Raw genomic sequence first — 41,872 nt, 5'->3', positions numbered from 1 at the left:
TAAGCGTGCTGATATGGCTCAGTTGGTAGAGCGCACCCTTGGTAAGGGTGAGGTCCCCAGTTCGACTCTGGGTATCAGCACCACTTTATTTAAAGTGGGTTTAGAAGTTCGGCAGAAAAAAGAATTTGCTTGGCGGCAATAGCGCGGTGGTCCCACCTGACCCCATGCCGAACTCAGAAGTGAAACGCCGTAGCGCCGATGGTAGTGTGGGGTCTCCCCATGCGAGAGTAGGACACTGCCAAGCATCAAATAAGCCAAGAGGCCATCCGAAAGGATGGCCTTTTTGCTTTTAGGGCTTCTCATCTCCCGCGCCGATATCCTGGCGATCCTCGTGCAATGAAACATTTTCACCTTTCCGCTGAATGCTCGACAGCGACGGAAAAAAACGCTATCTTCGGGCATCTAGAAGTCTAAACGTATAAATGGATATGTGAGGGTTAAGCAATGCCGATTCGTGTTCCTGATGAGTTACCTGCGGTCAATTTCTTGCGCGGTGAGAATGTCTTCGTGATGACATCCTCGCGGGCAAAAACACAGGAAATCAGGCCACTGAAAGTGCTGATCCTCAACCTGATGCCAAAGAAGATCGAAACGGAAAACCAGTTTCTGCGTCTGTTGTCCAACTCGCCGCTGCAGATTGATATCCAGCTGCTGCGCATCGACAGCCGCGAATCGAAGAACACGCCGGCCGAGCATCTGAACAACTTCTACTGCGACTTCGAGGATATCCAGAATGAGAACTTCGATGGCCTGATTGTCACCGGCGCGCCGCTGGGGCTGGTTGATTTCTGCGATGTTGCCTACTGGCCGCAGATCGAACGGGTCATTGACTGGGCCAAAAACCATGTCACCTCTACGCTGTTCGTGTGCTGGGCGGTACAAGCGGCGTTGAATATCCTGTACGGCATTCCCAAGATGACGCGCGAAGTGAAGCTCTCCGGCGTTTATCCGCACCAAACGCTGCAGCAGCATGCGTTGCTGACGCGCGGCTTCGACGAAAGCTTCCTGGCGCCGCATTCACGCTATGCCGATTTCCCGACCGAGGTGATTCGCCAATATACCGACCTGGATATTCTGGCCGAATCCGAGCAGGCTGGCGCCTACCTGTTCGCCAGCAGGGATAAGCGCCTGGCATTTGTCACCGGCCATCCTGAGTATGATGCCCTGACCCTGGCCGGGGAGTATTGTCGCGACAACGAAGCTGGCCTCGATCCTGCCGTACCGCTCAACTACTTCCCCGCTGACAACCCCGCACTGACACCGAAAGCCACCTGGCGCAGCCATGGCCACCTGCTGTTCTCCAATTGGCTCAACTATTACGTCTACCAGATCACGCCTTACGATCTGCGCCATATGAATCCGACTCTCGACTGATCTTTTCTGCCTGCCGGCGGCTGAATCGAGGCCGCCGCGCTGTTGATCCTCTGTACGATCCTCTTTTTACCCGCCACTTTTCCTAAAAAACCATTGGCCAACAGCGCGTTAGCCTGTCTTTGCGATTCTATTGGAACCGATTTCCTTACCCGTTGGTTATGTTATTTGTTCTAACCAATTGATAATAAAGTGTTAATAAAATATTTAATAATAAAATGGAAATGGTTTTTGATTTTTATTTTTTGTTGAGTATTCTTAGAGCTATCGGGATGAGATCTGACCAGTTTGGGATCGTTTCATCCGCCCTGATCCACAGTGATTTCTGATGAAAATGCGCCGGTCGCTCGGGCGCAATGATGGGAAGGAGCAAGGTCATGACGCAACAGATAGCAGGCACGGAGTTAAGGTTTACCCAGGGTTTCGCCGCTGCGGAGCGCCAAGTATTAACGGATGAAGCGGTTGAATTCCTGGCGGAACTGGTGGGGAAATTCACGCCGCGGCGCAATGAGCTGCTGGCGGCGCGTGCCCGCTGGCAGCAAAATATCGATCGCGGCGAGCTGCCCGGATTTATTTCGGAAACCAATTCCATTCGTGAAGGCGACTGGCAGATCCGCGGCATTCCGCAAGACCTGCGCGATCGCCGGGTCGAGATCACCGGGCCGGTAGAACGCAAGATGGTGATCAATGCGCTTAACGCCAACGTAAAAGTGTTTATGGCGGACTTCGAAGACTCCCTGGCGCCAAGCTGGGATAAAGTCATCGACGGTCAAATCAACCTGCACGATGCGGTTAACGGCACCATCTCCTACACCAATGAAGCCGGCAAAATCTACCAGCTGAAACCGAATCCGGCGGTGTTGATCGCTCGCGTGCGCGGCCTGCATTTGCCGGAAAAACACGTGCTGTGGCGTGATGAAGCCATTCCCGGCGGCCTGTTCGATTTCGCGCTGTATTTTTATCACAACTATCGCCAGCTGTTGGCTAAGGGCAGCGGCCCGTATTTCTACCTGCCGAAAACCCAGTCCTGGGAAGAAGCGGCCTGGTGGAGCGATGTCTTCAGCTTTACCGAGGATCGATTCGATCTGCCGCGCGGCACCATCAAGGCGACGGTGTTGATCGAAACCCTGCCGGCGGTGTTCCAGATGGACGAGATCCTCTATCACCTACGCGATCACATCGTTGGCCTGAACTGCGGCCGCTGGGATTACATCTTCAGCTACATCAAAACGCTGAAGAATCACGGCGATCGCGTGCTGCCGGATCGTCAGTCGGTGACCATGGAGAAACCTTTCCTCAGCGCCTATTCACGCCTGTTGATCAGAACCTGTCATAAGCGCGGCGCCTTCGCCATGGGCGGCATGGCGGCGTTTATCCCGAGCAAAGACGCTGAGAAAAACGCCTGGGTGCTGAACAAGGTGCGGGCGGACAAAGAGTTGGAGGCCAACAATGGCCACGACGGCACCTGGGTGGCGCACCCGGGGCTGGCGGACACGGTGATGGAGGTGTTCGGCAACGCATTGGGCGATCGCCAGAACCAGCTGGACGTGATGCGTGAGCAGGATGCGCCAATCAGCGCCGCGCAGCTGCTGGAGCCATGCGACGGCGAACGCACCGAAGCGGGGATGCGCGCCAATATCCGCGTGGCGGTGCAGTACATCGAGGCCTGGATCTCCGGCAACGGCTGCGTGCCTATCTATGGGTTGATGGAAGATGCCGCGACGGCGGAGATCTCCCGTACCTCTATCTGGCAGTGGATCCACCACGAGAAGAGCCTGAACGACGGGCGCCCGGTCACCAAGGCGCTGTTCCGCCAGATGTTGCAAGAAGAGATGTTGGTGGTGCGTGAAGAAGTAGGGGAAGCGCGCTTTAACGCCGGCCGGTTCGAAGAGGCGGCGCGCCTGATGGAGCGCATCACCACGCAAGATGAATTAATCGATTTCCTGACGTTGCCCGGCTATGCGCTGCTGGCCTGAACTTTCCCAATCAACCCTACATGACTGAAAGGATAAAAATTATGTCTACCTCTCGCTCTCAACAGATCCAGCAGCTGGAACAGGAATGGAAATCGGCCCGTTGGGAAGGCATTACCCGCCCTTACAGCGCTGAAGACGTGATCAACCTGCGCGGTTCGGTCAACCCGGAATGCACCCTGGCACAAAACGGCGCCGCCAAACTGTGGGCGTTGCTGAACGGCAAGGCGCGCAAAGGCTACGTGAACTGCCTGGGCGCGCTCACCGGCGGCCAGGCGCTGCAGCAGGCCAAAGCCGGCGTCGAGGCCATCTACTTGTCCGGTTGGCAGGTGGCGGCCGACGCCAACAGCGCGGCGGCCATGTACCCTGACCAATCGCTGTATCCGGTGGACTCGGTGCCGAAGGTGGTCGAGCGCATCAACAACACCTTCCGCCGCGCCGATCAGATCCAATGGGCGAACCAGATTGAGCCGGGCAGCAAAGGGTACACCGATTATTTCCTGCCGATCGTCGCCGATGCGGAAGCCGGCTTCGGCGGCGTGTTGAACGCCTTTGAGCTGATGAAAGCGATGATTACCGCCGGGGCCGCCGGGGTGCACTTCGAAGATCAGCTGGCGGCGGTGAAGAAATGCGGCCATATGGGCGGCAAAGTGCTGGTGCCGACGCAAGAAGCGATCCAGAAACTGGTCGCCGCGCGCCTGGCGGCCGACGTTCTCGGCGTGCCGACGCTGGTGATCGCCCGTACCGACGCCGATGCGGCCGACCTGCTGACCTCTGACTGCGATCCGTATGACAGCGCCTTCGTCACCGGCGAGCGTACGGCGGAAGGCTTCTTCCGTACCCATGCCGGCGTCGAACAGGCGATCAGCCGCGGTCTGGCTTATGCCCCTTACGCCGATATGGTGTGGTGCGAAACCTCAACGCCGGATCTGGATGCCGCCCAGCGCTTCGCAGACGCCATCCACGCCAAATACCCGGGCAAGCTGCTGGCCTACAACTGCTCGCCGTCGTTCAACTGGAAGAAAAACCTCGACGACCAGACCATCGCCCGCTTCCAGCAGGCGCTGTCGGACATGGGCTACAAGTATCAGTTCATCACGCTGGCGGGGATCCACAGCATGTGGTTCAACATGTTCGACCTGGCGCACGCCTATGCGCAGGGTGAAGGGATGAAACACTACGTCGAGAAGGTGCAGCAGGCGGAGTTCGCCGCGGTAGAGCGCGGTTACACCTTCGCGTCGCACCAGCAAGAGGTGGGCACCGGCTACTTCGACAAGGTCACCACCATCATTCAGGGCGGCGCCTCTTCGGTCACCGCGCTGACCGGTTCGACGGAAGAACAGCAGTTCTGATGCGGCAAGCTTGAAGACGTTTCACCCGGAGCCTGCATGCGCAGGCTTCTTTTTCTGGCGGGGGGTAAGGATGGCGGCAAAACTGGAGTTGTTGATCGCTCAGACGATCCTGCAGGGCTTCGATGCGCAGTACGGCCGCTTTCTGGAAGTGACCGCCGGCGCGCAGCAGCGCTTTGAGCAGGCGGATTGGCCGGCGGTGCAGCAGGCGATGAAAAAGCGCATCCATCTTTACGACCATCACGTCGGCCTGGTGGTGGAGCAGCTCAAATGCATCACCGGGCAGAAATATTTCGACGCCGACTTCCCCAGCCGGGTCAAAGCGGTCTATATCGACCTGTTGCCGGACTACCCGCGTTTTGAGATCGCCGAAAGCTTCTTCAACTCGGTCTATTGCCGGTTGTTCAAGCATCGCGATCTGACGCCGGACAAGCTGTTCGTCTTCAGTTCGCAGCCGGAACGGCGCTTTCGCGACATTCCGCGTCCGCTGGCGCGCGATTTTACCGCCAATGGCGATCTGCCGGCGATGCTGCGCAGCGTGCTGAGCGATCTGCCGCTGCGGCTGCCGTGGGAGGATCTGACGCGCGATATTCGCTACATCACTCAGGCGCTGCAGCGCGCCTTCAGCCCACAGCAACTGACGGGGGCGACCTTCCAGATCGCCAACGAGCTGTTCTATCGCAACAAGGCCGCCTGGCTGGTCGGCAAGTTGCGCCTGGCCGACGGCGTTTACCCGTTCCTGTTGCCGATCCACCACAGCGAATCGGGCGCGCTGTTTATCGACGCCTGCCTGACCGGCAAGGCCGAGGCTAGCATCGTCTTCGGTTTCGCCCGCTCTTATTTCATGGTCTACGCGCCGCTGCCGGCGGCGATGGTGGAGTGGCTGCGCGAGATCCTGCCGGGCAAGACCACCGCCGAGCTGTACATGGCGATCGGCTGCCAGAAGCACGGCAAAACTGAATGCTACCGCGAATACCTGACTTTTATGGCGCACTCGCAGGAGCAGTTCATCATCGCGCCGGGGGTGAAGGGCATGGTGATGCTGGTGTTTACCCTGCCGTCCTTCGATCGGGTGTTTAAAGTGATCAAAGACGAATTCGCCCCGCAAAAAGAGGTGACGCAGGCGCAGGTGATGGCTTGCTATCAGCTGGTGAAAGAGCACGATCGCGTCGGGCGCATGGCGGATACCCAGGAGTACGAGAATTTCGTCGTCGACAAGGCGCGCCTCAGCCCGGAACTGCTGGCGGAGCTGCGGCGCGAAGTGCCGGACAAACTGGAAGATCTTGGCGATCGCATCGTGATTAAGCACCTGTATATGGAACGGCGCATGACCCCGCTGAATCTGTATCTGGAGCAGGCCAACGACCAGCAGATGCGCGATGCGATTGAAGAGTACGGCAATGCCATCAAACAGCTGGCCGCCGCCAATATCTTCCCCGGCGACATGCTGTTCAAGAACTTTGGCGTGACGCGCCACGGGCGGGTAGTGTTCTACGACTACGACGAGATTTGCTACATGACCGAGGTCAACTTCCGCGATATCCCGCCGCCGCGTTATCCGGAAGATGAACTGGCCAGCGAGCCGTGGTACAGCATCGCGCCCAACGACGTGTTCCCGGAAGAGTTCCGCCACTTTCTGTGCGGCGATCGGCGCATTCGGCAGATGTTTGAAGAGCTGCACAGCGATCTGTTTACCGCGGAGTATTGGCGCGGGTTGCAGCAGCGCATCCGCGAAGGGCATGTGGAAGACGTATTCGCTTATCGCAAGAAGCAGCGGTTCAGCCAGCGCAGCGGGGCGGCGCTGCCGGCCGCCACCGCTGCGATGTAAATCAGGCTTGAGCGCCCGCGACGGCGGCGCGCGCCAGTTCGGTAATGCGCGCGTAGTCGCCGCTTTCGAGCGCGTCCGCCGGCACCAGCCAGGAGCCGCCGATGCACAGCACGCTTTTCAGCGCCAGATAGCTGCGGTAGTTGTCCGGTGAGATGCCGCCGGTCGGGCAGAAGCGCACCTGCGGGAACGGGCCGCCGATCGCCTGCAGCGCTTTTATGCCGCCGTTGGCTTCCGCCGGGAAGAATTTAAACTCGCGCAGGCCGTAATCCATGCCCTGCATCAGTTCGGAAACGGTGCTGATGCCCGGGATCAAGGGAATGGAACCGGCGGTGGCGGCCTTAAGCAGCTCGTCGGTCAGGCCTGGGCTGATGGCGAACTGCGCGCCGGCTTCGGTCACTTCCCGCAACTGCTGCGGATTGATCACCGTACCGGCGCCGATGATCGCTTCCGGCACCTCTTGGGCGATGGCGCGAATGGCGTCCATGGCGCAGGCGGTGCGCAGCGTCACCTCCAGCACCCGCACGCCGCCGGCGACCAGCGCTTTCGCCAGCGGCACCGCATATTCCAGCTTGTTGATCACGATGACCGGCACCACCGGCCCCGCCGTCAGGATCTGCTCGGCGCTTGTTGTCCACTTGTTCATGCTGACGTTCTCCTCTGTGGCCGCCGCCAGGCGGCGATGCGGCCAGGCTATCGATTAAAATTTGATGCAGCAGGCGCCCTGTTCGGCGCCGGACAGCTGGCTGCGCAGCGCGCCGAACAGCTCGCGGCCGCAGCCGATGTGTTCCGCGCTCAGATCGGGTTGGCATGGCGTGCGCCGGGCCAGTTCGTCGGCGTCGACCAGCACCTGCAGCTCGCCGCTGCGGCCGTTGACGCGGATCGGATCGCCGTCGCGCACTTTCGCCAGCAGGCCGCCGGTATAGGCTTCCGGGGTGACGTGGATGGCGGAAGGCACCTTGCCGGAGGCGCCGGACAGGCGGCCGTCGGTCACCAGCGCCACTTTGAAGCCGCGATCCATCAGCACGCCCAGCGGCGGCATCAGCTTGTGCAGCTCGGGCATGCCGTTGGCCTGCGGCCCCTGGAAACGCACCACCACCACACAATCGCGATCCAGCTTGCCGGCTTCGAACGCCGGCACGATGTCGTGCTGGCTGTCGAACACTACCGCCGGCGCTTCGATGATCTGGTTGTCGGCGGGCACCGCCGAGGTTTTCATCACCGCGCGGCCCAGGTTGCCGGCCATCACTTTAGTGCCGCCGTGATGTTCAAACGGCTGAGTGACGCTGGCGATCACGCTGGCGTCGAGCGAGCCGGCCACGCCTTCGCGCCACACCAGTTGGCCGTTATCCAGCCACGGTTCCTGGGTGTAGCGGCGCAGGCCGAAACCGGCCACGGTATGCACGTCTTCGTGCAGCAGCCCGTGTTGCAGCAGCTCTCGCACCACCAGCGGCACGCCGCCGGCGGCCTGGAACTGGTTGATGTCGGCCGGGCCGTTCGGATAGATGCGGCACAGCAGCGGCACCGCCTCCGACAGCTCCGAGAAATCGTCCCAGGTGATGATGATGCCCGCCGCGCGCGCCATCGCCACCAGATGCATGGTCAGGTTGGTGGAGCCGCCGGTGGCCAGCAGCGAGACGATGCCGTTCACCACCACTTTCTCGTCCACCAGGCGGCCGATCGGCAGGTAGTTGCCGGCGGTATCGGTCAGTCGGGTCACCTGGCGCGCGGCGGCGTCGTTCAGCGCGTCGCGCAGCGGCGTGTCAGGATGGACGAAGGAGGCGCCCGGCAGATGCAGGCCCATCACTTCCATCACCATCTGGTTGGTGTTGGCGGTGCCGTAGAAGGTGCAGGTGCCGATGCCGTGATAAGAGGCGGCCTCGGCCTCCAGCAGCGCCAGGCGATCAGCCTTGCCTTCGGCGTACAGCTGGCGTACGCGCACCTTTTCCTTGTTCGGCAGGCCGCTGCTCATCGGGCCGGCCGGCACGAACAGCGCGGGCAGGTGGCCGAAGGAGAGGGCGGCCATCACCAGCCCCGGTACGATCTTGTCGCAGATGCCGAGGAACAGCGCGCCGTCGAACATATTGTGCGACAGGCCGACGGCGGCCGACATGGCGATCACGTCGCGGCTCATCAACGACAGCTCCATGCCGTCCTGCCCCTGCGTCACGCCGTCGCACATCGCCGGCACGCCGCCGGCCACCTGGCCCACGGCGCCGACCGCCTTCAGCGCCTGCTTCAGCCGCTGCGGGTAGTGTTCGTACGGCTGGTGGGCCGACAGCATGTCGTTGTAGGCGGTGATGATGGCGATATCGCTGCGCACCATGTTTTTCAGCGACGCCTTGTCATCGGGCTGACAGGCGGCGAAGCCGTGGGCCAGGTTGCCGCAGGCCAGCTGCGCGCGGTGGACGGTTTGGGCGCAGGCCGCCTCGATACGCGCCAGATAGGCGGCGCGGCTGGCCTGGGAACGGTCGATGATGCGCTGTGTGACACGGGACAAGGTTGGATTAATCATGCCTTCCTCACATTGCTGTTGTTATAGTCGCCGCCTGTGGCGGTGCCCCCGGGGGTGATTTGCAGCCCTGGTGTGCAAGGCCGGGGGCGATTTGGGATTTAAAACATCGTGAATGCAATCATGCCGATGGCGCCGCCGACGCTGCCCAGAATGGTTTCCATCACCGTCCAGGTTTTCAGCGTTTGCAGTTCGTTGGCGCCGGTGAATTTGCCGAACAGCCAGAAGCCGGCGTCGTTGACGTGGCTCAGCACGATGGAGCCGCCGGCGATGCAGATGGCCAGCGCGGCCAGTTGCCCGCCGCTGAGCCCGAGCTGGCTGGTGACCGGCAGCACCAGGCCGACGGTGGTCAGGCAGGCGACGGTGGCCGAGCCCTGAATCACCCGCACCATGGCGGACAGCGCGAACGCGGCTACGGCGATCGGCAGGCCGGCGCCGATCATGGCGTCACCCAGCGCCGGCCCGACGCCGGAATCTACCAGGATCTGCTTGAACACCCCGCCGGCGCCGGTCATCAGCAGGATGATCCCGGCCGGCTGCACCGCGGCGGAGCAGATGGCCAGGGTCTGTTCGTTGCTCATGCCGCGCGGTTTCGCCAGACCGTAAATCACGATCAGGCAGGCCAGCAGGATGGCGGTGAACGGGTGGCCGATAAACTCCAGCCACTGCTGCAGCTGCGAGCCGGGGGTGACCAGCCGCGCGCCGATAGTCTTCATGCCGACCAGCACCAGCGGGCACAGCACCAGCGCCAGGCTAAAGCCGAACGACGGCAGATTGCCCTTGGTCAGCGTCGGCTCATTCTCTTCCGGCGGCATTGGCCAGTTGACGAAGCGGCTGATAAAGCTGCCGTACAGCGGGCCGGCGATCAGCATGCCGATCACCGCCGCCACCAGGCCGATGGCGATCATCCAGCCGAAGTCGGCCTTCATCTGCGATGCCAGCAGCATCGGCACCGGCCCCGGCAGCAGGAAGGACGCGGCGGCGGCCACGCCGGCGAACAGCGGGATGGCCAGCTTGACGATATTGCCGTCGGTGCGGCGCGCCACGGCGAACACGATGCCGATCAGCAGCACCACCGCCACGTCAAAGAACAGCGGCAGCGCGCAGATCAGGCCGGCGATGCCGAGCGCGTAGTGCGCCTTGCTTTGTCCGAATCGTTTCAGCAATTGCGCCGCAATTTGATCGAGCGCGCCGACCTCATGCAGGATCTTGCCGAACATCGCCCCGAGCGCCACCACGATCGCCAGGAAGCCCAGCGTGTCGCCCATGCCTTTCTGCATGGTGTCGGCGATGTGTTCCAGCGGCATGCCGGAGAAAATGCCGGCGGCGATGGACACCAGCATCAGCGCGACGAAGGCGTGCATGCGCGCCTTCATCACCAGGAATAACAGCAGTAAAACCGAGCCGACTGCGGTACCGACCAGCGTTACAGTACTCACGCGCACACGTCCTGCGGCAGGAAGCTCTGGATATGGCGCACGGTATCGGCGATCACCGCGTCCAGCGGCTGATTGATGTCGATCGCCATCACGTCGTTCTCGTCGGCGCCCGGTTGCTCCAGCGCGGCGAACTGGGTGACCAGCATCTGCGGCTTGAAGAAGTGGCCGTTGCGCGCCGCCAGGCGGGATTCGATCACCGGGAACTCGCCGTGCAGATAGATGAATGACAGGTTGCCGTTGCCGGCGCGCAGGCGGTCGCGATACTGCTTTTTCAACGCCGAACAGACGATGATCGACACGTTGTTGGTGCGTTGCATGGCGAAGGCTGCGTCGTTGAGCGCGGCCAGCCACGGTGCGCGATCGTCGTCGTTCAACGCCTCGCCGGCGGCCATCTTCAGGATGTTGCTGCGCGGGTGCAGGAAGTCGCCGTCGAGGAAGCCGGCGGAGAGTTGGCGGGCCGCGGCGGCGGCGACGGCGGACTTGCCGCTGCCGGAAACGCCCATAACGACGTAAATGCGATTTTGATTGTTGGTCATGGTTTGGCTCCAAAACACCGGGTGACGTTACCTTCGTTCAGTCTGATTGTTACCGGTAACATGTTATCGGTAACATTGTCGAAGGAAGTTTGAGCGGTTGCAATGGGCTTTCGCCGTGAGGATCGTTAACTGTGATCGGCTTCAAGCTTTTTGCCTGTGTGCTAAACAGGATGCCGACAGCCTGTTACATGCTGACAACAGAGCATGGCAGGGGAGCAGGGGCGCGCTGGGGCGCCCCTCGGATGGGCTGGATCAGCGCACGCCGCCGTAGGCCAGGCTGATCTCTTTGGCTGCATGGATCACCAGCGCGCCCAGCTCGATCACGCGATCGTCGGTGATGCGCGACACCGGGCCGGAGATGGAAATGGCGGCGAAGGCTTCGCGGTGCTCGTCGAAGATGCAGGCCGCCACGCAGCGCAGGCCGAGCGCGTGCTCTTCGTCGTCAAAGGAGAAGCCCTGTTTGCGGATCTGCGCCAGCCCCTCTTTCAGGTTGTGTGGCGTCAGGGTGTGCGGCGTGTAGGTGTGCATGCCTTTCTTGTGCAACAGTTTGGTCACCTGATCGTCCGGCAGGGTGGCGAGGAACGCTTTGCCGGCGCCGGAGGCGTGCATCGGCAGTTTGCCGCCGATCGGCGCCGACATGCGCATCAGCGCCGTACACTGCACCTGATCGATGATGATCGCTTGGTACTCGCTGGTATCCAGCACCGCCAGGTTGACGGTTTCGCCGGACTCTTCCATCAGGCGGCGCAGCGTCGGATGCACCATCGCCAGCAGGTTGCGGCTTTGCAGGAAGCTGCTGCCGACCACAAAAGCGTGCGAGCCGATAGTCCACAGGCCGAGATCGCCGACCTGGCGCACGAATCCCTGCTGCTGCATGGTGGTGAGCAGGCGGTGAGTGGTGGAGTTCGGCAGGCCGGCCTGCTGGGCCAGATCGGTCAGCGCCACGTTGCCCTGGGCTTCCGAAATGTATTCCAACAGTTTCAGGCCACGGGTCAATGATTGTACCTGACCGGTCGCCGCACTGGCGGCGGGGGCTGCTGCGCGGGGCTTCTTGCCGCGCTTGGCGGGAGCAGGGGTGGCCATGGGTGAGATTCCTTTTTCCGTATGATGGAATTCATTTTCGTTTTTTGTCGATGAATTGCAAGCCGCCGTCAGCTCATCGGAGGTGTTGGCGCACAACCTGAAAAACTCTCAATTGTCGCCTGGCCCTTTGTCCTTACAAGCTGTGCTAGGATGACTCGTTGGTGTTTGCGGCAGTTGAGCAATGGGCTGGATGGCAATGGAAGGGGTTACAGTGACGAATCGAGTAGAACAACTGCGCCGCCAGTTAGCGCAGCGCATTTTGGTGTTGGACGGCGGCATGGGCACCATGATCCAGAGCTACCGTCTGGACGAGCGCGATTTTCGCGGTGAGCGTTTCGCCGACTGGCGCAGCGATCTGAAAGGCAATAACGATCTGCTGGTGCTGACCAAGCCGGAAGTGATCACCGCCATTCATTACGCCTATCTTGAGGCGGGCGCCGATATCCTTGAGACCAATACCTTCAACTCCACCTCCATCGCCATGGCCGACTACCACATGGAGTCGCTGTCCGCCGAGATTAACTATCAGGCCGCCTGCCTGGCGCGCGCCTGCGCCGACGAATGGACGGCGCGCACGCCGGAAAAACCGCGCTACGTCGCCGGGGTGTTGGGGCCGACCAACCGCACCGCGTCCATCTCGCCGAACGTCAACGATCCGGCGTTCCGCAACATCTCGTTCGATGAACTGGTGGCGGCGTACCGTGAATCGACCCGCGCGCTGGTGGAGGGCGGCGTCGATCTGATCATGATCGAAACCATCTTCGACACCCTCAACGCCAAGGCCGCCGCTTTTGCGGTGGAAACCGAATTCGAAGCGCTGGGGGTGGAACTGCCGATCATGATTTCCGGCACCATCACCGACGCCTCCGGCCGCACCCTGTCCGGCCAGACCACCGAAGCGTTTTACAATTCGCTGCGCCACGTCAAACCGCTGACCTTCGGCCTGAACTGCGCCCTGGGCCCGGACGAGCTGCGCCAGTACGTCGCCGAGCTGGCGCGCATCTCGGAGACCTATGTCACCGCGCACCCGAACGCCGGTTTGCCGAACGCCTTCGGCGAGTACGATCTGGATGCGGCCGAGATGGCGCGTCAGGTCGGGGAGTGGGCGCAGGCCGGCTTCCTCAATATCATCGGCGGCTGCTGCGGCACCACGCCGGAACATATCGCCGCGATGGCCAAGGCGGTCGAAGGCGTGCCGCCGCGCCGGCTGCCGGAGCTCCCGGTCGCCTGCCGCCTGGCCGGTCTGGAGCCGCTGACCATCGACGCCAACACCCTGTTCGTCAACGTCGGCGAGCGCACCAACGTCACCGGTTCGGCGCGTTTCAAACGCTTGATCAAAGAAGAGAAATACAACGAGGCGCTCGACGTGGCGCGCCAGCAGGTCGAGAGCGGCGCGCAGATCATCGACATCAACATGGACGAGGGGATGCTCGACGCCGAAGCGGCGATGGTGCGCTTCCTCAACCTGATCGCCGGCGAGCCGGATATCGCCCGGGTGCCGATCATGATCGACTCCTCCAAGTGGTCCGTTATCGAGAAAGGCCTGAAGTGCATTCAGGGCAAGGGCATCGTCAACTCGATCTCGATGAAGGAGGGCGAAGAGGCCTTTATCCATCACGCCAGGCTGGTGCGCCGCTACGGCGCCGCGGTGGTGGTGATGGCGTTCGACGAAGTGGGCCAGGCGGACACCCGCGAGCGCAAGTTCGAGATCTGTCGCCGCGCCTATAAAATTTTGACCGAACGCGTCGGCTTCCCGCCTGAAGACATCATTTTCGACCCGAACATCTTCGCCGTCGCCACCGGCATCGAAGAGCACAACAACTACGCCGTCGACTTTATCGAAGCCTGCGCCGACATCAAAACCCACCTGCCGCACGCGATGATCTCCGGCGGGGTGTCCAACGTGTCGTTCTCGTTCCGCGGCAACGATCCGGTGCGTGAGGCGATCCACGCGGTATTCCTGTATCACGCCATTCGCAACGGCATGGACATGGGCATCGTCAACGCCGGGCAGCTGGCGATTTACGACGATCTGCCTGGCGAGCTGCGCGAGGCGGTAGAAGACGTGATCCTCAACCGTCGCGAGGACGGCACCGAACGCCTGCTGGAACTGGCGGAAAAGTACCGCGGCAGCAAAGACGGCGAAGCGGCGGTGCAGCAGGCGGAATGGCGCGGCTGGCCGGTGGAGAAGCGGCTGGAATATTCGCTGGTGAAGGGCATCACCGAGTTTATCGAACTGGACACCGAAGAAGCGCGGCAGCAGGCCGAACGCCCGATCGAAGTGATCGAAGGGCCGCTGATGGCCGGGATGAACGTGGTCGGCGATCTGTTCGGCGAGGGCAAGATGTTCCTGCCGCAGGTGGTGAAATCCGCCCGCGTGATGAAGCAGGCGGTGGCCTACCTGGAACCGTACATCGAGGCCAGCAAGCAGCAGGGCACCTCCGCGGGGAAAATCCTGTTGGCGACGGTGAAGGGCGACGTGCACGACATCGGCAAGAACATCGTCGGCGTGGTGCTGCAGTGCAACAACTATGAAATCGTCGATCTTGGCGTGATGGTGCCGACGGAGAAAATCCTGCGCACCGCGCGCGAGGAGAACGTCGACATCATCGGCCTGTCGGGGCTGATCACGCCGTCGCTGGACGAGATGGTCAACGTGGCCAAAGAGATGGAGCGCCAGGGCTTTACGCTGCCGCTGCTGATCGGCGGCGCCACCACCTCCAAGGCGCACACCGCGGTGAAAATCGAGCAGAACTACAGCGGCCCGACCACCTACGTGCAAAACGCCTCGCGCACCGTGGGTGTGGTGTCGGCGCTGCTGTCCGCCACCCAGCGCGACGAGTTTGTGGCGCGCACCCGCAAAGAGTATGAAACGGTGCGCATTCAACACGCGCGCAAAAAGCCGCGCACGCCGCCGGTCGATTTGCAGAAGGCGCGCGCCAACGCCATGGAGCTGGACTGGGCCGACTATCAGCCGCCGGCGCCGCGGCAGCTTGGCGTGTTTCCGGTGTCGGCCGGCATCGAGACGCTGCGCCACTATATCGACTGGACGCCGTTCTTCATGACCTGGTCGCTGGCGGGCAAATACCCGCGCATCCTCGAGGATGAGGTGGTGGGGGAAGAGGCCAAGCGCCTGTTCCACGACGCCAATCAGATGTTGGATCGGCTGGCGGCCGAGCGTAGCCTCAACCCGCGCGGCGTTTACGGTTTGTTCCCGGCCAACCGCGTCGGCGACGACGTGGAAGTGTACTGCGACGAACAGCGCGGCGAGGTGCTGGCGGTGAGTCGCCACCTGCGCCAGCAGACGGAAAAAACCGACTTCCCGAACTATTGTCTGGCGGACTTCGTGGCGCCGAAAAGCAGCGGCAAGGCCGACTACTTCGGTGCCTTCGCGGTGACCGGCGGGCTGGAGGAGGACGCGCTGGCGGCGGCGTACGATGCACAGCACGACGATTACAACAAAATCATGGTCAAGGCGCTGGCGGATCGTTTGGCGGAGGCTTTCGCCGAATACCTGCACGAACAGGTGCGCAAGTTGCACTGGGGTTATGCCGCCGACGAGAACCTGAGCAACGAGGAACTGATCCGCGAAAACTATCAGGGCATCCGGCCGGCGCCGGGCTACCCGGCCTGCCCGGAGCACACCGAAAAAGCGACCATCTGGCAGCTGCTGGACGTCAACCGCCACACCGGCATGGAATTGACGGAGTCCTTCGCCATGTGGCCGGGGGCGGCGGTGTCCGGCTGGTACTTCAGCCATCCTGAGAGCAAGTACTTCGCGGTGGCGCAGATCCAGCGCGATCAGGTGGAAGACTATGCGGCGCGTAAAGGGATGAGCGTGAGCGAGGTCGAACGCTGGCTGGCGCCAAACCTCGGCTACGACGCCGACTGACTTTCCTCTTTAAGGGCGCAGCGATGCGCCCTTGTCATTTACAGCGCTTCCACATCGATGTGCAGCGCGTCGTACCGCCAATACTCCAGGTCGCAATCGATCACCCGGTCATGTTGATCGCGATTCACCCGCGTAATGAACAGCGCCGGGCTGCCGTAGGTCACCTTCAGCATGGCGGCGGCCTGCTGCGGCAGCAGGGTGGGCAGCATGTCGAAACGCACCCGGCCGTAGTGAATGCCGTAGCGCGCGGCGTACAGCGCGGTCAGCGACTGGGTCAGATCTTCGTCCAGAATACCGGGGAAATAGGCCGGATTGAGGTAGTGCTCGCAGTACAGCACCGCACGTCCGTCGATGTAGCGCAGCCGACGAATGCGATAGGCCTCGGCGCCGGAGGGCAGCGCCAGGCGGCCGGCCAGCGGCGCGTCGAGCGTGACGACCGCGCTGTCGATCGCTTCGGTATGCGCGGCGCGCCCCTGCTGCTGCGCCATGGCGTGAAAATGGCTGCGCTGCAGCGGGTTGTAGATCAAACGTGGCGGCGAGATGAACCAGCCGCGCCGCACCTGGCGGTAGATGACGCCCTGCGCTTCCAACTGGCCGAGCGCCTCCTGCAGGGTAATGCGGGTGGTGGCGAATTGCTCGCTCAGGGCGCGTTCGGAGGGCAGCTTGCCGCCCACGGCGAACTCGCCGGCGGTGATGCGGGCGTGCAGCGTTTGGCAGATGGTGGCGACGGTCGTCGGTGCTTCACTCATACAGCGGGTGTCCCGTTTCAGTGCGTTTGGCCTTTAAGGTAGACCAGCGTCGCGTTTTCGCCGTTGCAATGGGTGATAAAACTGTCGCTTTTTTAAGCTGACATATAATTATCACATTCGTCCGTTAGATTGGTTTGGTCCTTGCTGGACTAGTCCAGCCCTCCCCACACTACCACCTGGAGCATCAGTTATGAAACGTTTGTGCGCTTCTGTGTTAACCAGTGCCATCGTGTTATCCAGCCAGATGAGCTGGGCCGCGGATACCGATCTTGCGGCGCTGGAGCAGGCCGCGAAGAAAGAAGGCGAAGTCAACAGCGTCGGCATGCCGGACAGCTGGGCCAACTGGAAAGGCACCTGGCAAGATCTGTTGAGCAAGTACGGCCTGAAGCATGTCGATACCGACATGAGCTCCGCGCAGGAGATCGCCAAATTCGATGCGGAAAAGAACAACGCCACGGCGGACATTGGTGACGTCGGCGCGGCCTTCGGCCCGGTGGCGGTACAGAAGGGCGTGACGCAGCCGTACAAACCTTCTACCTGGGATCAGGTGCCGGATTGGGCGAAAGACAAAGACGGCCACTGGGCGCTGGCTTATACCGGCACCATCGCCTTTATCATCAACAAACAGCAGGTGAAAGACATCCCGCACAGCTGGGCCGATCTGCTGAAGGGCAGCTATCAGGTCACCATCGGCGACGTCGGCACCGCGTCGCAGGCGGCCAGCGGCGTGCTGGCGGCCACCTACGCCATGGGCGGCAACGAGAAAAACCTCAAGCCGGGCCTGGAATTCTTCGGCAAGCTGGCCAAGGCCGGCCGACTGAGCCTGAGTAACCCGGTGATCGCATCGCTGGAGAAAGGGGAAGTGCAGGTTGGCGTGGTGTGGGACTTCAACGGCCTGAACTACCGCGACCAGATCGACAAAACCCGTTTTGAAGTGCTGATCCCGTCGGACGGCTCGATCACCTCCGGCTACACCACCATCATCAACAAATACGCCAAGCACCCGAACGCCGCCAAACTGGCGCGCGAATACATCTTCTCCGACGCCGGCCAGATCAACCTGGCGCGCGGCTATGCGCGTCCGATCCGCGCCGAGCATCTGACGCTGCCGGACGACGTCAAGGCCAAGCTGCTGCCGGCCGAGCAGTACAAGAATGCGCACCCGATCGCCGATCCGGCGGCCTGGGAACAGAGCGCCAAAGCGCTGCCGCGTCTGTGGCAGGAAAACGTCATTATGTTTATGCAGCAGTGAGTTAACGCACCATGAAAACGATCCTCGTGCTGCTGGACGGCCTCAACTACCGGGTGGCGCACGACGCCATGGGGTATCTGCAGGCCGAATGCGCGGCGGGACGCGGGCGGTTGTACCTGCTGGAGAGCGAGTTGCCCTCGCTCTCCCGGCCGCTGTATGAATGCATCCTCACCGGCGTCACGCCGGTGGAGAGCGGCGTGGTGCATAACCACGTCTCGCGCCTTTCTCATCAACAAAGCGTGTTTCATTACGCGCGCGCCGCCGGGCTGACCACCGCCGCCGCCGCGTATCATTGGTTCAGCGAATTGTATAACCGCACGCCGTTCGACGCCGCGCGCGACCGCCATACCGACGCCCCCGAGCTGCCTATCCAGCACGGGCATTTTTATTACGACGACGGCTATCCCGACAGCCATCTGTTCGACGACGCCGAAAGCCTGCGCCAGCGTCATCAGCCGGACTTCCTGCTGATCCACCCGATGAACATCGACGATGCCGGCCACCGCTTTGGCCTCTCTTCGCCGCAGTACCGCAACGCGGCGCGCCGCGCCGACGGTTCGCTGTCGCGTTACCTGCCCGAGTGGCTGGCGGCCGGTTATCAGGTGCTGGTTACCGCCGACCACGGCATGAACGACGATCGCAGCCACGGCGGGGTGTTGCCGGAAGAGCGCCAGGTGCCGCTGTTCGTATTCGGCGCGGGCTTCAGCCAGGATGACGCCGATCCGCAGCAAACCGAGCTGTGCGGCACGATCTGCGATCTGCTGCAGGCGCCGCACGACAAGCCGCGCTGCCGGGCGCTGCTGGCGCAGGATGCGCGATGAACAGCAAAACCAAATGGATCGCCGCACTGTGCCTGCTGCCGTTTATCGTGCTGTTCGGCGCGTTTCAGATCGCCCCGCTGGTGTGGATCGCCGTTCACAGCTTTTTCAGCGAGAGCAGCGGCTGGGGATGGGGCAACTATGTCGATATCCTCACGTCGCCGTTCTACCTGCAGGCTTTTCAGTTCTCGCTGGAGATCTCGCTGTGGTCGAGCGTCTACGGCTTGCTGATTGCATTAGTGGGCAGTTACTCACTGCGCCAGCTCGGCCAGGCCCGGTTTCATGACTTTGTGATGTCGTTCACCAACATGACCAGCAATTTCGCCGGGGTGCCGCTGGCGTTCGCCTTCGTCATTCTGCTGGGGCTGAACGGCTGCCTGACGCTGCTGCTGCGAAAATACGGTTTGATGGAGAGCTTCAACCTCTATTCGAAGAGCGGCCTGATCGTGCTGTACACCTACTTCCAGATCCCGCTCGGGGTGCTGCTGCTGTATCCGGCATTCGACGCGCTGCGCGCCGACTGGCGCGAATCGGCGGCGCTGCTCGGCGCCGGCCCCTGGCGCTACTGGCGGCATATCGGCCTGCCGGTACTGGCGCCGGCGCTGATGGGCACCTTCGTCATCCTGCTGGCCAACGCGCTGGGCGCCTACGCCACGGTGTACGCGCTGACCACCGGCAACTTCAACGTGATCCCGATCCGCATCTCGGCGCTGGTGGCGGGGGACATCTCCCTCGATCCGAACCTGGCCAGCGCGTTGGCGATGCTGCTGGTGGTAATGATGGCGTTTATCACGGTGATCCACCAATGGATGCTGCGCAGGAGTTACCTCAATGCGCGCTCATAATCGGATGGAGAATGCTCATGTCGCGTGCTGAACGCCTCTATCACCGCACGGTGACCGGCCTGCTGCTGCTGATCCTGCTGCTGCCGCTGGCGGCGACGCTGATTTACGCGCTGGCCACCCAGTGGGGCGCCACCATTTTACCGGACGGCTTTACCCTGAAGTGGCTGACGGCGCTGTGGAGCGACCCGCGCTTTTTGCAGGCGCTGTGGCACTCGCTGCTGATCTGCTTCGGCACGCTGCTGCTGTCGGTGGTGGTGATCCTGCCGGCGATGTTTGTAATCGCTTACTACTTCCCTAGGCTTGACGCGGTAATGAATGTGCTGATTCTGCTGCCGTTCGCCGTGCCGCCGGTGGTGTCGGCGGTGGGGCTGATGCAGCTGTTCGCCGCCGATCCGCTGCCGCTGCTCGGCACTCCCTGGATTTTGGTGGGCTGTTATTTCACCATCGCGCTGCCGTTTATCTACCGGGCCATCAGCAACAACATGCAGGCGATTAACCTGCGCGATCTGATGGACGCCGCGCACCTGCTGGGCGCCAGCACCTGGCAGGCGGCGCTGTGGGTGGTGCTGCCGAACCTGCGCAAGGGCGGAACGATCGCCGTGCTGCTGTCGTTTTCGTTCCTGATCGGCGAGTTCGTGTTCGCCAACCTGCTGGTGGGCAGCCAGTATGAAACGCTGCAGGTCTATCTGTTCAATATGCGCAACGGCAGCGGGCACTTTACCAGCGCGCTGGTCATCTCTTATTTCGCCGTGGTGCTGCTCGTCACCTGGCTGGCGAACCTGCTGAATAAAAACAAGGGCTAACCCGATGGCTTATCTCAACGTCACCCGTTTGAACAAACACTATGGCCAGACTCAGGTGTTTCAGGATATCGATTTCACCGCCGAAGAGGGGGAGTTCGTCACCCTGCTGGGGCCGAGCGGCTGCGGCAAATCGACGCTGCTGCGCTGTCTGGCCGGCCTGACCCCGGTCGACAGCGGGCATATTTTGCTGCAGGGCCAGGATCTGGTGCCGCTGGCGCCGCAAAAGCGCGGCATCGGCATGGTGTTCCAAAGTTATGCGCTGTTTCCCAATATGACGGTGGAAGGCAACGTGGCCTTCGGCCTGAAAATGCAGAAGCTGGCGGCCGGGCAGATCGGCCAGCGGGTGCAGGAGGTGCTGGCGCTGGTGGAGCTGAGCGATCTGGCGAAGCGCTATCCGCATCAGCTGTCGGGCGGCCAGTGTCAGCGCGTGGCGTTGGCGCGATCGCTGGTCACTCGCCCGCGTCTGCTGCTGCTCGACGAACCGCTGTCGGCGCTGGACGCGCGCATCCGCAAACACCTGCGTGAGCAAATTCGGCGCATTCAGCGCGAGCTGAACCTGACGGCGATCTTCGTCACTCACGATCAGGAAGAGGCGCTGACCCTGTCGGATCGCATCGTCCTGATGAACAAGGGGCAGATCGTGCAGAGCGGCGATGCGGAAACCCTGTATACCCAGCCGGCGGACGCTTTCGCCGCCGGTTTTATCGGCAACTATAACCTGCTGAGCGCCGAACAGGCCGGCCGGCTGACCGGGCGCAGTTATGCCGGCAAGGTGGCGATCCGTCCCGAATCGATCGGCCTGTTGCCGGCCGGACAGGGGATCGGCGGGGTGATCCTGGGCCACAGTTTGCTCGGGAATGTGGTACGCTATCGGATTCAGGTTCGTGAGGTAGAGTTGCTGGTTGACGTGCTCAACCGTTCGGTGGCCGATCTGCGGCCCGACGGCGCGGAAATTGGTCTACACTTGGAACCTGTTGTATTGCGGGAAGTTGCATGACTTCGCAGCGCGGCGCAGGGGCTCTCCCACCGCCGTCTTAACCCTTCTTTTCTGCGGTCTGCCCCCGCCCGCTGTCCTGCCAGACCCACGCCCGGCAGGCGGGACCGCGCGCTGTACCCGTCAGTCTTTTTTGCCCGCCGGCTGCGGCTGGGGCGAACAGAACCGTTCCGTCCGTCCGCGCCGCCTGACAAGCATCGGGTATCAGCCTCCTTTGGCCGGGCGTTAATGGAGCGTATCTTCCGTGCTGACTCTTCTTCACCTGCTTTCGTCCGTGGCGCTGTTGGTGTGGGGAACCCACATCGTGCGCACCGGGATCATGCGGGTTTACGGCGCCAATCTGCGGCGCGTTTTGAGCGACAGCGTTGAGAAAAAACCGTTGGCGTTTGTTTCCGGCATCGGTGTGACCGCGCTGGTGCAAAGCAGCAACGCCACGGCGCTGCTGGTGACCTCTTTCGTCGCACAGGGGCTGGTGGGGCTGGCGCCTGCGCTGGTGATCATGCTCGGCGCCGACGTCGGCACCGCGCTGATGGCGCGCGTGCTGACCTTCGATCTTTCCTGGCTGTCGCCGCTGCTGATCCTGGTCGGCGTCTTCCTGTTCCTCAGCCGCAAGCAGATGCGGATCGGCCAGATCGGACGCGTCCTGATCGGCCTTGGGCTGATCGTGCTGGCGCTGGAGCTGATCGTGGCCGCCGCCACGCCGATCACCCAGGCGGCCGGGGTGAAAGTGCTGTTCTCGTCGCTGACCGGCGACGTGATGCTGGACGCCCTGACCGGCGCGCTGTTCGCCATCGTCAGCTATTCCAGCCTGGCGGCGGTGCTGCTGACCGCCACCCTGACCGCCACCGGCGTGATTTCGCTGAAGGTGGCGCTCTGTCTGGTGATCGGCGCCAACCTCGGCAGCGGCCTGTTGGCGATGATCAACGCCAGCGGTCAGAACGCCGCCGGGCGGCGCGTGGCGCTCGGCAGCCTGCTGTTCAAGCTGGTGGGCTGCATACTGGTGCTGCCGTTCGTCTCCTATCTGGCGGATTTGATGGCTCAACTGCCGGGCGGCAGCGAAGAGCTGGTGATCTATTTCCACGTGTTCTACAACCTGATCCGCTGCCTGGTGATGATCCCGCTGGCCGGGCCGATGGCGACGCTGTGCGAACGGCTGATCGTCGACGAAGCGGCCGACGATCCGCGCATGCGGCCGCGCCATCTGGACGCCAGCGCGCTGGACACGCCGACGCTGGCGTTGGCCAACGCGGCGCGCGAAACGCTGCGCATGGGCGACGTGGTGGAACACATGATGATCCTGCAACGTGAAGTGTTGCACGGTAAGCAGGGGGTCGATAAAGAGGTGCGGCGCCTCGACGATGACGTCGACGTGCTGTACACCGCCATCAAGCTGTATCTGGCGCAGATCCAGAAGGAAGATCTGGGCGAGGAAGACTCGCGCCGCTGGGCGGAAATCATCGAAATGGCGCTCAACCTGGAACAGGCGGGCGACATCATCGAGCGCATGGCCGGCGACGTGGGCGCCAAGTCGCACGCCGCGCGCCGCGCCTTCTCGGCGGAAGGGTTGGCGGAGCTGGACGGGCTGCACGAACGGCTGATCGGCAACCTGCGCCTGGGGCTGTCGGTGTTCCTGTCCGGCGACGTCACCAGCGCCAAACGCCTGCGCCGTTCCAAGCACCGCTTCCGCATTTTGGATCGCCGCTACGCGCACGCGCACGTCGATCGTTTGCACCAGCAAAACGTGCAGAGCATCGAGACCAGTTCGTTGCATTTGGGATTGTTGGGGGACATGAAGCGCCTGAACTCGCTGTTTTGCGCCGTGGCTTACAACGTGTTGGATCAGGATGCCAAGGATGACGATCGCGACTGGGAAGACACCCCGAGCACGCTGTAAAAAAAACGCCCCCGGAAAACCGGGGGCGTTGTGCAGGAAAGGCGCGTTATTTGCCGCTGAACACGCCGGCTTTGGCATCCGCCTGCTGAGTTGAGGCATGGCCGCTGACGAACGGCACGTTGCCGTCAACGCCCTGTTTCGCCGCACCGGCGGCCAGGCCGCCAACCGTGGCCGCCGCATCGACGCGGCCGCCGCCCTGATAGCGTTGGCCGTTGACGTCCTGCTGGCTGACCTGGCTGCCGCCCAGTTCCACCTTGCCTTGCTGGCTGCGGATTTCGCCGCCGGTCAGTTGGGTTTGGCCGCCGACCTGCAGCGCCACACCGTTCTTACCGGCAATCGCTGATTGCTCGCCGACCGCGTTGTTGTTCACCACGTCGGCATTGACCTTGAGGTGCCCCTGGCGACCGGCCGGACCGGTGATGCTGTCTTTCACCGCGCCGCCGACGGTGCGTGCGCCGCGATCCCACAGCGGGCCTTGCGGTTTTTCGCCGGCTGGCGTTGCCGGCAGCGTGACTTTGCCTTCGGCCTTGCTGAAGCTGACCGCGCCGGTGGTGTCCTGCTGCGGATCGAGGCGACGCGCCACGCTGTTGTACTTGTCGGTGGTGGCGTCGGCCACTTTGTTCACTCCGGCCTCCAGTTTCTCTTTCACCTTACCGGCGTAACGCGGTGTGCCGACCTTCGACAGCTTGGAGGTGATGCTGCTGCCCGGATCGTTGCTGTGGCTCAGGCCGGCATCCACATCCACCTTCACACCGTTCTCAACGTCTTTGCGGCTTTCAACGTGCAGATCGCCGCCCACCTTGCCTTGTACGCTGTCGGCATCGACGCGCGCGCCGGCGAGACGGGTGTCTTTGCCGCTGTTGAGCGTCACGTCGCCCGCGGTGATGCCGGTGTTGGCGTGGGTGGTTTTATCCTGCTGTTCCACGCCGACCTTCAGACCGGCGCCCAGCGTGTGGGTATCTTTGCCAGTGTTCGGATCGACCTTGCCGCCGGCGTCCTTGTTGAAGGTTTGGCCGCCTTTGGCGTTGGCTTTGATGCCCAGGCTCCAGTTGTCCTTATGCTGCTCGTTTTTGGCGGACTCCAGCAGGATGCCGCCGTTTTTCGCTTCGAGCGCGGCGCTGCCGCCGCTGACTTTGGCGCCCTGCAGATGCAGCGCGTCATCGCCTTTGCCGTTGGCGGACAGGGTGACCTTGCCGTCTGAGGCGATAGTGGCGCCCTGGCGCTCGGTCGCGGACTCATTGACTTTGGCGATGTCGAAGGCGCCGCCGGCGGAGAGGTTGCCGCCGGTTTTTTCCTTGCTGTCGCTGCTGCCGGCGCCCAGATCGATATTGCCGGACAGCTTGCTTTCCTTACGCGTTTGGGTCGATTCCGCCGCCTGCAGTGCGACCTTGTTGCCGGCGCTCAGGCTGACGTCGCCCTGGCTCTTGACGTCGGTGCCCTGCAGCGTCAGATCGCGGCCCGCCTTCAGCTCAACGCCCTGTTGGCCGCTGACGTTGCCGACCTGCGCGGTGCTGCTGCTGCTTTCGCCGTTGTGGGTGCCGCCCCCGAACCCGGCGCCGAAGTTTTTACTGTCGGCGGTGAAACCGCCCTTGGCGGAGGCTTTGACGTTAAAGCCGCTGCGGCTTTCGCTCTGTTTGTCGCTGGCCTGATCAAGGCGGATATCGCCGCCGGCGTTGACGGCGGTTTTTCCGCGGCCGCCGTTCAGCGCGGTGCCCTGATAGATCGCGTCTTTTTTCACGTTGACGTTGATGCCGTTGGCCGCGTCGATCGAGCCGGTCACCGCCTGGCTGGCGCTGCTGTTGCTGCGCTGGGTGCCGCCTTCGCCCTTGGCGTCCACGGTCAGATCGCTGCCGGTGGTGGTGTAGACGCGCACGCCGGCGCTGCCGCGGGTGTCGCGGCTCTGCTCGTCCTGACGGTTTGCCGCGGCTTCGCTGCGGTGGCTGTCCGCCGTCAGGTTAACCGCGCCTTTGCTCGCCTGGTACTGCGTGCCCTGATCGCGCACTTCGCCTTTGGCGTTGATGTCGATGCTGCCGGCTTGCACCGAGCTGACCACCGCCTGCGAGCTGCTGCTGCGTTTTTCGCTGCTGCCGCCCTGTGCGCCGATATCCAGGCCGACGTTAGGCGCGCCGATGCCGCCGATGTCGTTGATGACGCCGGTGGCGTCCAGCTTGGCCGCCTTGCCGACCGCGCGCTCGACCGGACGGGTCACGGCGCTGTAATCGACGTTGGCGCCGATGTTCACGCCGACGTCGGTTTTGGTGGTGGTGGTGGTGGCGGTGTCGGCGGCGGCAAGGTGATCGACGCCGGCGGCGTTTTCTTGATAGGCGCCGCCGACGCTGTGCTGCGCGCCTTGCTGGGTCAGCTTGTCGCGGGCGTTGATCGTCAGATTGCCTTTGACGTCGCTGCCGGACGTGATCGCCTTGCTGCTTTGCGCCTGAGTTTTGTTGTTCTCGTAGCCGGCTTCCACGCCGCTGCCGAGTTTGTCGATGCCGCCGGTGTAATAGAAACCGCCGCCGATCTTGGTTTGTTCGGTGTTTGAGGCCGTTTTGTCGTCGGCCGCCAGGAACGAAACCTTATTGCCGCTGACGCTGGCGTCGCCTTTGTCGGCGACCAATTTGGAGCCGCTGAAGGTCACGTCCTTCTCCGCCTTGAGCTTCACGCTGCCGCCGCTGAGGCTTGAGGCGCTATTCTCGGTGCGGGTGGTTTTCTCGCTGTCGCGGGTGTGCTCGATGCGCAAACCGGCGCGGTACTGCTTGTCACCGGCTTCTTTGGCGTAGCCGTTAACGGTGAGCGCGGTCTTCTGCTCGTCGATGTTCTGCTGCCGCTCGGCGGCCTTGACGTTGATGTTGCCGGTCTTTGACTCAACGCTCAGCTCACCGCCGCTGGCGACCTGGCTGCCGATCACGTCGGCATCCTTGTGGCTGACCAGCGTCAGGTTGGTGTCGGACTTCAGCTCGCTGGCGGTGCTGCTCTGGTAGCTGTTGTCGGCCTTGTGCGAACTGCTGGTGATGTTGAAGGCGGTGCCGGTGCGCGCGTCGATTTTGTCCACGGTGGTGCTCAGCGCGTTGTCGATGCGCAGGCCGCCGTGGGTGGCGGTGACTTCGCCGCCTTTCTGACCGCGCGCCTTGCTGCCGGTAATGGTGACGCCTTGCTGACCGTTCAGGCGCAGGGTGCCGCCGCTGGTCAATTCGGAAGCGTGGCTGATCTCGCGGCGATTGCTGTTGTTCTTGTTGTCGCCGCCGCCGATGCCGCCCCAGGAGGTTTTGTCATCGCGCACCGCTTTGGCGTTGGCGGTTTTCTGCACCCCGACCTGGATCTGGTTGTCTGCATCGATCGTCAGATCGCGCTGGGCGTGAACCTTGGCGCCCTGAGTCGAGACATTGCGACCGGCTTTCAACGTCAGTTCGCCCTCGCTGCGCAGTTCGCTGGCCTTCAGGCTTTCGCTTTCGTCGCTGTTGCTCCATCTGCCGGTGCGCAGGCTGGAGGTGTGGTTGCGTTGGTAGCCGCGCTCGCTGGATTTGTCCTTCTCCACCAGCCCGGCAAGGTGTACGTCGCGCGCCGCTTTGACGCTCAGCGCGCGGTCGGCGCTGACGTTGGCGCCCAGCAGCTTCACGTCTTCCTGGGTGCTGATGAGTTTGGCGCTGCCGCTGGCGGCGACGGTGCTGCCCGCCTGCTGCAGTTGCTCGCGTTCGCGGGTAACGTCGTATTGCCAGGAGTAGAACCAGCGATCGTCGGTATGGCCTTGCGTCTGCTTCAACTGCTGGCCGTCGAGTGTCAGCTTGCCGCCCTGCAGCGTAATGTCTTCGCCGCGGATATCGGTGGCGGTGAGGTGCGCGTGATTATCCGCCACCAGGCTGATGTTCTTGCCTTTCAGTTCGGTGCGGGTCAGCTTCTGGCTGCTGCTGCGATCGTTGACGTAGATGCCGCCACGGTAATTTTGATAGTTATCGCCGCCGTTTTTGTTGCTGCTGGCGTCGTCGACGCGGCTTTCGCTGCGGATATCATAGGCTTTCACCTTGAGCTCATCGCCGGCGTTCAACGAGCCGGCCAGCTTCACGCCGCTGCCCTGCGCGGTGTTGATGATGTTGATGCGCCCGGCCTGCATGCTGCCGAGGTAGTAGCTGTCCAGCGCGGTCGGCATCTGTTGGCTAGCCTGCACCGTGCCGTCGCGCGCCACACGGTTAAGGCCGCTGATGGCGTTGATCGCCGCCGAGGTCACTTTACCATTCGACTGTTTGAAATCTTGCACGATCACTTCGCCGCGGCTGTCGATCTTCGGCGCGATCAGGTCCAGTACGCCGCCGGCGTTCAGGGTGCCATTGAGGCTCAGAGTGTTGCGGTTGCCGAAGGTGCTGTAACCCTGCAGCACGCCGTTTTCCACCAGCGGGTTGCCGACCACCAGTGAGGAATGGCTGGTATTGATGAACCCGCAGCTCTGACAGCTGATGCCGTTCGGGTTGGCCAGCACGTAGTCGGCCGCCATGCCGAAGATCTCTTGCTGGCCATGCAGCAGAGACGGATTGCGGCCGATCACTTCGTTGAGGATCACGCTGGCTTCGCGTCCGCCCAGATTGGGGTTGGCGCCCAGTTGGCCGGCCAGCTGCGACAGTCCCGCCTCGCGGGAGTTGTTCAGCACCGCGCCGGGCTGGTTGACGTTGAAGTCCTGATATTGGTTGTGCGACAGCCCGTTGCCGTTCGGCGCGACGATATCGACCACCTGCGCGCCGGTGGCGGCGGTGGAGACGCCGGGGCCGTTGGCGCCGTTGGCCGCAACGATCTCTGCGGCGTAGGCGCCGGCGGAAGCGGCGAGAATAATCGCCAGCGCAGCGGCCAGTTTGCCTGCCGCCGAAAGTCTGAAGTTATTATTTTTCATCCATGTCTCTCCGTATATTGCCGTGGGGTCCTGCAAAACTGTTGATTAAAAGGTGTAAGAAAAGCGGGCCAACACCTGAACGGGATCTTCCGGCGTAGCGTGGTTGGACAAAATCCAGCCGCGGCTGACCTCCAGATCGACCAGCGCTCGCTGATAACGCAATGTGGCGCCGGTGCTTATACCGGCGCTGCTGCGCCAGCCAGAGTTGTCCTGACGCGGCAGAATGCGGCCGACGTCGGCGCCGAGGCGCGGCGTCAGCGTGGTGGCGCCCAGATTGAAACTGCGCGACAGCGTATTCTGCAGATACCAGCCGTTGTCCCCGGACTGGGTGCTGCGGCTGAAGCCGCGTACGGCGCTGCGATCGGTGAGGCTCAGCCACTCCACGCCGGGCAGCGGATCGCGGCTGTACTGGCCGTAGAACAGGTTGTTGAGCTGATAGGTGGCATCACCCAGCCTGAGGCGCTGGCTGAGGTTGGCGAACAGCTTGCCCTTGGTGAACTGGCTGTCGAGGTGCACCGAACTCGGGTGGCGGCCGGCCCCCAGCCACGGCATCCCCTGCTCGACGCTGAGGTTGGCGCTGAACACGCCATTGGGCAGAATTTGCAGGTGGCTGGCGCTCAGTTCGGCCAGGGTCAGCGTTGGGCTGCTGACCTCAAGGCGCACGCTTTCGAAGTAGTTATCGATGCGCTTGTAGGTCAGCTGGCCGCTCAGGCTGTCTATCTGATCGTGATCGCGATAAAACACGTAGTCGCTGCGCAGCCCGTACTGTTGGGTCTGGCCGTGCAGTTTGACCACGTTGTGCGGCAACTGCTGGTGGTTTTCATAGGACGAGAAGCTGGCGAACCCGCTGAAGGTGAACGCGCCGTACGGCAGCGAATAGAGCAGGGTATAGGCGCGATTATAGCGGTGAGCCGGATTTTCCAGCGTGCTGTTGGCGTTCAGGCTGACAAAGTCCGACAGGCCGAACGGACTGTCCAACGTGGCGGTGGCGCGCGCCAGCCACCGGCCGGTGCTTTTTTGGCCGTAATTATCCGTGCCGGCGGTAATCAGCCAGGGCTTGGCATGCTGATTGCGCAAACGAATAACCGAACCGCCAACCTGGCGGCCGGGCAATATATCCAGCTTGGTGGTATTCGATTGCAAACGGTTGGCCTGATCCAATCCCTGATCAAGCTCGGTTAATTTCAACGGCTTGCCTTCCAGCCCCGGAAATAATAAACGGCTGTTGACCCAGCGATCGCCGCCTTCTATTTTCTCGATAAATCCTTCGGTCACGCTTAACCCCAATTCTCCTTGTGAATTAGGGCGAACAATTTGCACGCGCGCGGTGATATAGCCTTTTTGCACATAAAGGCGCGTTAATTCACGGGTCAGGCGATTGATATCGTTGCTGCTGATGCACTGTTCCGGCAGCGCGCTCAGGGCCGATAAATCGGCCGGCGAGAGCAGGGTGACACCCTGCAGATAAACGCTGGCGATCGGCAGGCACTGCGCGGACTGCGGCAGGGCGGGCGCGGCCGGTTCCGGTTCCGCCAGCAGGCGCTGTTGCTTCAGCTGCTGGTAGCGGCGTTGCTCAATCAACTGGTTGACTTCACGCGTGCTGTCTTGCAGCGCGCGGCGCGACTCCCCCATCGACATATCCTGCATCATGTGGGAGTCCGGCAGGGTTTCAGCGGAAAGGGCCGTGCTGACCAACAGCGTCAAGGCGGTGATTTTTTTTATCATTGTAATCCATTATGAGAGGCCGCCGGGGCAGCCAGCCCAATCCATGAGGTTAACCACGGGCGGCCGACGGCCGGCCCGAAATAATGAGCGACATGCACATTGCGAGATATCTTGATTTGCCGCAGCAAATAAGACGGTGGGTATATATCTAAATAATAATTAGGCTGCTTCTTTTATGGCGGGCAACCCTGGTGACTTAATTAATTAAAAAAAGTGGAGCGTATCTTCCTCTTGCCAACATTATCGGCATGGATAGGAAGAATCTGAGTTTTTATTTTTCACGGATGATAGGGTATGGGGGAAATTATGACAATCCGACCAGTGGGAAATACGAAATTTCGCAGAGAAGAAAAGGGACGCAATTGTTTGCGTCCCTGCAGGCGGTTTATTTTTTCTTGATAGGGCGGCCGGACCAATAACCCGCCAGCAGCGAACCGGAGAGGTTGTGCCAGACCGAGAACAGCGCGCCCGGCAGCGCGGCCAGCGGCGAGAAGTAGATTTTACCCAGCGTGGCCGCCAACCCGGAGTTCTGCATGCCGACTTCGATCGCCAGCGTGCGGCAGGTGGACTCGTCGAAGCCGAACAACTTGCCGCCCCAATAGCCGCTCAGCAGACCGATGCCGTTGTGCAGGATCACCGCGACGATCACCACCAGACCGACCGAGGCGATATGGCTTTGGCTGCCCGCCACCACCGCGCTGATGATCGCCAGAATGCACGCCATCGACAGCGCCGGCAGCAGTGGCTCGATGCGTTTCACAGCCTTGGTCAGGGTATGGTGGACGATCAGGCCCAACCCGATCGGGATCACCACGATCTGCAGAATGCTCAACAACATGCCCATGATATCGACGCTGATCTTGGCGTCGACGTACAGACGGGTCAGCAGCGGCGTGGCGAACACCCCCACCAGCGTTGAGACCGCTGAGATGGTCACCGACAGCGCCACGTCACCCTTGGCCAGATAGATCATCACGTTGGACGCGGTGCCGCTGGCCACGCTGCCCACCAGCACCATGCCGGCGGACAGATCCGGCGGCATGCGGAACAGCATCGCCAGGAGCCAGGCCGCCAGCGGCATGATCAGATAATGCAGGAAGATGCCTGCCGCCACCGGGCCGGGGCGCGCCAGCACGCGTTTGAAGTCGTCGAGCCGCAGCGTGACGCCCATGGCGAACATGATCAGCATCAGCAGCGGGCTGACGTAGGGGCCGATACCGGTAAAGGTGGTCGGCGTGTAATAAGCGGCGACGGACAGCAGTATCGCCCAGAGGGGGAATAAGCGCGTGAGCAGTGCCAGCATGCAGGTTTTCCTTAGCCAGATTGAGAACGGCGGGTGTGGTTGTGTTTTTATTGCGGGCTCAACATGCTGAACCCCTGCAGGTTTTGAACGGATTTTTTAGACGCAGGGGCGCAGCATGCTGCGCCCGCAATCAGGGATAATGACTTATTCGAACAGGTTGTGATGCAGGGTTCGCACCACCTGCTCGGCTTCTTCGCCCGGCACCAGGAAGCACAGGTTATAGCTGCTGGCGCCGTAGCAGATCAGGCGGATATTGAACGGATCGAGCACGCCGAACACCTCTTTGCCCACGCCGCAGGCGCGCGACAGCTGGTTGCCGATGATCGCCACCAGCGCCAGGTTTTCTTCCACTTCCACCCGGCACAGCGACGACAGCTCGGTCAGCAGTGAGGTGGTCAGCAGGCTGCCGCCGACGGAGGTGGCGCCGGTGGTGTCCATGGTCAGCGCGATGCTGACTTCCGAAGTGGTGATCAGATCGACGGAGACATTATGGCGCGCCAGGATGTTGAACACCTCGGCCAGGAAACCGCGCGCGTGCAGCATGTTCAGGCTGTGCAGCGTCAGCAGCGTTTGCTTGCGGCGCAGCGCCAGCGCGCGGAACAGCGGCGGGTTCTCGGTGGTGTTGCACACCAGCGTGCCGCCGGCCGCCGGATCCTTGCTGGAGCCGACGAACACCGGAATATCGCTGCGCACCGCCGGCAACAGGGTGGCCGGATGCAGCACTTTAGCGCCGAAGGTGGCCATTTCCGCCGCCTCTTCGAAACCGATTTTGTCGATGCGCTTGGCCGCCGGCACCACGCGCGGATCGGTGGTGTAGATGCCCGGCACGTCGGTCCAGATATCCACCCGGCCGACGCCGAGCGCCTCGCCGAGCAGCGCGGCGGTATAGTCGCTGCCGCCGCGGCCGAGCGTGGTAGTGCGGCCTTTCGGCTCGCTGCCGATAAAGCCCTGGGTGACCACCAGCGCTTCCTGCAGGCGCGGCTGCAACTGCGACCGGGCCAGTTCGCTGAGCGCGGCGCTGTCCGGCACGGCGCGGCCGAAGTGATCGTCGGTGCGCATCACTTTGCGCACGTCGAACCATTCGGCCTGCACGTTGCGGGCGCGCAGGATTTCAACGAACAGCAGGGTGGACATCAGCTCCCCATGGCTGACCAGTTCGTCGGTCAACGCCGTCGAGGTGGCCAGCGACGCGGCCTCTGACAGCATGGCAATGTTTTCCAGCAGGCGGTCTATCTCGTCGCGGATCACCGCAGGCGCCGCGAGGCGATCGAGGATGGCGTACTGGATGCGACGAATTTCATCAAGCTGGTAGTTGCGTTTGTCGGCCTCGCAACCTTCGGCCAGGGCGACCAACAGGTTGGTGACGCCCGCCGAGGCGGACAACACCACCAGGCGGACCTGCGGATTGGCCAGCACGACGTCGGCGCTGCGGTTCATGGCTTCAAAGTCGGCGACGCTGGTGCCGCCGAACTTGGCTACCACGGTGGAATTCTGGGGTGCTGCTTGGTTCATCTAGAAACCTCGTGTCAGGGATGCCCGTTTGGGGCACTGTAATTCCATAGCCTTGGCACAAGGGGAGAGCGGTAAACAGGGGGCAGGCGTAGAGGTCAGGCTACGATACACCCAGAAGCGCCCCACCTTGTCGATCGCCCTGTGGCGATCCCCTGGTGACAACCCAGGGGATTCAGCCCCTGTAGTCGATACGATAATGGCCGGCCATTATCGTACCTCGGCGTCGCTCCCCCTCGGGTGCCGTCAACGGAGAAACGGCTCCTCTGACACTCTACCTGGGCGACGCGCCTCTTCTGGCTTGCGCACCGGGTGCGCAAGTAGGCTGTTAGGAATAGCCGGTTATCGCCATTCTGTCAACGTACAGACGGTGAGGGATTTTCATCTTGCACCAGCGCGATAAGCGTACAGGGCATCGCGGGCGTGGAACCGGCGCCAATCGGTTGCAGAGAACCGTCTTCCTTTTGGCTGAATAGCGGAATAACGCCCTGATGTTTCTCCAAATACTCCAGCCAACCGAAATTTTCGTTCAATTTGGTCGCTTTGATGGTGGCCCCTCTGGCGAGCAGGCTGCTCAGGCGGCCGTAGGTGGCTTCCTGATTAAATAAAATTTCATGCCGGCGGAAACGCGAACTTTCCGCGCTGGCGCCGCGCCCTTTCAGCGGCGCCCCCGAACGGATGGCGAACACGTGATCTTCGCCGAAGAGATGGCCGAAGTGGTAGACCGCCAGCGCGTTTTGGTGGCGATTGGGCGACAGCGCCAGTACCTGGGCGATATTGCTCAGATCGAGGTAGTTCTCGGCGTGTTCGGAGTAGGCGTGGCCATAGTAGGCCGGAATGCCGTCCATGCGCGCCTGACGGTAGTATTCCCAACTGCTGTCGGTGACGATCACCGGCACGTTCAGCTTGATCAGCGCCTGCGCCAGCATGCGCGCCACGCTGTTGGCGCCGACGATCAGCACGCCGCGCGGTTTCTGCTGCTGCACCCGCAGCCAGCGCGCCATCATGCCGCTGGTCAGGCTTTGCAACACCACGGTGCCGATGATGATGGCGAACACCACGGTCACCAGCCGGTCGGCGCCCTGATAGCCGCTGCGCTGCAGCGTCAGCGCGAACAGCGAGCTGACCGCCGCGGCGACGATGCCGCGCGGGGCGATCCAGCACAGCAGCAGCCGATCGCGCCAGTGCAGGGAAGAGCGCCAGGTCGACACCGCGATGCACAGCGGCCGGGCGATGAACTGCACCGCCAGCAGCAGCAGGAGCAGCGGCCAGCCCATGTGCCACAGCGCCTGGATATCGAGCCGCGCCGCCAGAATGATGAACAGCGCCGAGATCAGGATCGCCGACAGCTCCTCTTTGAACGCCAGAATATCGCTGGTGTCCACGTCGCGCATGTTGGCCAGCCAGATGCCCATCACCGTGACGGTCAGCAGGCCGGATTCGTCGGCGATGGCGTTGGAAACGCCGAAGGCGGTCAGCATGATCGCCAGCACCGCCAGGTTCTGCAGATAGCGCGGCAGCCAGACGCGGCGCAGCGCCAGGCCGAGCAGGTAGCCGAACAGCGCGCCGGCGATCAGGCCGACGGCGGCGGTCACGCCCAGCGTCCAAAACAGGTGGGTATAGGACTCCGCATTCTGCTTCAGCACGATAAACTCGAACACCAGCAGGGTGAAGATGGCGCCGACCGGATCGATGACGATCCCTTCCCAACGCAACACCTGGTTAATGTTGGCGTTCGGCCGCACCACGCGCATCAGCGGGGCGATCACCGTCGGCCCGGTCACTACCGTCACCGCGCCGATCAGCGCCGCCAGCTCCGGCGGGAAATCCAGCAGCCACCAGCTGGCGAGGCTGATGACCAGAAAGGTGACCAGCATGCCGACGGTGACCAGGTTGCGCACCACGCCGCCGAGGCCGCGTATCTCCTCGAAGCGCAGCGTCAGCGCCCCCTCGAACAGGATGATCGCCACCGACAGCGACACCAGCGGAAACAGCAGATCGCCGAACAGCAGATCCGGCTGCACCAGATGCACCGTCGGGCCGAGCACGATGCCGAACAGCAGCAGCGGCAAAATGGCCGGCAGGCGCAGCAACCAGGCCAGCCACTGCGCCAGCAGCGACGCCAGACCGATAAGCACCAACATGAGCGGGGCGGATAATTCCATAAGCGAGATCCCTTTCAAATGACGAAATAAGCGACGATGACACAGCCTGATGACAATTCGGCAACCCCGATAACAGGCCGTTAGCCAAAAGTATAGAGTGAAAGCTGAAACGAGGCGGCAATGCGTTGACAGTTAGCGCCTATCGCAAGAAAAGAGATCATAATCACAGTCGAACAGGCTACAATCGGACAAACGCGTCATTTTTATTCTCAAGCCTAAGAGTGTTGCTATGAAAAATATCAATCCTAGTCAAACCGCTGCTTGGCAAGCCCTGCAGCAACATTATGCACAGATGAAAGACGTACGGATCGCCGACCTGTTCGCCCAGGACAGCGATCGTTTCTCCAGGTTCTCCGCGACCTTCAACGACCAAATGTTGGTGGACTATTCCAAGAACCGCATCACGCAGGAAACCCTGGAGAAGCTGCAGGCGCTGGCGAAAGAAACCGATCTGCAAGGCGCCATCAAATCGATGTTCGCCGGTGAGAAAATCAACCGCACCGAAGATCGCGCGGTGCTGCATATTGCCCTGCGCAACCGCAGCAACAGCCCGATCCTGGTCGACGGCAAAGACGTGATGCCGGAAGTGAACGCGGTATTGGCCAAGATCAAACAGTTCTGCGCGCGCGTCATCGGCGGCGAGTGGAAAGGCTACACCGGCAAGCCGATCACCGACGTGGTGAACATCGGCATCGGCGGTTCGGATCTCGGCCCTTACATGGTGACCGAAGCGCTGCGCCCTTATAAAAACCACCTGAACATGCACTTCGTCTCCAACGTCGACGGCACCCACATCGCCGAAACGCTGCAGCCGCTGAATCCGGAAACCACGCTGTTCCTGGTGGCCTCCAAAACCTTCACCACTCAGGAAACCATGACCAACGCCCACAGCGCGCGCGACTGGTTCCTGAGCAGCGCCGCCGATCAACAGCACGTGGCCAAGCACTTCGCCGCGCTGTCCACCAACGGCAAAGCGGTGGCCGAGTTCGGCATCGATACCGACAACATGTTCGAATTCTGGGACTGGGTCGGCGGCCGCTACTCCCTGTGGTCGGCGATCGGTTTGTCGATTGCGCTGTCCATCGGTTATGACAACTTCGAGCAGCTGCTGAGCGGCGCGCACGCCATGGACAAGCACTTCGCCGAAACGCCGGCGGAGAAAAACCTGCCGGTGTTGCTGGCGCTGATCGGTATTTGGTACAACAACTTCTTTGGCGCCGAAACCGAAGCCATTCTGCCGTACGATCAGTACATGCACCGTTTTGCCGCTTACTTCCAGCAGGGCAACATGGAATCCAACGGCAAGTACGTCGATCGCAACGGCAACCCGGTGGATTACCAGACCGGTCCCATCATTTGGGGCGAGCCGGGCACCAACGGCCAGCATGCGTTCTATCAGTTGATCCACCAGGGCACCAAGCTGGTGCCGTGCGATTTCATCGCGCCGGCCATCAGCCATAACCCGCTGGGCGATCATCACGCCAAACTGCTGTCCAACTTCTTCGCTCAGACCGAAGCGCTGGCGTTCGGCAAGTCGCTGGAAGTGGTGGAAGCCGAGTTCGCGGCGCAGGGCAAAACTCCTGAGCAGGTCAAGCACGTGGCGCCGTTCAAGGTGTTTGAAGGCAACCGGCCGACCAACTCGATCCTGCTGCGCGAAATCACCCCGTTCAGTCTGGGCAGCCTGATCGCGCTGTATGAGCACAAGATCTTCACCCAGGGCGCGATCCTGAACATCTTCACCTTCGATCAGTGGGGCGTGGAGCTGGGCAAACAGCTGGCTAACCGCATCCTGCCGGAGCTGGCGGGCAGCGAGAAAATCAGCAGCCACGACAGCTCGACCAATGCGCTGATCAACCGCTTCAAGGAATGGCGCTAAGCGCCTGAGCTGAAGCCAATAAAAAAACCCGCCGCGGCGGGTTTTTTTACGTCTGCGAAAGTTACAGATTGATTGGCACTTCGAAGCTGATGCCTGCACCCACGTCATCGGCGGTGCTGTGATCGCTGTCGGTGTACCACAGGCTGGTATCGAACTTAACCTGAGAATCGAAGCTGTAACCCCAGCCGAGCTGAATGCCTTTCAGCGTATCGGAACGCGGGAACGCCCGGTTGATGGTTTGGTTGTTCGGGTTCACCTTGGCGTACACCAGACGGGTGCTCCAACGTTGGCCATCGTCCAGCACCATTTCCACGCGCCCGGACAGCATCTGGCCGTCGCCGCCCATCGCGTGGCCCAGCGGATAACCTTGCTGGTAGTAACCGCCCCGATAGATGTAGTGGTTGTACATCACGTTGTTGGCGTTGCCGTTAGAGCGGGTATCAGAACCTTCGATATGCCAGTTGATCGTGGTCGGGCCCCATTCCGGATGGCCTTCAAGCCCCAGCATGTAAGCGTTATGCGAAGGCAACATGCCTGCTTCATCTTCACCGGTGATCTGGCCATAAAAGCTGACCGGCATGCCGATGAGCGGCTGCAGCTTGAGTTTGAAGTCAAAACCGCCCAACTGGTTGCCCGGATCGTTTTTCGGATCGCCGGTGTTATCGTTGCCGGTTACGCCATCCCAGAAGGAACTCCAGGAGTGCGGACGGCCATCACCACCCCACATCATGACGCGTGAAGCGCCCAGCTCCAGAAAGTCGGTCGGCATCATGGTCAGGCGGCCGCCGATCAGCTTGGTGTCCGGTACGGCTGCGTATTGCGACAGCTGGCCGGCGGACAGCTGGTATTGCCAGCGGCCGATCCACGACAGCCACGGGGTTTCAAACGGCGATTGGTCGGCGCGCTGCAGCATAAAGCCGGCCACCGGGCGCGCGGCGTCGGAGCGGATCAGGCTGCCGTCGTAACCCGGGCCCCACCACTGGGAAACCTCGCCGAAGGAGAGCCATTGGTTCCAGATTTTCACTGCGCCGTAGGAGCCGTTCATGTTGAATTTGGAACCGTCGCTGACGCGCTGATCGCCTTCCACCGAGCCCTGCAGACGCACGTCCCAGAACTCGCCGTTGGCGCCGGCGCCGATGGTCAGGCGATCGTCGGCGTACTCGTTTTGGCCGAAGCCCTGCGGGGTGCCGGGTTTATCGGTCGACGCGTAACCGCTGACGCGGATGTTGGCTTTCAGAGCATCGACACGGCGCTGTACGCGGTCGATGACGTTTTTCTCGGTGTTGGTCACCGGCTTGGCCTGCGCGATAACGGAACTGATCTCTTCCTGACTCAGCGGCCAGGTGGACAGGCTGACGTTGATGACGCCGCGGTCAGATAACCAGGCGAGATCGTTACGCAGATCGTTGTCAGGGGCTACCAGGCCGGCGGCGTGGCCGGACAATGCACAGGTAAACAGGCCCGCAGCGACCAGTCCGTTAAGTTTAGCGCGCATAAAGAATTCCCTTGTTAATTCGAGGTTATTGGTTTTATGTAAAGATCTCTGTGACCCATGATAGTTGACATTTCGATTTGCTACAAATCTATAAGGCAGAAACATCTTATTATAACGTGATGAATTAAATGGGGTTTAAAGTGCTTTCACCTGGGACGGAATTTTTAGGACAATGCCTATATTGGCAGGGTTGAATCATATAAGCGGTATTCAGAGAGAGGTTTTATGGCAAAAACGTCGCGTTCGATCATGATAGCGAAGGGGCTGCAGCGAGTGCTGAACGTGGGCTTGCTGCTGCTGGCGGCAATTCTGGTGGTGTTTCTGGTCAAGGAAACCATCCATCTGGCGAAGGTGTTATTTATCAACAGCGAAGAGTCGTCTTCTTACCTGTTGATTGAAGGCATCGTGATTTATTTCCTGTACTTTGAATTTATCGCTTTGATCGTCAAGTATTTTGAGTCGGGGTATCATTTCCCGCTGCGCTATTTTATTTACATTGGCATTACCGCGATTATTCGTTTGATTATCGTGGACCACAAAAACCCCATCGATACCCTGATCTACGCCGCGGCGATATTGGTGCTGGTGGTGACGCTCTACCTGGCCAATACCGATCGGCTGAAACGGGAGTAGCGATAAAAATGGCGGCCAAAGGCCGCCAAAGACACAGGATATCATTACCCGTCGTCTTTCAAGCGACAGCGTTGTTGACTGCATCGCTAACCCCAGTTACTTACTGAAGTAAGCGCCTGGGCTTAGCGAGCTGGTCGCCTAGCTGTAACTTGAAATCCATAGGGTAAAAGATAAGGAAAAACATCAAACGCACTGCAGTGGCACAAATTACCCCTTCACGCCGCCGGCCGTCAGGCCGCCCACCAGCCAGCGCTGCGCCAGCAGGAACACGGCGGTAATCGGTATCGCCGACAGCACCGCGGCGGCGGCGAAGTCGCCCCACAGGTAGTTCTGCGGGTTGAGATATTGTTGCATCCCCACCGCCAGCGTGTAGCTGTTCACATCGCGCAGCAGCAGCGACGCCACCGGCACTTCGGTGATGGCGGCGATAAATGACAGAATGAACACCACCGCCAGAATCGGCACCGACAGCGGCAACAGCACCAGACGGAACGCTTGCCACGGCGTGGCGCCATCCAGCGCCGCCGCTTCTTCCAGCGAATTGTCGATGGTTTCGAAATAGCCCTTGATGGTCCAGACGTGCAGCGCGATGCCGCCCATGTAGGCGAAAATCACGCCGCCGTGGGTGTTCAGGCCGATAAACGGAATGTACTGGCCCAGGCGATCGAACAGGGCGTACAGCGCCACCAGCGACAGCACTGCCGGGAACATCTGGAAGATCAGCATGCTTTTCAGCAACGTGCTCTTGCCGCGAAAACGCATGCGGGCGAAGGCGTAGGCGCAGGTGGTGGACAGCGTCACGATGCCGATGGCGGTGATCGCCGCGATCTTGATGGAGTTCCACAGCCACAGCAGCACCGGGAACGGCGGCGGCGTCACGCTGCCGTCGGCGTGGGTGACGCTGAAGCCAAGCGCCAGCCGCCAGTGATCCCAAGAGAGGGTTTCCGGTATCAGGCTGCCGGTGGCGAAGTTGCCGGAGCGCAGCGAGATGGCGACCACCATCAGCAGCGGAAACATGATCAGGGCGATAAAGCACAGCATCAAGATATGGGTGATCCACAGGCGCAGGCGCTGGGATTTGGGTTGAACCATGGCCATCGTTATTCTCCCTAATCAAAGTTCATCTTGCTGGCTTTCAAATTCAGGATCGCCAGCGCGCCCACCAGCAGGAAGATCAGCGTGGCGATGGCGGCCGCCAGGCCGAAGTCTTGTCCGCCGCCGCCTTCGAAGGCGATGCGGTAGGTGTAGCTGACCAGCAGATCGGTATAGCCGGCCGGCGTAGTGGTGCCGATCATGTCCGGGCCGCCGTTGGTCAGCAGCTGGATCAGCACGAAGTTGTTAAAGTTGAAGGCGAAGCTGGCGATCATCAGCGGTGTCAGCGGCTTGATCAGCAGCGGTAAGGTGATGCGGAAGAAGTTTTGCCACGGGTTGGCGCCGTCCATCGCCGAGGCCTCGTACAGATCGTCCGGGATCGCTTTCAGCAGCCCCATGCACAGGATCATCATGTACGGGTAGCCGAGCCAGGTGTTGACGATCAGGATCATGCTCTTGGCGGTGAGCGGATCGCTGAACCAGGCGGGTTTGATGCCGAACAGATGGCTGAGCATCATGTTGATTTCGCCGAAGCTCTGGTTGAACAACCCTTTGAAGATCAGGATCGAGATGAACGACGGCACCGCATAGGGCAGGATCAGCAGCACGCGGTAGATCGCCTTGCCTTTCAGCGCCTCCCACTGCACCACGCAGGCCAGCACCATGCCGACCGCCACGGTGAGGATCACCGTCATCACCGAGAACACGATGGTCCAGATGAAGATCGATACGAACGGTTTCTTGATGCCCTCGTCCTGCAGCACCCGCAGGAAGTTTTTCCAGCCGGTGGTGACGGTATAGCCCGGGCTCAGAGTTTCCTGCGCCCAGCCGCCGTCGGCGTTGATCGCCTGATAGAAGCCGATGTCGCCGTTCGGCCGGTAGCGCACCTGGGTCTGGTTATTGGTCAGCGTACTGCCGTCTTTGTCCAGCGCATACAGCGGACGGGTGCCGGAGAACTGGCGCAGTGAACTCATGCGCAATTCACCGCCGTCGGGCAGTTGCGCCACCAGCTGGCTCAGCGCCTGTCGGTTCTGGGTGATCACCCGCAGCGTGGCGCGCTCGCCCTGCGGCGCGGCGCTCTGTGTGGTCAATGTCAGGGTTTGCGGCGCCGCGGCGTCGAGGCGGAAAGGCTCGGAGAGCAGCGGCTGTTCACTGTCCGGTGGCGTCAGCTGCAGGCGCCACTGCTGATTTTCCGCCGGGTAGAGGCCGAAGATGAAGGTTTTGCCGCTCTGGAACTGGCGTTGCATCAGCACCGATTGCGCGCGCTCAAAGGTCAGCTGGTTGGTGCTGCTGTAGTTAGTAAAGGCGATGGCGATGGTGCAGATCAGCGGGAACAGGACGAACAGCCCCATGCCGGCGATGCCGGGATACACATAGCGCCAGGCGTAGGCGCGGCGGTTGGCGAAGACGTAAAGCCCGGCGCTGACCAGGATCAGCGTCAGGATGGCGAACAGGTATTCACCCTGTGCATACATCAACACAATCAGGTAGCAGGTCACCAGGCTGAACAGGCCGACCACCAGCCATTTCAGCGCGTCGCTTTGCCACCACTTCGATTTTTTACGCGCGGGCGTCCCGGCGTGAGCGAATTGCATAGGGCGTTCCTTTCTGTGAAGCAACGGCGGGGCGCCACGGCGCCCCGCACGGCGTCGTTACTTGGTGATACGGGTCTGTACGTCGTCCAGCGCGGCTTTCACCGTCTGACGGCCGCTGACGGCGTTGATCACCGCGCTGCGTTCGGCGTACCAGAAGGCGCTCATCTGCGGGATGTTCGGCATGATTTCCCCGTTTTGCGAGTTCTGCATGGTGGCGGCGATCTTCGGATCTTTGGCCAGCGCTTCCTGATAGGACTTCAGCGCCACCGCG

28 protein-coding genes, 1 tRNA gene, 1 rRNA gene and 1 riboswitch (1 of these 31 only partly in view) are annotated in these 41,872 nt (G+C 61.7%); of the genes, 15 read left to right on the top strand and 15 right to left on the bottom strand.

All coding sequences use genetic code 11. The annotated features are described in order from the left end of the window. Window positions 1-7 precede the first annotated feature (7 nt). From ACP39K_RS20080 to aceK, 6 genes are all read left to right on the top strand, one after another. A tRNA-Thr gene (locus ACP39K_RS20080) sits at window positions 8-83 on the top strand. A 45-nt stretch (window positions 84-128) separates the two neighbouring features. Continuing rightward, window positions 129-244, top strand: a 5S ribosomal RNA gene (gene rrf / locus ACP39K_RS20075). A gap of 200 nt (window positions 245-444) precedes the next feature. Beyond that, window positions 445-1,374 (top strand): homoserine O-acetyltransferase MetA, encoded by a 930-nt coding sequence (gene metA, locus ACP39K_RS20070; protein WP_161545109.1) that lies wholly within the window; start codon window positions 445-447, stop codon window positions 1,372-1,374. A 374-nt stretch (window positions 1,375-1,748) separates the two neighbouring features. Continuing rightward, window positions 1,749-3,347: a malate synthase A gene (aceB, locus tag ACP39K_RS20065; RefSeq protein ID WP_048796911.1), complete on the top strand. Its 1,599-nt coding sequence runs from the start codon at window positions 1,749-1,751 to the stop codon at window positions 3,345-3,347. 41 nt (window positions 3,348-3,388) lie between these two features. Further along, a complete protein-coding gene (gene aceA, locus ACP39K_RS20060) occupies window positions 3,389-4,696 on the top strand; it encodes an isocitrate lyase (RefSeq protein WP_033639246.1) in 1,308 nt (435 codons plus the stop codon). Between the two features lie 70 nt (window positions 4,697-4,766). Then, window positions 4,767-6,521: a bifunctional isocitrate dehydrogenase kinase/phosphatase gene (gene aceK / locus ACP39K_RS20055; protein ID WP_033639248.1), complete on the top strand. Its 1,755-nt coding sequence runs from the start codon at window positions 4,767-4,769 to the stop codon at window positions 6,519-6,521. A 1-nt stretch (window position 6,522) separates the two neighbouring features. On the opposite strand, the gene ACP39K_RS20050 is transcribed toward aceK, so the two are convergent. The 5 genes from ACP39K_RS20050 to iclR form a co-directional block, all read right to left on the bottom strand. Further along, window positions 6,523-7,164, bottom strand: coding sequence for a bifunctional 4-hydroxy-2-oxoglutarate aldolase/2-dehydro-3-deoxy-phosphogluconate aldolase (locus tag ACP39K_RS20050; protein ID WP_497008788.1), 642 nt, complete (start codon window positions 7,162-7,164; stop codon window positions 6,523-6,525). Between the two features lie 54 nt (window positions 7,165-7,218). Beyond that, window positions 7,219-9,033: a phosphogluconate dehydratase gene (edd, locus tag ACP39K_RS20045; protein WP_497008787.1), complete on the bottom strand. Its 1,815-nt coding sequence runs from the start codon at window positions 9,031-9,033 to the stop codon at window positions 7,219-7,221. 98 nt (window positions 9,034-9,131) lie between these two features. Beyond that, window positions 9,132-10,469: a gluconate transporter gene (gene gntU, locus ACP39K_RS20040; RefSeq protein ID WP_015379253.1), complete on the bottom strand. Its 1,338-nt coding sequence runs from the start codon at window positions 10,467-10,469 to the stop codon at window positions 9,132-9,134. Further along, window positions 10,466-11,005: a gluconokinase gene (gene gntK / locus ACP39K_RS20035; protein ID WP_004936645.1), complete on the bottom strand. Its 540-nt coding sequence runs from the start codon at window positions 11,003-11,005 to the stop codon at window positions 10,466-10,468. Before gntK ends, gntU begins: the two co-directional genes overlap by 4 nt. 252 nt (window positions 11,006-11,257) lie before the next feature. Further along, window positions 11,258-12,088, bottom strand: coding sequence for a glyoxylate bypass operon transcriptional repressor IclR (gene iclR, locus ACP39K_RS20030; RefSeq protein WP_004936648.1), 831 nt, complete (start codon window positions 12,086-12,088; stop codon window positions 11,258-11,260). 196 nt (window positions 12,089-12,284) lie between these two features. On the opposite strand from iclR, the gene metH reads away from it, so the two are divergent. Then, window positions 12,285-15,980, top strand: a complete 3,696-nt coding sequence (gene metH, locus ACP39K_RS20025) for a methionine synthase (protein ID WP_497008786.1) — start codon at window positions 12,285-12,287, stop codon at window positions 15,978-15,980. A gap of 38 nt (window positions 15,981-16,018) precedes the next feature. On the opposite strand, the gene ACP39K_RS20020 is transcribed toward metH, so the two are convergent. Further along, entirely contained in the window at window positions 16,019-16,729 is a 711-nt protein-coding gene (locus ACP39K_RS20020; RefSeq protein ID WP_004936656.1) for a UTRA domain-containing protein, read from the bottom strand. A gap of 190 nt (window positions 16,730-16,919) precedes the next feature. On the opposite strand from ACP39K_RS20020, the gene ACP39K_RS20015 reads away from it, so the two are divergent. The 6 genes from ACP39K_RS20015 to ACP39K_RS19990 all read left to right on the top strand — a co-directional run bounded on the left by ACP39K_RS20015 (window position 16,920) and on the right by ACP39K_RS19990 (window position 23,335). Continuing rightward, window positions 16,920-17,981 (top strand): ABC transporter substrate-binding protein, encoded by a 1,062-nt coding sequence (locus ACP39K_RS20015; protein WP_004936660.1) that lies wholly within the window; start codon window positions 16,920-16,922, stop codon window positions 17,979-17,981. A gap of 11 nt (window positions 17,982-17,992) precedes the next feature. Next, a complete protein-coding gene (locus ACP39K_RS20010; RefSeq protein WP_033639252.1) occupies window positions 17,993-18,802 on the top strand; it encodes an alkaline phosphatase family protein in 810 nt (269 codons plus the stop codon). Continuing rightward, complete coding sequence (locus tag ACP39K_RS20005; RefSeq protein WP_147826816.1) at window positions 18,799-19,644, top strand: ABC transporter permease; 846 nt, start codon at window positions 18,799-18,801, stop codon at window positions 19,642-19,644. The genes ACP39K_RS20010 and ACP39K_RS20005 overlap by 4 nt, the downstream gene beginning before the upstream one ends. Before the next feature lie 17 nt (window positions 19,645-19,661). Then, window positions 19,662-20,447, top strand: coding sequence for an ABC transporter permease (locus ACP39K_RS20000; protein ID WP_033639254.1), 786 nt, complete (start codon window positions 19,662-19,664; stop codon window positions 20,445-20,447). A 4-nt stretch (window positions 20,448-20,451) separates the two neighbouring features. Beyond that, the gene (locus ACP39K_RS19995) at window positions 20,452-21,444 is read left to right on the top strand and encodes an ABC transporter ATP-binding protein (protein WP_004936671.1); all 993 of its coding nucleotides are present in this window, start codon (window positions 20,452-20,454) and stop codon (window positions 21,442-21,444) included. 241 nt (window positions 21,445-21,685) lie between these two features. Continuing rightward, window positions 21,686-23,335: a Na/Pi cotransporter family protein gene (locus tag ACP39K_RS19990; RefSeq protein ID WP_016930295.1), complete on the top strand. Its 1,650-nt coding sequence runs from the start codon at window positions 21,686-21,688 to the stop codon at window positions 23,333-23,335. 46 nt (window positions 23,336-23,381) lie between these two features. Here ACP39K_RS19990 and ACP39K_RS19985 read toward each other — a convergent pair whose 3' ends face one another. The 5 genes from ACP39K_RS19985 to ACP39K_RS19965 all read right to left on the bottom strand — a co-directional run bounded on the left by ACP39K_RS19985 (window position 23,382) and on the right by ACP39K_RS19965 (window position 34,910). Continuing rightward, on the bottom strand, window positions 23,382-28,208 hold the full coding sequence (locus ACP39K_RS19985; RefSeq protein ID WP_497008785.1) for a hemagglutinin repeat-containing protein: 4,827 nt from the start codon (window positions 28,206-28,208) through the stop codon (window positions 23,382-23,384). Window positions 28,209-28,253: 45 nt separating this feature from the next. Then, window positions 28,254-29,933, bottom strand: a complete 1,680-nt coding sequence (locus ACP39K_RS19980; RefSeq protein ID WP_497008784.1) for a ShlB/FhaC/HecB family hemolysin secretion/activation protein — start codon at window positions 29,931-29,933, stop codon at window positions 28,254-28,256. A gap of 385 nt (window positions 29,934-30,318) precedes the next feature. Beyond that, a complete protein-coding gene (gene panS, locus ACP39K_RS19975) occupies window positions 30,319-31,236 on the bottom strand; it encodes a ketopantoate/pantoate/pantothenate transporter PanS (protein ID WP_033639257.1) in 918 nt (305 codons plus the stop codon). Window positions 31,237-31,380: 144 nt separating this feature from the next. Further along, window positions 31,381-32,748 carry a lysine-sensitive aspartokinase 3 gene (gene lysC, locus ACP39K_RS19970; RefSeq protein ID WP_028128299.1) on the bottom strand — a complete coding sequence of 456 codons (1,368 nt, stop codon included), beginning with the start codon at window positions 32,746-32,748 and terminating at the stop codon, window positions 31,381-31,383. 107 nt (window positions 32,749-32,855) lie between these two features. Continuing rightward, a riboswitch (Lysine riboswitch) is annotated at window positions 32,856-33,049 on the bottom strand. Window positions 33,050-33,101: 52 nt separating this feature from the next. Then, on the bottom strand, window positions 33,102-34,910 hold the full coding sequence (locus tag ACP39K_RS19965; RefSeq protein WP_028128300.1) for a cation:proton antiporter: 1,809 nt from the start codon (window positions 34,908-34,910) through the stop codon (window positions 33,102-33,104). Between the two features lie 229 nt (window positions 34,911-35,139). On the opposite strand from ACP39K_RS19965, the gene pgi reads away from it, so the two are divergent. Continuing rightward, entirely contained in the window at window positions 35,140-36,786 is a 1,647-nt protein-coding gene (gene pgi, locus ACP39K_RS19960) for a glucose-6-phosphate isomerase (RefSeq protein WP_033639258.1), read from the top strand. Window positions 36,787-36,847: 61 nt separating this feature from the next. Here pgi and ACP39K_RS19955 read toward each other — a convergent pair whose 3' ends face one another. Beyond that, window positions 36,848-38,281, bottom strand: a complete 1,434-nt coding sequence (locus ACP39K_RS19955; protein WP_016930288.1) for a capsule assembly Wzi family protein — start codon at window positions 38,279-38,281, stop codon at window positions 36,848-36,850. Window positions 38,282-38,506: 225 nt separating this feature from the next. On the opposite strand from ACP39K_RS19955, the gene psiE reads away from it, so the two are divergent. Then, window positions 38,507-38,914 carry a phosphate-starvation-inducible protein PsiE gene (gene psiE, locus ACP39K_RS19950; protein WP_015379238.1) on the top strand — a complete coding sequence of 136 codons (408 nt, stop codon included), beginning with the start codon at window positions 38,507-38,509 and terminating at the stop codon, window positions 38,912-38,914. Window positions 38,915-39,121: 207 nt separating this feature from the next. On the opposite strand, the gene malG is transcribed toward psiE, so the two are convergent. The 3 genes in view from malG to malE are tightly spaced (at most 57 nt apart) and all read right to left on the bottom strand, a layout consistent with a single transcriptional unit that may run on beyond the window. Beyond that, window positions 39,122-40,012: a maltose ABC transporter permease MalG gene (malG, locus tag ACP39K_RS19945; protein ID WP_004936696.1), complete on the bottom strand. Its 891-nt coding sequence runs from the start codon at window positions 40,010-40,012 to the stop codon at window positions 39,122-39,124. An 11-nt stretch (window positions 40,013-40,023) separates the two neighbouring features. Further along, window positions 40,024-41,601 (bottom strand): maltose ABC transporter permease MalF, encoded by a 1,578-nt coding sequence (gene malF / locus ACP39K_RS19940; protein ID WP_497008783.1) that lies wholly within the window; start codon window positions 41,599-41,601, stop codon window positions 40,024-40,026. A 57-nt stretch (window positions 41,602-41,658) separates the two neighbouring features. Further along, a protein-coding gene (gene malE / locus ACP39K_RS19935) for a maltose/maltodextrin ABC transporter substrate-binding protein MalE (protein WP_016930286.1) crosses the window boundary here: on the bottom strand, window positions 41,659-41,872 show its end. Its footprint extends 980 nt past the window's final position; 214 of the gene's 1,194 nt are visible here — the last part of the coding sequence; the start codon falls outside the window, past its right edge — the gene reads right to left on this strand; its stop codon occupies window positions 41,659-41,661.

Source organism: Serratia sp. EC4 (assembly GCF_059652115.1).
This window is presented reverse-complemented; position numbering and strand designations above follow the sequence as displayed.

What these genes read in the sequence shown, in the direction of transcription:
- metA (WP_161545109.1), top strand. Translation starts at nt 445, where the DNA reads ATGCCGATTCGTGTTCCTGATGAGTTACCTGCGGTCAATTTCTTGCGC.
- aceB (WP_048796911.1), top strand. Translation starts at nt 1,749, where the DNA reads ATGACGCAACAGATAGCAGGCACGGAGTTAAGGTTTACCCAGGGTTTC.
- aceA (WP_033639246.1), top strand. Translation starts at nt 3,389, where the DNA reads ATGTCTACCTCTCGCTCTCAACAGATCCAGCAGCTGGAACAGGAATGG.
- aceK (WP_033639248.1), top strand. Translation starts at nt 4,767, where the DNA reads ATGGCGGCAAAACTGGAGTTGTTGATCGCTCAGACGATCCTGCAGGGC.
- ACP39K_RS20050 (WP_497008788.1), bottom strand. Translation starts at nt 7,164, where the DNA reads ATGAACAAGTGGACAACAAGCGCCGAGCAGATCCTGACGGCGGGGCCG.
- edd (WP_497008787.1), bottom strand. Translation starts at nt 9,033, where the DNA reads ATGATTAATCCAACCTTGTCCCGTGTCACACAGCGCATCATCGACCGT.
- gntK (WP_004936645.1), bottom strand. Translation starts at nt 11,005, where the DNA reads ATGACCAACAATCAAAATCGCATTTACGTCGTTATGGGCGTTTCCGGC.
- iclR (WP_004936648.1), bottom strand. Translation starts at nt 12,088, where the DNA reads ATGGCCACCCCTGCTCCCGCCAAGCGCGGCAAGAAGCCCCGCGCAGCA.
- metH (WP_497008786.1), top strand. Translation starts at nt 12,285, where the DNA reads ATGGAAGGGGTTACAGTGACGAATCGAGTAGAACAACTGCGCCGCCAG.
- ACP39K_RS20020 (WP_004936656.1), bottom strand. Translation starts at nt 16,729, where the DNA reads ATGAGTGAAGCACCGACGACCGTCGCCACCATCTGCCAAACGCTGCAC.
- ACP39K_RS20015 (WP_004936660.1), top strand. Translation starts at nt 16,920, where the DNA reads ATGAAACGTTTGTGCGCTTCTGTGTTAACCAGTGCCATCGTGTTATCC.
- ACP39K_RS20010 (WP_033639252.1), top strand. Translation starts at nt 17,993, where the DNA reads ATGAAAACGATCCTCGTGCTGCTGGACGGCCTCAACTACCGGGTGGCG.
- ACP39K_RS20005 (WP_147826816.1), top strand. Translation starts at nt 18,799, where the DNA reads ATGAACAGCAAAACCAAATGGATCGCCGCACTGTGCCTGCTGCCGTTT.
- ACP39K_RS20000 (WP_033639254.1), top strand. Translation starts at nt 19,662, where the DNA reads ATGTCGCGTGCTGAACGCCTCTATCACCGCACGGTGACCGGCCTGCTG.
- ACP39K_RS19995 (WP_004936671.1), top strand. Translation starts at nt 20,452, where the DNA reads ATGGCTTATCTCAACGTCACCCGTTTGAACAAACACTATGGCCAGACT.
- ACP39K_RS19985 (WP_497008785.1), bottom strand. Translation starts at nt 28,208, where the DNA reads ATGAAAAATAATAACTTCAGACTTTCGGCGGCAGGCAAACTGGCCGCT.
- ACP39K_RS19980 (WP_497008784.1), bottom strand. Translation starts at nt 29,933, where the DNA reads ATGATAAAAAAAATCACCGCCTTGACGCTGTTGGTCAGCACGGCCCTT.
- panS (WP_033639257.1), bottom strand. Translation starts at nt 31,236, where the DNA reads ATGCTGGCACTGCTCACGCGCTTATTCCCCCTCTGGGCGATACTGCTG.
- lysC (WP_028128299.1), bottom strand. Translation starts at nt 32,748, where the DNA reads ATGAACCAAGCAGCACCCCAGAATTCCACCGTGGTAGCCAAGTTCGGC.
- ACP39K_RS19965 (WP_028128300.1), bottom strand. Translation starts at nt 34,910, where the DNA reads ATGGAATTATCCGCCCCGCTCATGTTGGTGCTTATCGGTCTGGCGTCG.
- pgi (WP_033639258.1), top strand. Translation starts at nt 35,140, where the DNA reads ATGAAAAATATCAATCCTAGTCAAACCGCTGCTTGGCAAGCCCTGCAG.
- ACP39K_RS19955 (WP_016930288.1), bottom strand. Translation starts at nt 38,281, where the DNA reads ATGCGCGCTAAACTTAACGGACTGGTCGCTGCGGGCCTGTTTACCTGT.
- psiE (WP_015379238.1), top strand. Translation starts at nt 38,507, where the DNA reads ATGGCAAAAACGTCGCGTTCGATCATGATAGCGAAGGGGCTGCAGCGA.
- malG (WP_004936696.1), bottom strand. Translation starts at nt 40,012, where the DNA reads ATGGCCATGGTTCAACCCAAATCCCAGCGCCTGCGCCTGTGGATCACC.
- malF (WP_497008783.1), bottom strand. Translation starts at nt 41,601, where the DNA reads ATGCAATTCGCTCACGCCGGGACGCCCGCGCGTAAAAAATCGAAGTGG.